Source organism: Rahnella sp. BCC 1045, assembly GCF_019049615.1.
Lineage (GTDB): Bacteria > Pseudomonadota > Gammaproteobacteria > Enterobacterales > Enterobacteriaceae > Rahnella > Rahnella contaminans.
In genome coordinates, this window is record NZ_JAFMOZ010000138.1 from 1 (window position 1) to 53721 (window position 53721).

Consider the following 53721-nt stretch of genomic DNA (forward strand, 5'->3'; position numbering starts at 1 on the left):
GCTTGCGCCCATTGTGCAATATTCCCCACTGCTGCCTCCCGTAGGAGTCTGGACCGTGTCTCAGTTCCAGTGTGGCTGGTCATCCTCTCAGACCAGCTAGGGATCGTCGCCTAGGTGAGCCATTACCCCACCTACTAGCTAATCCCATCTGGGCACATCCGATGGCGTGAGGCCCGAAGGTCCCCCACTTTGGTCTTGCGACGTCATGCGGTATTAGCTACCGTTTCCAGTAGTTATCCCCCTCCATCAGGCAGTTTCCCAGACATTACTCACCCGTCCGCCGCTCGCCGGCAAAGTAGCAAGCTACTTCCCGCTGCCGCTCGACTTGCATGTGTTAGGCCTGCCGCCAGCGTTCAATCTGAGCCATGATCAAACTCTTCAATTAAAAGTTCGATTTGCTTAAACACGTTAAGCGGTGCTCAAAGTTTACTTTCGTAATAATTCACTAAATGAATTACTGCTTGGTCACTCTAAGACTTGATATTTTTTGCCACCGAAGTGGCTGATATCGTCTTGTGAGTGCCCACACAGATTGTCTGATAAATTGTTAAAGAGCAGTGAGTTACGCGCTTTCGCTTGCTAACTCGAGGTGGCGTATATTACGCTTTCCTCATTCAGTGTCAACCGTTTATTTCATCCGGTTGCCGCTGTTTTTAATCTTTCCGACCCGGTCACTTCGTGATGTTGTTCACGTTGTTCCCTGTCGATGGAGCGGCATTATAGGGATCCGAATTTTTTGCACAAGCCTTTTTTTGAATAAAAGGATCGACTGCGTATTTTTCGACCCTTTCGCCGTGATCTCGTCCGATCCGCTGGTTTTGTCACCGTTCTTATCGCCTCTGAATTGGTATTTCCCGCAGCCAGGACTATATTGCCAAGGTTAAAACTCAATTATGAGGTACTTACCTATGTCTCAGGCTTTGCGCCCTTATCAGGGATTAGCGCCAACATTGGGCGAAAGGGTGATGGTGGATCCTTCCAGTGTTGTTATCGGGGATGTCGATCTCGCGGATGATGTCAGTATCTGGCCGCTGGTTGTCATACGCGGTGATGTAAATAGTGTGTCGGTAGGTTGCAGATCGAATGTGCAGGATGGCAGCGTGCTGCATGTGACTCATCAGTCCCGCCAGAATCCTGAAGGGCACCCTCTTATTATTGGCGAAGACGTCACGGTCGGGCATAAAGCAATGCTGCATGGTTGTACGATCGGAAGCCGGGTTCTGGTAGGAATGGGATCCATACTGCTGGATGGAGCGATCATAGAAGATGATGTAATGATTGGCGCAGGAAGTTTGGTTCCCCCAGGAAAGCGGCTCGAAAGCGGCTATCTCTATTTAGGAAGCCCGGTTAAGCAGATCCGCGAACTGACCGCCGATGAACTTGCGGGGCTGACCTACTCTTCAAATAACTATGTCACATGGAAAGATGTCTATCTGGCGAGTAAATAGTTAATGAGCCTGGACAACGTATTCAACAAGGCTGTTCAGGCTCTTTCAGTTATCCCAGTAAATCTTGTTTTAACTGCGCCAGCACAGGCTCTATTTCTGGCATAACACCGTGCCATAAATAGAAAGCATGAGCGGCCTGTCCCACCAGCATTCCCAAACCATCAGCATAATGCGTCACACCGTTGCCTTTGGCCCAGCAAAGAAAAGGTGTCAGACCGGCCTGATAATACATATCGTAAACGCGCGTCTGTGCAGTGAAAACCTGCCCAGAGATTGCCGGGATTTCACCATTAATACCTGATGCCGTCGCATTGATAATCAGATCGAATTTCTCGCTGGCCAGTTCGCTGAACGCAAGAGCCCGGATCTCACCTTTGCTCTCGAATATATGACTGAGATGTTGTGCACGTTCAAAAGTACGGTTGGTAACGACAACGGAGCATCCGGAGGATAAAAGCGGAAGGATCACTCCACGTGCAGCTCCACCAGCGCCTATCAGCAATACCCGATCGCCGGGCTGAATAAGCGCCAGACGTTCCAGATCGCTCAACATTCCTATTCCATCGGTGTTATCCCCGAGCAATCTTCCGTCTTCAAGTTTTTTGAGAGTATTTACAGCGCCAGACATCGCCGCACGGTCAGTCAGTTCATCTGACTCAGCAAATGCCCGCTCTTTGAAAGGCACAGTAATGTTTGCCCCCTTGGCTCCCTTTTCAAAAAAGGATCGCAGCGTTTCTTCAAAATCTTCATTTGGCGCAAGCATCGTTCCATAACTGTGTTCAAGCCCTGTCTGGCTGGCAAACAATGCATGAATACGGGGGGATTTGCTGTGACTGATTGGATTACCGAATACCGCGAAAGATGGCATGACTTTCGTTCCTTAGCCTTGACGAATGAGATCGCCGGTGAGGGCATCCCTGATTTCAGATGGGTTTTCTCTTCCACCCACCTGGCCGTTGAGCACTGGGAAATCCTCACCAAACTGGAGACGGACTTCATCAGCCAATCGGCAAGGTTCCTGACCATTCAGATTCGCGCTGGTAGAAACCAACGGTTTTCCAAATTGCTGGCAGAGCTCTTTAACCCGCGGATGATCGGTTACGCGGACCGCCAGCGACGAGAAGCGCCCTGTCAGCCAGTCAGGCGTTGAGGGTTTTGCAGGCATCACCCAGGTCACCGGTCCAGGCCAAAACGACAAGATATGTTCGAGTTGCTGATGGGTTAATGATGAATCATCAATATAAGGGAGAAGTTGCTGATAGTTATCGGCGATTAAAATCAGCCCTTTATCTTTAGGACGTTTTTTAAGAGCCAAAAGAGACTCAACCGCCTGCTCGCTGTCAGGATCACAGCCTAACCCGAATACGGCCTCAGTCGGATAAGCGATAACCTGCTGTTGATGTAATGCTTCAAGTACCTTTGCAAGTGAGTTTTCTGCTTCTTTATTCATTTTCTTCGTTATCTTTTATTTCTACGGCTTTGCCGCACAGTTTACTGGCACAAAATAGTTTTATACCCTGCGCCGTTTTCTTTTCCATCAATAAAGGATATTGGCAGTGCACGCACTCGCCGGCAACGGGCTTATTATTGATGGCAAACTGGCAGTCCGGGTAGCGGTCGCAGGCGTGAAAAACCTTACCAAAGCGAGACTTACGCTGCAGCAGATGTCCTTTGCCGCATTGCGGACAACTGAGGCTGGTTTCTTCGGGTTTATCGATGACTTCAATATGGTCGCATTCCGGATACTCGCTGCACCCGATAAACATCCCATAACGTCCCTGGCGAAGCACCAGCGTGGCGCTGCATTTGGGACATAACTGCCCGTCCAGGATTTTCACAATATGTCCGTCGGCCTGTGATTTCAGGGGGCGGATATATTCGCACTGTGGATAGGATGAACAGCTGAGAAAAGGGCCGTGGCGACCACTACGGATCACCAGATCGGCCCCGCATTCCGGACAGGATTCATTTTGCTTTTCAGCAAAAAGTGCTGCTTTTGTCATATGTTACGTTTTACCTGTTATCTCTTAATGCAGATAACCTTCATTAACTTCAAATAACAGCTCTTCCATTTGCTGATATGCACTTTCATATCCGGGAATATTAAAAAGAACCATCAGCACCACCCACTTAAGATCCTCAAGATCGAATTCTTCAGTGTCCAGAGCCATAACACGATCGATTACCATTTCACGGGTATCGAAGTTTAAAACCTTTATCTGTTCCAGGAACAACAAAAAGCCACGACAACTGCTATCTAAACGGCTCGTTTCCTCGTCGGTGTAAACACGTAATGCTGAAGGATCTGAATCCAGCATATAAGATGGGGTTCCACCCTCTTGCATATCCGCAAGTTTTTCAAGCCAATTCAGCGCATTGTGAATATCGGCCCGGTGAAAACCAGCCTCGGTCAAGTCATCCGTTAACCTATCCTCGTCAACATTCATCTCCGCTTCGTTGTGAATGTAAGTTTCAAATAAGTACATTAGTACGTCGAACATGGCTTGCCCTCTAAATTCGGACATAGCCGCCGGATACAGCTGCGATCCATCCTGCTAACTCCAGCTCGAGTAGTTTACCTACCACTTCTGGCACAGGTTGGCCGGCACGTTCGGCGACGACGTCAACAGATGTCACCTCATATTCTACGTTAGCCAACACATCAGCAAATGGCAATTCAACTTCGCATTCTTGTGCACAAATAATCGCCTCTGACGCCTTTGGTGGCTTATCTCGGGGTGCTTTTGACAGTTCGGGGATTCGCAGAGTCGGAAACCAGGTTAAGCCGCTTCCAATATGCTCGGCAATATCATTAGGCTCAGTAACCAGGTAAGCGCCCTGTTGGATAAGCCAGTGAGTTCCTTCTGACGTCGGGCTGCCTAGTGGGCCGGGCAAAGCAAAAACTTCTCGGCCCTGTTCAAGTGCATAACGGGCTGTGATCAACGACCCGCTGCGCAAGGTTGCTTCCACAACCAGAACACCCACGCTGAGACCACTGATAATGCGGTTCCGGCGCGGAAAGTTGGCCGCAAGTGGCGGCGCAGTCACCAGATGCTCAGAAACCAGGGTCCCGCCTTGCTCAAGAATACTGTCGGCTAACATCAAATGACGAGATGGATAACGCTTCATCAGCCCGCTGCCAAGAACGGCGATAGTTTTTCCCTGCGCCTGTAATGTTGCTTTATGACTTATTCCATCAATTCCCATCGCAAGCCCGCTCGTCACGGTAAAACCGCTGCTTACCAGCCCGCCGGCAAAAACCTGTGCATATTGTTCACCGTAATGGGAGTAGTGACGGCTTCCCACCATTGCTATTTGAGGAGATAACAGCAAATCCGGATTACCTTCGACGAACAAAATCAATGGCGGAGACGGAATCTGCGCTAACAAAGGCGGGTAGAGCGCACAGCCAAATGTGACAAGATATCGGCTATCCCCTTCCAGCCAGTTTAGTGACGCGGATAGCCATTGCTGATTGATATTCCTGAAATCTTCTATTTGCTCCGCGGTAAGGCCGCACGAGAATAATTCAGAAGGGCCATAATGCCCCTGGCAGAAGAGTGCCCGAATTATGCCTTCGGCATGGGCAGCATCAAGGCGCCTGACGGCTGATAAACGTATCCATACTTCCTGTAATGTCATTATCCTGCCTCTGTTCAATGCCTTTCGACGAAGGATTCAATTGGCAGAGGATGCTGTCAATCGGAGCAGGAAATGTCTAGAATAGAGTCTATATATCTTCAATCAATTGAATAAAGATCCAGAAAAATATGTCCGTATTACAGATATTACATTTCCCAGACGAGCGGCTTCGCATTACTGCAAAACCGGTCAAAGAAGTTAACGCCGAAATTCAGCAGATCGTGGATGATATGTTTGAAACCATGTATGCAGAAGAAGGCATTGGCCTGGCTGCGACTCAGGTAGACATTCATCAACGTATTATCGTTATTGATGTCTCTGAAAATCGCGACGAACGCCTCGTTCTCATCAATCCTGAGCTGCTGGAAAAAAGCGGCGAAACCGGTATTGAAGAAGGCTGCCTGTCGATCCCTGATCAACGTGCGCTGGTGCCGCGCGCTGAGAAAGTGAAAGTCCGCGCTCTGGATCGGGAGGGTAAAACCTTCGAGCTGGAAGCTGATGACTTACTGGCGATTTGCATCCAGCATGAAATGGATCATCTGGTGGGTAAATTATTCGTGGATTACTTGTCACCACTGAAACGTCAGCGTATTCGCCAGAAGATGGAAAAAATGGCCAAGCTGAACGCGCGGGCTGACTAATATTCGAGTAACACAGGACACTGCTTTGCGGATTATATTTGCCGGTACCCCAGACTTCGCAGCGCGTCATCTTGACGCGCTTTTGTCATCAGAACATCAGGTTGTGGGTGTATTTACCCAACCCGACCGCCCGGCCGGCCGTGGTAATAAGCTGACTGCAAGCCCGGTAAAAACGCTGGCACTTGCTCATGATATTCCCGTGTTTCAGCCGAAATCTTTGCGCCCTGAAGAAAACCAGTCACTGGTGTCCGATTTGGAAGCTGATGTGATGGTGGTCGTAGCTTATGGCCTGATTCTCCCTAAAGCTGTGCTGGATATGCCTAAACTGGGCTGCATTAACGTACACGGTTCCCTGTTGCCACGCTGGCGTGGTGCCGCGCCGATTCAGCGTTCCTTGTGGGCTGGCGATGCTAAAACCGGTATCACTATCATGCAGATGGATGTGGGTCTGGATACCGGCGACATGCTGCATAAAGTGGAATGTGACATTCTTCCGGAAGATACCAGTGCATCCCTGTACAACAAACTGGCTGAGCTCGGCCCGGAAGGTATGCTTGAAACGCTCGGGCAACTGGCGAACGGCACGGCTCAACCAGAAGTTCAGAACGAAGAACTCGTTACGTACGCTGAAAAGCTGAGCAAAGAGGAAGCCCGCTTAGACTGGACGCTTTCCGCAGACCAGCTGGAACGTTGTATACGTGCATTTAATCCGTGGCCTGTCAGTTTCTTTATGATTGACGACCAGCCCGTAAAAGTCTGGTCAGCTGAAAGTTTGCCTGCAAGCCATAGCACCCTGCCCGGCACCATTGTTTCTGCAGATAAAAAGGGGATCCAGGTTGCTACGTCTGACGGCATCCTGAATATCACCCAGTTGCAACCTTCAGGTAAAAAAGCAATGTCCGCACAGGACTTGCTGAACTCTCGTCGTGAATGGTTTATCGAAGGCTCTCGTTTAGCCTGACTCTTCCGACTACGCCCGATATTTCGTCGGGCCTTACCTTTCTGATAATGCTGATCCATTCAGCCATTTGAACAATGAAAACAGCCTATAATCTTCGTAGTATTGCAGCTCAAGCCATCAGTCAGGTTTTAGATAAAGGCCTGTCATTGTCGACGGTCCTTCCCGGTTTGCAGAAAAATATTTCAGAAAAAGATCGCGGATTATTGCAGGAATTATGTTTCGGCACACTGAGGGTATTGCCTCAGCTCGAATGGTGCCTGCAACAACTCATGGCAAAACCGTTGACGGGAAAGCAACGGACACTGCATTACTTACTGATGGTTGGCCTGTATCAGCTAATTCATACGCGTATTCCCGCTCACGCAGTGTTAGCAGAAACTGTTGATGGTGCTGTGGCACTAAAGCGCCCTCAGCTAAAAGGTCTGATCAACGGCGTTCTCCGGCAGTTCCAGCGTCAGCAGGAAGAATTGCTGCAACGTATGGCCAATAATGACAGCCGCCATCTCCATCCGAGCTGGCTTCTTAATCGTCTTAAGAAAGCCTATCCCGACGCCTGGGAAAGCATTGTTGATGCGAATAATCAAAGGCCGCCTATGTGGCTACGCGTAAACCGCATGCACAATACCCGCAACGATTATCTTCGACTGTTGAATGAAGCGCAGATTGAAGCCGTTCCACATCCTGATTATTCCGATGCACTGCGTCTGATCACGCCTTGTCAGGTCAGTCTGCTCCCAGGATTTTCAGAAGGATGGGTGACGGTTCAGGACGCTTCTGCACAAGGCAGCGTTGATCTGCTGGATCCACAGGATGGCGATATGATCCTCGATTTGTGCTGCGCGCCTGGCGGTAAAACGACCCACATACTGGAGGCCGCGCCTAAATCTCATGTGCTGGCTGTGGACGTGGATGAACAACGTCTGAAGCGTGTTCATGAGAATCTGCAGCGTTTAAAACTTAATGCGGAAGTGAAGCAAGGCGATGGACGTGAGCCACAGGCCTGGGCTGGCGAGCGTATCTTTGACCGCATTCTGCTGGATGCACCGTGCTCGGCGACCGGCGTTATCCGCCGGCATCCCGACATAAAGTGGCTACGCAGAGACAGCGATATTACTGAGCTGGCAGGCTTGCAAAAAGAGATCCTGGAAGCCGTCTGGCCACGCCTTAAAAGCAAGGGTGTAATGGTTTACGCAACATGCTCAGTTTTGCCCGAAGAAAATTGCCTGCAAATAGCGGAATTTCTTAAATCTCACCCGGATGCGACGCTATTTGAGACCGGCACGAGGGAAAAACCAGGCAGACAAAACCTTCCACACGCCGATGACGGCGATGGCTTCTATTACGCTAAACTGATCAAAAGCTGATTGTTTACTATTAATGCTACTTATTCAGGCTGAAATCTTCGAAGCCAAGCAGAGAGTCATATGAAAATAATAATTCTCGGGGCCGGACAGGTTGGTGGAACACTCGCTGAAAATCTGGTGGGTGAAAACAATGACATTACCGTTGTCGATACCAACACCGTCCGGTTACGTCAGCTTCAGGACAAATTTGACCTGCGCGTTGTGCAGGGACATGGCTCTCACCCACGCGTACTCCGCGAAGCCGGAGCTGAAGATGCCGATATGTTGGTGGCGGTGACTAATTCTGACGAAACCAACATGGTGGCATGTCAGATTGCGTATTCGCTTTTCAATACCCCAAACCGCATCGCACGCATTCGTTCCACGGAATATATCCGTGAATCCGAAAAGCTTTTCAGTCCAGAAGCTGTGCCGATTGACCATCTGATTTCGCCTGAGCAACTAGTTACCGATTACATCTACAAATTAATCGAATATCCGGGTGCATTACAGGTTGTGAACTTTGCAGAAGGGAAAGTGAGCATTGCCGCAGTTAAAGCCTATTATGGCGGTCCGCTGGTAGGTAATGCACTCTCTTCAATGCGTGAACACATGCCGCACATCGAAACTCGCGTTGCAGCCATTTTCCGCCAGGACCGCCCGATTCGCCCGCAGGGTTCAACCATTATTGAAGCAGGTGATGAAGTGTTCTTTGTTGCCGCCTCTCAGCACATCCGTGCGGTTATGAGCGAACTTCAACGGCTGGAAAAACCATATAAGCGGATCATGATTGTCGGTGGCGGCAATGTGGGTGCCGGACTGGCACAAAAGCTTGAGAAGAATTACAGCGTAAAACTGATAGAACGCGATCAGCAGCGGGCAGCTGAACTGGCCGAGTTGCTGCAAGACACGATTGTTTTCTACGGTGATGCCTCTGATCAGGAATTGTTAGCAGAAGAACATATCGAACAAGTTGATGTGTTTATTGCGATTACTAATGATGATGAAGCAAACATCATGTCGGCGATGCTTGCAAAACGTATGGGCGCCAAAAAAGCGATGGTTCTCATTCAGCGCAGTGCGTACGTGGATTTGGTGCAAGGCAGCGTGATTGATATTGCGATTTCACCTCAGCAGGCGACGATTTCGGCACTGCTTGGGCACGTCAGAAAAGCAGATATCGTCAGCGTTTCGTCATTACGCCGTGGTGTAGCCGAAGCTATTGAGGCGATTGCACATGGCGATGAGACCACCTCTAAAGTTGTTGGTCGTACGGTAGAGCAAATTAAATTGCCGCCAGGTACGACTATCGGCGCGATCGTCCGTGGGAATGACGTCATCATTGCTAATGGAAATAGCAGAATCCAACAAGGTGATCATGTGGTGATGTTCATTACAGATAAGAAATTTGTCAGGGATGTGGAACGTTTGTTCCAACCTAGCCCGTTCTTCTTATAAATTGATGAATTGCCGAAAATATATGGCGTTAAGCAGGATTCAGTAGAGAACTTTTGTAGCGAAGACGCGACAAATGGTCTTTACTTGGTTGGACACATTTGATGAATTTGCCAAGGAGTATTTTATGAGTTTTATGAAAGAGTTTCGTGAATTTGCCATGCGTGGCAACGTGGTCGACCTTGCCGTCGGTGTAATCATTGGTGCAGCCTTCGGCAAGATAGTGTCATCATTTGTTGCTGATATTATTATGCCACCGCTGGGTTTACTCATTGGTGGAGTCGATTTCAAGCAATTCGCTTTTGTACTCAGAGACGCACAAGGAACGGTACCGGCAGTCGTAATGCATTACGGTGTGTTTATCCAAAATATTTTTGATTTCGTCATTGTTGCTTTGGCAATCTTCTGCGCAATTACTTTGATGAACAAAATGCGCCGTAAACAGGAAGATGTTCCTGCGGCACCACCGAAACCGACTGCGGAAGAAACTTTGCTCGCAGAAATTCGTGATCTGCTTAAAGAGCAGCAAACACCGAGATTGTAACGAAGAAGAAAGTTGCTGTTGCTTTAAGTTTTAGAAGGGCAGTGTTGAATATTCGATTAAACGCTCAACACTGCCCTCCATATAATTCCCTTTTCCATTTTTTTCTTTTCTACGATAACTTCCCTTACCCTTTAGATTCTTTTCAATGCGCTGCTTAAACAGTGGATCATGAAGAAGAGCCTGCAAGGCATTATCCTGAATGGTCCCTTTTTGGTGCTTATACTGAGTCATAACTCCCTCGTTTTTTAGAAATGCAACATGGCTAAATTGCCAGCGCATAATACTGCGTTTAATTTCCAACCGGTAGCTCTTTTCAAAATGCTTGAGCAGATTAGATCACTTTTCCTGCCCCATCTTCAAGCGCTTCTAATATTGAACAACTCTCACTGGTATGCGCAGAACCACAGCAGGCGGCACTCAATCTTTTCAAAGATTCACGCATCCGGGTGAGCTCTTGTAATTTGAGCTCAACCTCAGCCAGACGCTCATCAACAATAGACTTAGATTCCTGACATGTGTGATGAATAGGATCGACCCGAATAGAAAGCAGTTCTTTAATTGCTTCAAGCGTAAACCCGGTAGATTTTGCATACCGAATGAATCGCAACCGTTGTAAGTCGTTTTCATCATATTGACGATAACCGGAGGTAGTCCGTAAACCCGCCGCCATCATTTCCTGTTTTTCATAATAACGAACAGTATCCGTAGAGACCCCTGCCAAAGCAGCTAGCTCACCAATTTTATACATATTCACTCACCTCTAAACTTATCCTTCAGCGCATCTTTGTAGCGCCCATGAAGAAAATCGATATTCATTCCCGCTTGCTGCAAACGCAACTGAAGAATTTTGAGACGCTTTTCAACAGCTGAAAACTGAGGATCATCCCGCGTTAAAACATTAAGTATATGATCTAATTCGATCGCTTCTTTTCGGTCCTGCAACTCAGGAGGCAAATAACCTGCGTTTTTAAGAATACGATAAGCGGTTCTTAGCTCTTCAGGAATGCCGCTGTCATCATCGAGTATAAGAGGTCTGCCAGACCCCGGAAGATTATCAAACTCACCATTTTCCCGGGCCTCTTTAATGTGTTTTTCAACCCACTGGTCAATAAGAAACATGATTTTTCCTCAGCCAAACGGTTAGCTTCACAACGTTAAGGCAGCATAGCGCGGATAAAAGAGAAATTCAGGATGAATGGTGCCGGAGGTAACGAAATTTAAAGCATCAAAATTTAGACGTAAAAAAACCGGGCAGAGCCCGGCTTTTTCATGCATCTACAGATTATTCAGCAGTTGCTACTTCTGCTTGTGACTCTGCACGATCAACGAGCTCGATGTAAGCCATCGGCGCATTGTCGCCTGCACGGAAACCACACTTCAGAATGCGAGTGTAACCACCGGCACGGCTCGCGAAACGCGGGCCCAGTTCATTAAACAGTTTTGCCACGATCTCGTTATCACGAGTACGGGCGAATGCCAGACGACGATTTGCAACGTTGTCGGTCTTGGCAAGAGTAATCAGCGGCTCAACAACGCGACGCAGCTCTTTCGCTTTCGGCAGGGTCGTCTTGATGATCTCATGACGAACCAAAGAGCCGGCCATGTTACGGAACATAGCCTGTCGGTGGCTGCTGTTACGGTTCAGTTGACGACCACTCTTACGATGGCGCATGACCTTATCCTTCTCAGTAAAACCTTAACCTGTGATCCGGTTACTCGTCAGCAATACTTGCTGGTGGCCAGTTTTCCAGGCGCATGCCCAGAGACAAACCACGGGACGCAAGTACGTCTTTGATCTCAGTAAGAGATTTTTTACCCAGGTTAGGTGTTTTAAGTAACTCAACCTCGGTACGCTGTACCAGATCACCGATGTAGTGGATTGCTTCTGCCTTAAGGCAGTTAGCAGAGCGGACAGTCAATTCCAGATCGTCAACAGGGCGCAGCAGGATTGGATCGAATTCCGGCTTCTCTTCTTTGACTTCCGGTTGACGTACATCACGTAAATCAACGAAAGCTTCAAGTTGTTCAGCAAGAATGGTCGCCGCACGACGAATCGCCTCTTCAGGATCGATCGTACCGTTGGTTTCCATTTCGATAACCAGCTTGTCCAAATCAGTACGCTGTTCTACACGCGCTGCTTCAACATTGTAGGCAATTCGCTCTACAGGGCTGTAGCATGCGTCTACTAACAGACGACCAATTGGGCGCTCATCTTCTTCCGAATGAATTCGGGCAGACGCCGGCACATAACCACGACCGCGCTGAACTTTGATACGCATGCTGATAGCAGCGTTCTCATCGGTCAGGTGGCAGATGACATGTTGCGGCTTGACGATTTCGACATCACCATCATGGGTAATGTCGGCTGCAGTCACAGGGCCAATGCCAGACTTATTCAGGGTAAGAATAACTTCATCTTTCCCTTGAACTCTCACCGCCAGCCCTTTCAGGTTGAGCAGGATCTCCAGGATATCTTCCTGTACGCCTTCTTTGGTGCTGTACTCATGCAGTACACCATCAATCTCAACCTCGGTCACCGCGCAACCCGGCATGGATGAAAGCAGAATACGGCGCAGTGCGTTGCCTAAAGTATGGCCAAAGCCACGTTCTAAAGGCTCAAGGGTCACCTTGGCGTGCGTCGAACTGACTTGCTCGATATCTACCAGGCGCGGTTTTAGAAACTCTGTCACAGAACCCTGCATTGTGTCCTCTCTTTGGTACTAAGCTTTACTTGGAGTAAAGCTCGACGATCAGGTGTTCGTTAATGTCGGAAGACAGATCAGTACGTTCAGGCATACGCTTGAACACACCTTCCATCTTAGCAGCATCAACTTCAAGCCAAGTCGGCTTTTCACGCTGTTCAGCCAACTCCAAAGCGGCCTTCACGCGAGATTGCTTTTTAGCTTTCTCGCGGATGCTGACAACGTCATTCGGAGATACCTGATAAGAAGCGATGTTAACAACGCGACCGTTTACCATGATAGCTTTGTGGCTAACTAACTGGCGCGATTCCGCACGAGTAGCGCCGAAGCCCATACGATAAACAACGTTGTCCAAACGACCTTCAAGCAGTTGCAACAGGTTTGCACCGGTGTTGCCTTTCAGGCGTGCTGCTTCTTTGTAATAGTTACGGAACTGACGCTCCAGAACACCGTAAATACGACGAACTTTTTGCTTTTCACGTAACTGTACACCGTAGTCAGACAGACGCGGTTTACGCGCACCATGCTGACCAGGAGCTTGTTCAATTTTACACTTGGTATCGATCGCGCGAACGCCAGATTTAAGGAATAAATCTGTGCCCTCACGACGGCTAAGCTTGAGCTTAGGACCCAAATATCTTGCCATTTTCTCTCTCCAACAAACCTAAAAAAGCAGCGTTATACGCGGCGCTTTTTCGGCGGACGACAACCGTTATGAGGGATAGGAGTCACATCAGTAATATTAGTGATGCGGAAACCAGCCGCGTTTAATGCGCGGATAGTAGACTCACGACCAGGACCAGGTCCTTTAACCATAACTTCCAGATTCTTGATACCGTATTCTTTCACTGCGTCAGCGCAGCGCTCTGCTGCAACCTGAGCTGCGAACGGAGTGGATTTACGAGAACCACGGAAACCGGAACCACCAGCTGTTGCCCAACCCAAAGCATTACCCTGACGATCGGTAATGGTAACAATGGTGTTGTTGAAAGAAGCATGGATATGAGCCACGCCGTCAGAGACTTGTTTTCTTACACGTTTACGTGTACGAACAGGTGCCTTTGCCATTTATTCAATCACCCCGATTATTTCTTGATCGGTTTACGCGGACCCTTACGGGTACGTGCGTTAGTCTTGGTACGCTGACCGCGTACTGGAAGACCACGACGATGACGCAAACCACGATAAGTCCCAAGGTCCATAAGACGCTTGATGCTCAGGGTGACTTCACGACGCAGATCACCTTCAACAATGAACTTGGCAACTTCGTCACGCAGTTTTTCGATTTGCTCTTCAGACAGCTCACTGATCTTAACATTTTCAGCAATACCGGATGCAGCACAGATAGACTGTGAGCGGGTTTTACCGATGCCGTAGATCGAAGTTAATGCGATCACGGTATGTTTCTGATCAGGAATGTTAATGCCTGCTATACGGGCCACTATGCACTCCTACTATTTATATACGGCAATACCATTCTGAAAAGCCCGTTTTCAGGATACTCAAATAGTATTGCTGCTTACATACAAAAGATTGGCTGGCTAATCTAGCCAGCTCAACCCAACTTTGCAAGAAAAATATGCGAGATAATCAGCCTTGACGCTGTTTATGCTTCGGTTCTGCGCTGCAGATTACGCGAACGATACCGTTACGCTTAACAATTTTGCAGTTACGACATAATTTCTTGACGGAAGCACGAACTTTCATTTTTACTCTCCGTAACTTCGCAAACGCACCAGATTAGCGGTTATAGCCTTTCAGGTTTGCTTTCTTCAATGCAGACTCGTACTGACTTGACATCATCAGAGTTTGCACTTGAGCCATAAAGTCCATAATGACAACGACTACGATTAGTAGTGAAGTACCACCAAAGTAGAATGGAACTTTCATCGCGTCACGCATGAACTCCGGGATAAGGCAGATGAAAGTAATATACATCGCACCAATTAAGGTTAAGCGAGTCATTACTTTATCGATGTACTTCGCCGTTTGCTCTCCCGGACGAATTCCTGGTACAAATGCACCGGACTTCTTCAGGTTATCTGCTGTCTCACGCGGGTTGAACACCAACGCAGTATAAAAGAAACAGAAGAAGATGATTGCAGTCGCATAGAGTAACACATAAAGCGGTTGTCCAGGCTGCAAATACAGCGAAATCGTAGTCAGCCAGTTCCAACCAGTTCCGCCCCCGAACCATGATGCAATCGTGGCAGGGAACAGAATGATGCTGGAAGCGAAGATTGCTGGGATAACCCCGGCCATATTCACTTTCAACGGTAAGTGCGTGCTCTGTGCTGCATAGACACGACGACCTTGTTGACGCTTGGCGTAGTTAACGACGATACGACGTTGACCACGTTCTACAAACACAACAAAGAAAGTCACTGCAAACACTAAAACTGCAACCAACAGCAACAGGAGGAAGTGCAGGTCGCCTTGCCGAGCTTGTTCGATAGTATGGGCAACTGCTGGCGGAAGACCCGCTACGATACCGGCAAAAATAATGATCGAAATACCGTTACCGATACCTCGTTCAGTAATTTGCTCACCCAGCCACATCAGGAACATTGTCCCGGTAACCAGACTCACAACTGCAGTAAAGTAGAATGCGAAGCCTGGATTCAACACCAGGCCTTGCATACCAGGCATGTTCGGCAAACCGGTAGCAATACCGATAGACTGAAACACTGCCAATACCAGCGTACCGTAGCGGGTATACTGGCTAATCTTACGACGGCCAGCCTCCCCTTCTTTCTTAATTTCCGCTAACGCTGGATGAACCACCGTCAACAACTGGATAATGATCGATGCCGAAATGTACGGCATGATCCCCAGAGCAAAGATTGAAGCACGGCTGAGAGCACCACCAGAGAACATGTTAAACATTTCAATGATAGTGCCTCTTTGCTGCTCGAGCAATTTGGCAAGTACAGTGGCATCAATACCAGGGATCGGAATAAAAGAGCCGATACGGAAAACAATCAGCGCACCGATAACAAACAAAAGTCTGCGCTTCAGTTCGCCTAGTCCACCCTTGGCACTTTGAAAATCTAATCCCGGTTGCTTAGCCATCTGCTACTTATTCCTCAATTTTACCGCCAGCAGCTTCGATAGCAACACGAGCGCCTTTGGTGACACGCAAACCACGCAGAGTTACCGCACGACCAACTTCGCCTGAAAGGATTACTTTCGCGAACTCGATCTGGATACCAACTACGTTAGCGGCTTTCAGCGCGTTCAGGTCGATCACGTCGCCTTCCACCAGAGCCAGTTCAGACAGACGAACTTCTGCCGTGATCATAGCTTTGCGGGAGGTGAAGCCGAATTTCGGCAGACGACGATATAAAGGCATCTGACCACCTTCAAAACCGCGACGTACGCCACCGCCAGAACGTGAGTTCTGACCTTTGTGACCACGACCACCGGTTTTACCCAGGCCAGAACCGATACCACGACCTACACGCCTTGGCGCTTGTTTGGCACCATCAGCCGGAGACAGAGTATTTAAACGCATCTCTTACTCCTCAACCTTAACCATGTAGGAAACCAGGTTGATCATACCGCGTACAGCAGGAGTATCCTCGCGCTCTACGGTGTGACCAATACGACGCAGACCCAGACCAACCAGAGTAGCTTTATGCTTAGGCAGGCGGCCAATAGAACTGCGAGTTTGTGTAACTTTAATAGTCTTTGCCATGGTTAATTACCCCAGAATTTCTTCAACGGATTTACCACGCTTGGCAGCGACCATTTGTGGGGATTTCATATTTGCCAGAGCGTCGATAGTTGCACGAACCACGTTAATCGGGTTTGTAGAACCATAAGCTTTAGCCAATACGTTATGTACCCCTGCAACTTCCAGGACGGCGCGCATTGCACCACCGGCGATGATACCGGTACCTTCGGAAGCCGGCTGCATGAACACACGGGAACCCGTATGAGCACCTTTAACAGGATGCTGCAGGGTGCCGCTATTCAGCGCGACATTCAACATGTTGCGACGGGCTTTTTCCATCGCTTTCTGGATCGCTGCCGGAACTTCGCGTGCTTTGCCGTAGCCAAAACCAACGCGACCGTTACCATCACCAACTACTGTCAGTGCGGTAAAGCTGAAGATACGGCCACCTTTTACGGTTTTAGATACGCGGTTTACCGCGATCAGCTTTTCCTGCAGTTCGCCAGCTTGTTTTTCGATGTGAGCCATCTTAAACCTCTTCCTTAGAACTGAAGGCCAGCTTCACGGGCAGCATCTGCCAGTGCCTGGACTCGACCATGATATTGGAAACCGGAACGGTCAAAGGATACTTTCGTGATCCCTTTTTCCAATGCGCGTTCTGCGATAGCTTTACCTACAGCAGTGGCAGCATCTTTGTTGCCGGTATACTTCAGTTGCTCAGTAATAGTTTTTTCTACAGTAGATGCAGCAACTATGACTTCAGAACCGTTTGGTGCGATGACCTGTGCGTAAATATGACGCGGGGTACGATGTACCACCAGACGAGTCGCACCCAATTCTTTGAGCTTGCGGCGTGCGCGGGTCGCACGACGGATACGAGCAGATTTCTTATCCATAGTGTTACCTTACTTCTTCTTAGCCTCTTTGGTACGCACGACTTCGTCGGCGTAACGGACACCCTTGCCTTTATAAGGCTCAGGACGACGGTAGGCACGTAAATCCGCAGCAACCTGACCGATTACCTGCTTATCAGCGCCTTTCAGCACGATTTCAGTTTGGGTCGGACATTCTGCAGTAATGCCTTCCGGCAGTTGATGATCGACCGGGTGAGAAAAGCCTAAGGCTAAATTCACCACGTTGCCTTTAACAGCAGCACGATAACCAACACCTACCAGTTGAAGCTTTTTAGTGAAGCCGTCGGTAACACCTACAACCATAGAGTTCAACAGTGCACGAGTGGTACCCGCTTGGGCCCAACCATCTACAGCGCCTTCGCGTGGAGCGAAAGTCAGTGTATTTTCTTCCTGTTTTACTACTACAGCGTCATGGATAGTACGTGACAGCTCGCCGTTTTTACCCTTAATCGAAATAACCTGACCGTTGAGTTTAACCTCTACGCCGGCAGGAATGACGACGGGTGCTTTTGCAACACGAGACATTCTTTCCTCCCAATTAAGCTACGTAGCAGATAATCTCGCCACCAAGACCAGCCTGGCGAGCTGCACGATCGGTCATAACACCTTTAGAGGTAGAAATAACAGCAATACCCATACCAGCCATAACTTTAGGCAGCTCATCTTTTTTCTTGTAGATGCGCAGACCTGGACGGCTGATACGTTGAATGCTTTCTACCACTGGGCTTCCCTGGAAGTACTTCAGTACTAATTCCAGTTCAGGTTTGGCGTCGCCTTCGATTTTAAATTCTTCAATATAGCCTTCTTCCTTCAGCACGTTGGCAATAGCCACTTTCAGCTTGGAGGAAGGCATGGTGACCGCAACTTTGTTCGCGGCTTGACCGTTACGGATACGGGTCAGCATATCCGCGATCGGATCTTGCATGCTCATCTGTCTTTACTCCCGTGATTCAATTGGTGACAATTACCAGCTAGCCTTTTTAAGACCCGGAATTTCACCGCGCATAGCGGCTTCACGGACCTTAATACGGCTCAACCCGAACTTCCGCAGGAAAGCATGCGGACGACCAGTTTGACGGCAGCGGTTACGCTGACGAGACGGGCTGGAATCACGCGGCAGAGACTGCAGCTTAAGAACCGCATCCCAACGATCTTCGTCGGATGAGTTCACACCAGAGATAATAGCTTTCAATTCCTCGCGTTTAGCGCGGTATTTATCAGCCAGTTTTACGCGAACGACTTCGCGTGCTTTCATGGATTGCTTAGCCATTAGTAACCCTGCCTTACTTGCGGAACGGGAAGTTAAAGGCTGTCAGCAATGCACGGCCTTCATCATCGGATTTCGCAGTAGTGGTGATAGTAATATCTAAACCACGAACGCGATCGACTTTATCATAATCGATTTCCGGGAAGATGATCTGTTCACGCACGCCCATGCTGTAGTTACCACGACCATCGAAAGACTTAGCAGACAAGCCGCGGAAGTCACGAATACGTGGAACAGCAATAGAGACCAGACGCTCAAAGAACTCCCACATGCGTTCGCCGCGGAGGGTTACTTTACAGCCGATCGGATAGCCCTGACGGATTTTGAAGCCTGCAACTGATTTGCGTGCTTTGGTGATCAGCGGTTTTTGACCGGAGATTGCTGCCAGGTCAGCTGCTGCGTTATCCAGCAGTTTCTTGTCAGCGATCGCTTCACCAACACCCATGTTCAGGGTGATCTTCTCGACCCGAGGGACTTGCATGACAGAATTGTAACCAAACTCAGCCATGAGTTTTTTTACGACATCGTCTTTGTAGTAATCATGCAGTTTCGCCATCGTACTACTCCAAATTACTTGATAGTTACGCTGTTAGACTTGAAGAAACGTACTTTTTTGCCGTCTTCGAATCTAAAGCCTACACGGTCCGCCTTGCCAGTAGCCGTGTTGAAGAGAGCAACGTTAGAAACCGGAATTGCAGCTTCTTTTTCAACGATGCCACCTGGTTGATTCAGGGCCGGTACAGGCTTCTGATGTTTTTTAACCAGGTTGATACCTTCAACAATGACCTTGCCAGAAGACAGGACATTTTTTACTTTACCGCGCTTACCTTTATCTTTACCGGTAAGCAGGATAACTTCGTCATCACGACGGATTTTCGCTGCCATGGTTCGCTCCTTAGAGTACTTCTGGTGCCAGAGAGATAATTTTCATGAACTTCTCATTACGCAGTTCACGAGTTACCGGCCCAAAAATACGCGTGCCGATTGGCTGCTCGCTGTTATTGTTTAAAATAACGCATGCATTACCATCGAAGCGAATGACAGAACCGTCCGGGCGACGAACACCCTTCTTGGTGCGCACCACTACCGCCTTCAGCACATCGCCTTTCTTCACCTTACCGCGAGGAATTGCTTCCTTGATGGTAATTTTGATGATGTCGCCGACGCCTGCGTAGCGACGGTGCGAGCCACCTAGAACCTTGATACACATTACGCGACGTGCACCGGAGTTGTCGGCCACGGTCAGCATAGTCTGTTCTTGGATCATGTTAGTGCTCCGCTAATGTCAACTACAACTTTAGGACCCAGGATAGGTCGTTAAGAAATCCCCACAATATGAGGGCGCGGCATTATAACACCGGTTCCCGATTATGGGTAGAAAAAATAAACGGCCCACGTACATGAGCCGTTTATCTATTTTTGAGAGGCGCTACTGTATTACAGAATCGCTTTCTCTACAACGCGAACCAAGGTCCAAGACTTAGTCTTAGACAGTGGACGGCATTCGCTGATTTCTACAACGTCGCCGATACCACATTCATTGTTCTCGTCATGTACGTGCAATTTAGTCGTACGCTTGATGAATTTACCGTAGATCGGGTGTTTCACCACACGTTCAATCGCAACAACGATGGATTTTTCCATTTTGTCACTGATTACACGACCCTGCAGAGTACGGATCTTGTCAGTCATTACGCACCCGCCTTTTCAGTCAGTAAAGTCTTCACACGTGCAACATCACGACGCACTTGTTTCAACAGGTGTGTTTGCTGCAACTGGCCACTTGCCGTTTGCATGCGCAGGTTAAACTGCTCACGCAAAAGGTTCAGCAGCTCAGTGTTCAGCTCTTCCACGCTTTTTTCGCGCAGCTCTTGTGCTTTCATTACATCACCGTCTTAGTTACAAAGGTGGTTTTGATAGGCAGTTTGGCTGCTGCCAGCTGGAAGGCTTCACGAGCCAGCTCTTCAGGCACACCGTCCATTTCGTACAGGACTTTACCAGGCTGAATCAAAGCAACCCAATACTCTACGTTGCCTTTACCTTTACCCATACGAACTTCGAGCGGTTTCTCGGTGATCGGTTTGTCCGGGAATACTCGGATCCAGATCTTACCTTGACGCTTAACTGCACGGGTCATCGCACGACGTGCTGCTTCAATTTGACGAGCAGTCAGACGACCACGGCCAACAGCTTTCAGACCGTAAGTGCCGAAGCTCACATCCGTACCTTGCGCAAGACCACGGTTGCGGCCCTTGTGCACCTTACGGAATTTTGTACGCTTTGGTTGTAACATCAGCGACTCTCCTTACTTGCGGCCTTTACGCTGCTGCTTTTTAGGTTGAGCAGCCGGTTCCGGTTGTTCAACTGCAGCCATACCACCCAGGATCTCACCTTTGAAGATCCATACCTTAACGCCGATTACACCATAAGTGGTGTGCGCTTCAGATGTGTTGTAATCGATATCCGCACGCAGAGTATGCAACGGAACACGACCTTCACGGTACCATTCGGTACGCGCGATTTCAGCACCGCCAAGGCGGCCGCTTACTTCAACTTTGATACCTTTAGCGCCAAGACGCATTGCGTTCTGTACAGCACGCTTCATAGCACGACGGAACATAACACGACGTTCCAGCTGTGAGGTGATGCTGTCAGCAACCAATTTTGCGTCCAGTTCCGGTTTACGGACTTCGGCGATGTTAATCTGCGCAGGAACGCCAGCGATATCCGCTACGACCTTACGCAGTTTTTCGACATCTTCACCTTTCTTGCCGATAACGATGCCAGGACGAGCAGTGTGAATAGTCACACGGATGCTCTTCGCTGGACGCTCGATAACGATGCGAGAAACGGAAGCTTTCGCCAGTTCTTTAGTCAAGAATTGGCGAACTTTAAAGTCGCTGTCCAGGTTGTCAGCGAATTCTTTGGTATTCGCATACCAAGTAGAGTTCCAAGGTTTGACAATACCCAGGCGAATACCATTAGGATGTACTTTCTGACCCATTGCTAGTCTCCAGAGTCTCAGCGATCGGACACAACCACAGTGATGTGGCTGGTGCGCTTCAGAATGCGATCTGCACGACCTTTTGCACGAGGCATAATGCGCTTCATGCTTGGGCCTTCGTCTACGAAAATCTTCGTGACTTTCAGATCATCGATGTCAGCGCCATCGTTGTGTTCTGCGTTAGCAATGGCAGACTCCAGTACCTTCTTAACCAGACCAGCAGCTTTCTTGTTGGTGTAGGCCAGAGTTTCCAGAGCTTGCGACACTTTCTTACCGCGAATCAGGTCCGCAACAAGGCGAACCTTCTGAGCAGAAGAACGAGCGTGGCGATGTTTAGCGATAGTTTCCATCTCTTCCTCCTACCTTAGCGCTTTTTAGCTTTTTTATCAGCCGCATGGCCGCGATAAGTACGAGTCGGCGCGAATTCACCCAGTTTGTGACCGACCATTTCATCGGAAACAAATACTGGTACGTGCTGACGACCATTATGGACAGCGATGGTCAAACCGATCATGTTAGGAAAGATCGTTGAACGACGGGACCAAGTGCGCAAAGGCTTCTTGTCACCGCTTTCCACCGCTTTCTCTACCTTCTTCAGCAAGTGCAGGTCAATAAAAGGACCTTTCTTGAGAGAACGTGGCATGGCTTATCCTCTAATTATTTTTTGCTACGGCGACGTACAATGAATTTATCAGTACGCTTGTTGCTACGGGTCTTCTTACCTTTGGTTTGAACGCCCCACGGAGTTACCGGGTGCTTACCAAAGTTACGACCTTCACCACCACCGTGTGGGTGATCGACTGGGTTCATCGCAGTACCGCGAACGGTAGGACGAATACCACGCCAACGTGCAGCACCTGCTTTACCCAGAACACGAAGCATATGTTCAGAGTTACCGACTTCACCTAAGGTGGCGCGGCAATCAACTTGAACTTTACGCATTTCGCCAGAGCGCAGACGCAGAGTTACGTAGGAACCGTCACGAGCAACGATCTGAACGTAGGCACCGGCTGAACGAGCCATCTGGCCGCCTTTACCTGGTTTCATTTCTACGTTGTGAACCGTTGAACCTACTGGGATGTTACGCATAGGCAGGGCGTTACCTGTCTTGATTGCAGCATCAACGCCAGATTGGATCTGGTCACCCACTTTCAGGCCTTTCGGCGCCAGGATATAACGGCGTTCGCCATCTTTGTACAGAACCAGCGCGATGTTCGCGGAACGGTTCGGATCGTACTCCAGACGCTCAACCACTGCAGCGATACCATCTTTGTTGCGTTTGAAGTCAACCAGACGATAATGCTGTTTGTGGCCACCACCGATATGACGGGTGGTGATACGGCCATTGTTGTTACGGCCACCGCTTTTGCTCAGTTTTTCAAGCAGCGGGGCAAAAGGTTTACCCTTGTGCAGCTCAGGGTTAACCACTTTAACAACGTGGCGACGACCCGGAGATGTAGGTTTACATTTAACAATTGCCATTGTTCTTACTCCTCCGACTTACTCAGCGCCGCTGATGAAGTCCAGATTCTGGCCTTCTTTCAGGGTGACGTAAGCTTTTTTCCAGTCGCTACGACGACCAACACGCTGACCGTGACGTTTAACTTTGCCTTTAACCAGCAAGGTGTTCACATCTTCGACTTCGACTTCAAACAGTTTCGAAACCGCAGCTTTGATTTCTGCTTTAGTCGCGTCTTTGGCAACTTTGAGAACGATGGTGTTGTTCTTTTCCATCGCAGTAGAAGCTTTTTCAGAAACGTGCGGCGCGCGCAGCACTTTCAGCAGACGTTCTTCACGAATCATGCCAGCATCTCCTCAACTTGCTTCACAGCGTCAGCAGTCATAACCACTTTGTCGAAGGCGATCAGGCTTACTGGATCGATACCTGCTACATCGCGAACGTCAACCTTGTACAGGTTACGTGCGGCCAGGAACAGATTCTCGTCGACTTCGCCAGTTACAATCAGCACGTCTTCCAGAGCCATGTCTTTCAGTTTCTGTGCCAGCAGCTTAGTTTTAGGCGCTTCAACAGAGAACGTCTCGACAACGATCAAACGATCTTGACGTACCAGTTCGGACAGGATGCTTTTCAGCGCGCCGCGGTACATCTTTTTATTTACTTTTTGACTGTGGTCCTGTGGCTTGGCAGCGAAGGTTACACCACCGGAACGCCAGATCGGGCTCTTTACAGAACCTGAACGCGCACGGCCAGTACCTTTCTGACGCCAAGGTTTTTTACCGGAACCAGTTACTTCAGCACGGGTCTTCTGAGCACGAGTACCTTGACGGGCACCTGCTGCATAAGCAACAACGACCTGGTGTACCAGCGCTTCATTGAAATCACGCCCGAAGGTAGTTTCGGAAACAGTCAGCGCGCTCTGCGCGTCTTTCACTACTAATTCCATTCCTATCTCCTCGACGTTAAGCCTTAACAGCAGGTTTAACGATCAGGTTGCCACCGGTAGCACCCGGAACAGCACCCTTGACCAGCAGCAGGTTGCGCTCAGCGTCAACACGTACTACGTCCAGGCTTTGAACGGTTACACGCTCGTTACCCAGTTGGCCTGCCATTTTCTTGCCTTTGAACACTTTGCCCGGAGTCTGGTTCTGACCGATAGAACCCGGAACACGGTGAGACAAGGAGTTACCGTGGGTAGCGTCTTGGGTACGGAAATTCCAGCGCTTAACTGTGCCAGCAAAACCTTTACCTTTAGAAGTACCGGTAACATCAACTTTCTTAACGTCTGCGAAAATTTCAACGCTAATGTTTTGACCTGCAGTGAACTCTTCACCTTCTGCAAGGCGGAATTCCCACAGACCGCGGCCAGCTTCAACGCCAGCTTTAGCGAAGTGACCCGCTTCTGGTTTGGTTACACGGTTAGCTTTTTTGCTACCAGTAGTAACCTGCACAGCACGGTAACCATCGTTGTCCAGGTCTTTGACCTGAGTAACGCGGTTTGCTTCAATTTCGATAACGGTTACAGGGATAGAAACGCCATCTTCTGTGAAGATACGAGTCATACCCACTTTCTTACCGACTAAACCAATCATTGTTTCAACCTCTCAATCGCTCAATGACCCTGATTAACCCAGGCTGATCTGCACGTCTACACCAGCAGCCAGATCCAGACGCATCAGAGCATCAACGGTTTTCTCGGTTGGCTCAACGATGTCAACCAGACGCTTGTGAGTGCGAATCTCATACTGATCGCGCGCATCTTTATTGACGTGCGGAGAAATCAGAATGGTAAAGCGCTCTTTGCGGGTCGGCAGCGGGATTGGACCACGAACTTGCGCACCAGTGCGCTTCGCAGTCTCAACGATTTCCGCAGTTGATTGATCGATCAGACGATGATCAAACGCTTTCAGGCGGATACGGATTCTTTGGTTCTGCATGAGACCAGAGCTCCAATTATTTTAAACGTAAATGATTACTCCTCATACCCATTTCGATTGATGGGAGAGTGTAATCGTTCTTAACATAACCCCCATATCGGGAGTATTGTCGACCGACAAGTAAACTTATCAGCCAGCTGATTCTTATCGAATCAGACTTACCAAGATTAGGTAAGCCCGCGCATTATACGTAAACAGGGAGAATAAGCAACAGACATTACCAAATGGAGTGCTTTTATTTTGCACTACCGTCAACTCGTTCCATCACCCACCTCATCACCTGAGTTTCAGGATCATTTATTGGCGGGCTGTATTACAACTGGGTGAGATATCAACATCCCGTTTCAGTCTTGATTCATAATGAATTCAGTTGGTCATTGCCTCTTCAGGCGCCAATATCATCCGTCATAAAAGATGTTATGACTTTGAATTAGCTAACGGGGGCATTCTTTGTACTATCCAATTTTATCTGAAGGTCAGTTTCAGGGAGTCGCCCGCTGTGTAGCTGCTTTCAGCGGCTTTTTGGCCGGTATGTTGCTCAATATCGTAGTTACCCGATTTATTCTAAAGTTTGCTTCGATTCCTGTGCCCCCGTTCACTCTGCCCGATATATCTTGTGCGAGAAGCTCTGATGAACCCGATCTATACCTGAAATCTCCGTTGCTTAGACAGATGAATTTTCGAAGGGCCAGCCTGTATTACCAGGACCAGCTTTCATACCGATCCCTTTTTGTCACCGGGAGCTGCACGCTCTTGTTTTTAGGTATGTCCTTTCTCTTCGATAATCCTATGGCCTGGCTGATAGTTTGTCTGTTTTCTTGTTTTCTCATCACATTGAGTGTTATCGACGCTTCAACATTCATTTTACCGGATGCCTTAACACAGCCGTTGCTGTGGCTCGGTCTGATGCTGAGTGCACTCGGTCATGGCGTGCCCGTTGAGTCTGCTATTTTCGGCGCAGTTTCAGGCTACTTGTCTCTTTGGTTTCTTTATTGGTGTTTGAGATTTGTGATAAAGAAAGAGGGGATGGGTTTTGGTGATTTTAAACTACTGGCAGCAATAGGCGCCTGGTCAGGCTGGGAAGCATTGCCTGCTGTATGTACACTGGCGGCATTAATCGGAATTTTTTATGCCGTGGTTTGGGGGAGGTTCTTACGACGGGGTAGTTTGATTCCTTTTGGCCCTGCCCTTTCAATATCTGGACTTCTGATTTACATCAGCCAGAGGAGTGACATTGCCTGGCTGATGTAATCGATGCTGCTATTGGGATGCTTCTTTGAGCTGGGACTGGATGTAGTTTTGTAACCCAATACGCCCAATTAATTCGATCTCAGTTTCGAGCCAATCGATATGGTGCTCTTCATCTGCAAGGATGGTGATCATTAAATCCCGGCTGACATAATCATGGACTGAATCAGCGTAAGCAATCCCTTCTCTCAGGTCTTTGGCCCCATCGAGTTCAAGTACTAAATCTGACTTCAGCATCTCCTCAACATCTTCGCCAATATTGAGCTTTCCGAGATCTTGAAGATTTGGGATGCCTTCGAGGAAAAGTATGCGTTCAATGTAAATATCGGCATGTTTCATTTCGTCGATAGACTCATGATACTCGATACCATTCAGGCGCATTAAGCCCCAGTTTTTGAACATTCGGGCATGCAGAAAATACTGGTTAATTGCAACCAGCTCATTTCCAAGAAGTTTGTTGAGATGAGCAATGACTTTTTTATCGCCTTTCATAGGTAACTCCTCCGTTCCGGTATCTAAAGCGTAGATCCGGCACAGAGTAAGTCAAAAAAAAGGCACACTTTTTAACGAAGTATTTTTACGCGATGTTTTTGAACTCTGGGATTTGTTGTAATTCATCTTCCATTATCTGTCGTGCAGCCCGCACACATTTTCCACACTGAGTTCCTACTGGAACAAAATTTCTGAGCTGCTGGAACGTTTGTGGCTGGTAACGCCTGACGGCCTGTCTGATCGTTTTATCACTGACCGAATTACATAAACACACGTACATATAAACCACACTTCGTCTAAATCTTAGGCTTACTGTAAATGAGAATGGTTATTATTGCAAATCCTGTTTATGCTCTTTATCTCACAAAAATTAGAAAATAAAAAAGGGTGCCGAGGCACCCTTTTTTGCTCTTAATTATCAGCGATTAAGCGATAACTTTAGCAACAACACCAGCGCCTACAGTACGGCCGCCTTCACGGATTGCGAAACGCAGACCGTCATCCATCGCGATTGGGTGGATCAAGGTAACAACCATTTTGATGTTGTCGCCTGGCATTACCATTTCAACGCCTTCTGGCAGTTCGATAGTACCGGTCACGTCAGTTGTACGGAAGTAGAACTGTGGACGGTAGCCTTTGAAGAATGGAGTATGACGGCCACCTTCATCTTTGCTCAGAATATAAACTTCAGATTCGAACTGGGTGTGTGGTTTGATTGAACCTGGTTTTGCCAGAACTTGACCACGTTCGATATCTTCACGTTTGATACCACGCAGCAGAACACCAACGTTCTCGCCTGCACGGCCTTCGTCCAGCAGTTTGCGGAACATTTCAACGCCAGTACAAGTTGATTTCACGGTATCTTTGATACCAACGATTTCAACTTCTTCGCCGACTTTAACGATACCGCGCTCTACACGACCGGTTACAACTGTACCACGACCAGAGATGGAGAATACGTCTTCGATTGGCAGCAGGAATGGCTTGTCAATTGCACGTTCTGGTTCCGGGATGTAAGAATCCAGGAAGCCAGCCAGTTCAATGATTTTTGCTTCGTAGTCTGCATCGCCTTCCAGTGCTTTCAGCGCTGAACCGCGAACAACCGGAGTGTCATCGCCTGGGAAGTCGTACATAGACAGAAGTTCACGAACTTCCATTTCTACCAGTTCCAGCAGCTCTTCATCATCAACCATGTCACATTTGTTCAGGAACACGATGATGTAAGGAACGCCAACCTGGCGACCCAGCAGGATGTGCTCACGCGTCTGAGGCATAGGGCCGTCAGTTGCAGCAACAACCAGGATCGCGCCGTCCATCTGAGCAGCACCGGTGATCATGTTTTTCACGTAGTCGGCGTGCCCTGGGCAGTCAACGTGCGCGTAGTGACGGCTTGGGGTGTCATATTCAACGTGTGAAGTGTTGATGGTGATACCACGAGCTTTTTCTTCTGGTGCGTTATCGATCTGGTCGAATGCGCGTGCAGAACCGCCGTAGGTTTTAGCCAGAACGGTAGTGATTGCTGCAGTCAGGGTAGTTTTACCGTGGTCAACGTGGCCGATAGTACCAACGTTAACGTGCGGTTTTGTACGTTCAAATTTTTCTTTAGACACGGCTATATTCCTTACTCTTGTGCTCTCCCTTCATAGAGAGAGCACGGGATCATTGTGTTTAAACCAGTGGCTTATTTGCCACGAGCTTCAATAACGGCCAGGGCCACGTTATTTGGCGCATCATCATACTTCAGGAATTCCATGGAGTAAGATGCACGGCCTTTGGTCAGTGAACGCAGCTGAGTTGCATAACCGAACATTTCGGAAAGCGGAACTTCAGCATGAATCACAACGCCAGTAGCGTTAGATTCTTGGCCTTTCAGCATACCACGACGACGGCTAAGGTCACCGATGACGTCACCGGTGTTCTCTTCCGGAGTTTCTACTTCAACCTTCATGATCGGCTCAAGCAGAACTGGTTTCGCTTTCTTAAAGCCATCTTTGAAGGCGATAGAAGCGGCCAGTTTAAACGCCAGCTCGGAGGAGTCGACATCATGGTAAGAACCGAAGTGCAGACGCACGCCCAGATCGACTACCGGATAACCCGCCAGTGGACCAGACTTCAGCTGTTCCTGGATGCCTTTGTCAATCGCGCCGATGAATTCACCAGGAATTACACCGCCTTTGATTTCGTTGACAAACTCGTATCCTTTCGGATTCGTGCCAGGTTCTAATGGGTACATGTCGATCACAACGTGACCATACTGACCACGACCACCAGACTGCTTAGCGTGTTTACCTTCAACATCGGTAACTTTCGCGCGGATAGCTTCACGGTATGCAACCTGCGGCTTACCGACGTTAGCTTCAACGTTAAATTCACGACGCATACGGTCAACCAGGATATCCAGGTGAAGCTCACCCATACCTGCGATGATTGTCTGGCCAGATTCCTCATCAGTCCAAACGCGGAATGATGGGTCTTCTTTTGCCAGACGGCCCAGAGCCAGACCCATTTTTTCCTGGTCAGCTTTGGTTTTTGGTTCTACCGCAACGGAGATTACCGGCTCAGGGAATTCCATGCGTTCCAGGATAATCACATTATCCGGATCACACAGGGTATCACCTGTAGTCACGTCTTTCAGACCGATCGCAGCAGCGATATCGCCCGCACGAACTTCTTTGATTTCTTCACGCTTGTTAGCGTGCATCTGAACGATACGACCCAGACGTTCACGCTGAGATTTCACTGGGTTAAATACAGTGTCACCTGAATTGACGAGACCGGAATAAACACGGAAGAACGTCAAGTTACCCACGAATGGGTCAGTAGCGATTTTGAACGCCAGAGCAGAGAACGGCTCTGAATCGTCAGAATGGCGAACTGCCGGAGTGTCTTTACCGTCGTCCAACAGACCGTTGATAGCTTCAACGTCAGTCGGTGCTGGCAGATACTCAACAACAGCATCCAGCATTGCCTGTACGCCTTTGTTTTTAAACGCAGAACCACAGGTAACCAGGATGATTTCGTTGTTTAGAACGCGCTTACGCAGAGAAGTTTTGATCTCTTCTTCAGTCAGCTCTTCGCCACCAAAGAATTTCTCCATCAGCTCATCAGAGCCTTCAGCTGCGGACTCAACCAGTTTCTGACGCCATTCTTCAGCCAGTTCTTGCATGTTGGCAGGGATTTCTTCGTATTCGAAGGTAACCCCCTGATCAGCTTCGTTCCAGTTGATAGCTTTCATCTTCACCAGGTCAACAACACCGGTGAATTTCTCTTCCGCGCCGATTGCCAATTGCAGTGGCACCGGAGTTGCGCCCAGACGTTTTTCAATCTGGTCAACAACTTTCAGGAAGTTAGCACCCATACGGTCCATTTTGTTAACGAACGCGATACGAGGAACTTTATATTTGTTTGCCTGACGCCATACGGTCTCAGACTGTGGCTGAACACCACCAACAGCACAGTAAACCATTACCGCGCCATCAAGAACACGCATGGAACGTTCAACTTCGATGGTGAAGTCAACGTGCCCTGGGGTGTCGATGATGTTGATGTGGTGTGGTTCGAACTGCTTAGCCATACCTGACCAGAAACAGGTGGTCGCAGCGGACGTGATGGTAATACCACGTTCCTGCTCCTGTTCCATCCAGTCCATGGTGGCTGCGCCATCATGCACTTCACCGATTTTGTGGTTTACACCGGTGTAGAACAGAACACGTTCGGTAGTGGTTGTCTTACCGGCGTCGATGTGAGCACTGATACCAATGTTACGGTAGCGCTCAATGGGTGTTTTACGAGCCATTTGATTCCTCTATAACTAGGACGTTCAAGTTCAGTTAACCCAAGCGGGTTGGCTTCTTGAAGCGCCCGCTTGGTTAGCATAACTACAGCGAAGTGATTACCAGCGGTAGTGGGCGAACGCCTTGTTGGCTTCAGCCATACGGTGAACGTCTTCACGTTTCTTAACTGCAGTACCTTTGTTCTCTGCAGCATCAGAAAGTTCGTTCGCCAGGCGGAGAGCCATGGATTTATCACCGCGTTTACGAGCAGCTTCAACGATCCAACGCATTGCCAGAGCATTACGACGAACCGGACGGACTTCAACTGGAACCTGATAAGTAGAACCACCTACGCGGCGGGACTTAACTTCGACAGTCGGACGAACGTTGTCCAGAGCGACTTCGAAAGCTTCCAGGTGGCCTTTACCGCTACGTTGAGCCAGGGTCTCAAGAGCAGTGTAGACGATTGCTTCTGCAGTAGATTTTTTACCATCTACCATCAGAATGTTTACGAATTTTGCCAGCAGTTCGGATCCGAACTTAGGATCTGGCAGGATTTTACGTTGACCAATGACGCGACGACGTGGCATGGAAATACTCCGTTGTTAATTCAGGATTGTCCAAAACTCTAAGAGTTTATTTTGACAGTAAAGTGAAAATGTTTGGCCTTACTTAACGGAGAACCATTAAGACTTCGGCTTTTTAACGCCGTATTTAGAACGAGATTGCTTACGATCCTTAACGCCTGAACAGTCCAGCGCGCCACGGACGGTGTGATAACGCACACCTGGCAAGTCTTTTACACGACCGCCACGGATCAGGATCACGGAGTGTTCCTGCAGGTTATGACCTTCACCGCCGATGTAGGAGGTAACTTCAAAACCGTTAGTCAAACGCACACGGCAGACTTTACGCAGTGCGGAGTTTGGTTTTTTAGGGGTGGTAGTATATACACGAGTACATACGCCACGTTTCTGCGGGCAAGCTTCCAGCGCTGGAACGTTGCTTTTAGCAACCTTCGTAGAGCGTGGTTTGCGTACCAGCTGATTAATTGTTGCCATTAAAAAGCTCCTGGATTTTGGTTCATAAACTACTTTGTAAACGCGTGATAAATCGCCCCACAAAAAGCATTAGCTAATATGGGGACGCAGAATTTTAGGGCTGACCTAAGAGGGTGTCAAGAAATATACAGCACATCGTTGATTCACCATGCTGTTTGCTGGGTGTGTTTCTCAGTCAGCGCGACGAATCCAGTATAGTCGATCAACGTTATTTTGTGCGAAATTTGACCAACCAATCCTCTGGCCGCCAGATCCTCGCTGAGGACATAGACTGACTGAACATGCTGACTCAGCAGATCACAGGCTTCACTGTCATGGAGCGCCGCGAGTACTCCATCCTGCATCAGCAAAAGCGCGTCATCCGATGCAATCATCTTAAGAAGCAATGAAAAATCACAATGTTGCGGAGAACTGGAAAGGGTAAAAAGCATGGGATTTCCTGATTTAAAACGTCATCACCACATCGTAACTCGCCAGCCGGTCGCGGATTTCAGCCACAGACAGCGGCTCAACGTCCAGCACCCATTCATGCCCGGCAGATAAACCGCGAGCCTTCAGCGACTCGGTGCAGATAAAGCACTGGTCGACATCATAAAGGGGCAGCACACCGAACGTGGCGATATAATTACGGGCCAGAATTTTTTCAGGCTGCTGCGCAGGCATCAGTTGAAAAACGCCGTCTGCCATAAAAAAGACGCCGATATCTTCGGTAAGCGCTGAGGTGGCAAGCAGCGCATCGAGACCTTCGCGCCCGGCGGAAGAACCGTGCGGTCCTTGCGTGAATATAAACGCTACCTTCTTCATTATTGTTCTCTGCAATAGCACATCAGAACTGCACCATACGGTCACAGGCCAGCGAAGCTTCAGCAAGGCTGCCCAGGCCGGTCAGATGGAAACCCGGTTGCAGGTTAGTCTGACCATGCCCCTGATTATGGGCTTCCGTTTCGTCAATCACACCGCGACGCAAAGCCGCAGCAACACAAACATTCAGCGCCACCTGATGATCGGCTGCCATTCGCTGCCAGGATCTCACTAAATCGAATTCATCGGAGGCTGGCGCAGAAAGCAGGTTGCCGTTCAGTACGCCTTCGCGATAGAAAAAAACGCTGTCGAGCTGATGCCCGCTCGCAATGAGCGCCAGTGCGAACTGATACGCCGCACTGGCTTGCTGAGTTCCATACGCAGGACCGGTTACCAAAAGGCAGTAGCGGAGCTTCAACGTTCGTTCCCCACCAGGTCACCACTTTTAAACTGGCGGATATATAGATATACCGTGTGCTTAGAAATATTCAGACGGTCAGCCACCTGATTAATGGCATCTTTAATATCAAAAATACCTTTTTCATAGAGATTCAGCACAACCTGGCGGTTCTTCGCATTGTTAGAAACATTGCGGTCCGCATTCACTTCTTCAATGGTGAATTCCAGCGTCTGAGCGACCAGATCGTCAACCGACGACGCGAAGTTCACCGAAGAAGCGACTTCCTGCGTTTCCGGCGGCATGAAGGTCTGAATGATCTGCGAGAAAGGCACATCAAGATTCATGTTGATGCACAGCAGCCCGATGACACGCTGCTCACGGTTGCGGATGGCGATAGTCACCGACTTCATCAGCACACCGCTTTTAGCACGGGTGAAATAGGCTTTGGAGACATTGCTGTCAGCACCGGTCATGTCATGTAACATGCGCAGCGCGAGATCCGTAATCGGTGAGCCGATTTTGCGGCCGGTATGTTCGCCATTGGCGATGCGAACCGCAGAGCATTTCAGATCTTCCAGTGAATGAAGAACAATTTCGCAGTGCTCACCAATCAGCATAGCAAGCCCGTCCACCACGGCCTCGTATGAAGACAAAATTTCATGGTCGACCTGGCTGAAAGGACGTTGGTCCAGCAAATCCAGATCGCCGGTTTCGCCAGTTATAAGCGAATTAGACATCGAAGCTACCACCCTCTATATCGCGCCTTCCAACGGGAGTCAGAGCGCATTATTCATCGTTCCAGGGTCGTTACTGTATCAAAAGTACAGAAAAAACGGCCTTGCGAGTATATGGATCTGTGACGTTATGCCGGGCAGACAAAAGCGTCAAGTTATCATCATAGAGTAACCGCAATAAAATGAGGGGCTGGTTCAAATAAAAGTTACTGACGAAAAAAAACCGCCGCATTAAGCGACGGTTTCATGCAGCAACTGTGCGGTAGCTTAGTTAGCTTTCGGCGCAGCTTCGGCTTCAGCAGGTTTTTCAGCAGCTTTTGGATCAGCTTTTGGCGCTGCTTTCACGTCCAGCAGTTCAACATCGAACACCAGAGTGGAGTTAGCCGGGATCCCCGGGACGCCAGTTTTGCCGTAAGCCAGTTCTGGTGGGATGACCAGCTTGATTTTGCCGCCTTTCTTGATGTGTTTCAGGCCTTCGGTCCAGCCTGGGATAACACCGTCAAGACGGAAGGACAGTGGCTCGCCACGAGTATAAGAGTTATCGAACTCAGTCCCGTCGGTCAGGGTGCCTTTGTAGTTAACAACAACGGTATCGCTGTCTTTCGGCGCTGCGCCGGTACCTGGTTTCTCTACCTGATACAGCAAACCAGATTCAGTTTTCTTCACGCCTTTTTCTTTGGCGAAATCAGCACGGAATTTGTCGCCTTTGTCAGCGTTAGCTTTAGCGTCCTGCTCCATTTTAGCCTGTGCAGATGCTTTCACACGGCCTTCGAAGGTTTGCAGAGTTTGCTCGATTTCCTGGTCAGACAGTTTGCTTTTGTTTGCAAACGCGTCCTGAACACCGGCGATCAGCTGGTCTTTATCGAGTTTGATGCCCAGTTTTTCTTGTTCTTTCAGTGAATTGTCCATGTAACGGCCCAGAGATGCACCCAGTGCATACGCTGCCTGCTCGTCATCACTTTTGAACTTGGTCTTATCTGTTGCTGCCGGTGCAGCTGCAGCGGCTGGCGCAGGGGCAGCAGCGGCCGGTGCTGTGGCTTCAGCAGCCATAACCTGAGTGGCATTCAGGGCGATCGCCATGGTAGTTGCCAGCAGAGTTACTTTAAACAGTGATTTCATCCATTTCTCCAAGACCAGAAGTGTGTGACCTCTGGTAATAATTACGAAAGTTCGGCGGTTACTATAACTGTCCGTCTCACGACAAAACAATCTCTATACACGCCATTAGCGTCTTATTCCGACCTTTTTTGCATCAATTAGTTTCCTAAAATTATCAGGGCGTACAGATAAAGCGCCGCAGGTCAGGCAATCAGGCGGGTTTACGGGTAGAATCGCCGGTCTACAATACAGAATGAGGTTCCGGTCAGCGCTCAATCTGAGAGGCTTGGGACGCACAATGAGGGAATGATGATGGACTCAAACACCGTTGAACAACGTCTGGAGATGCTGGAGAACAAGCTGGCTTTTCAGGAAATTACTATCGAAGAGCTCAATCTGATCGTCACCCAGCATCAGCTGGAAATGAGCAGATTGCATGATCACCTGCGCCTGCTGACAGACAAGCTTCGCGCCAGTCAGCCGTCAATGATTGCCGATCAGTCGGAAGAAACGCCGCCGCCGCATTATTGATGCTGTTTCCGACGCAACAAAAAGGCGCCCTTCCGGCGCCTTTCGTTTTTATCGCTTTGCAGGCAAAGTGATCAGTGGCAACCACAGCCGCCGTTGCCGCCACAACCGCCTTTTTTACCGTGATCATGACCGTGGTCGTGATCATGGTCGTGGCCGTGACCACCGCAGCAACCGTCACCGTGTTCATGGTCGTGACCATGATCATGGCCGTGTTCGCCGTGAACGTGGCCGTGAGCCAGTTCTTCTTCAGTCGCTTCGCGGATAGCAACAACTTCAACGTGGAAGTTCAGATCCTGACCCGCCAGCATGTGGTTACCGTCAACCACAACGTGGTCGCCGTCAACTTCAGTGATTTCGACAGGAACCGGGCCCTGATCGGTGTCAGCCAGAAAACGCATGCCAACTTCCAGCTCGTCAACGCCCATGAAGACGTCTTTCGGTACGCGCTGAACCAGGTTTTCGTCGTAGTTTCCGTAAGCGTCGTTTGCGCCTACATGCACATCGAACACATCACCAACAGCGTGACCATCAAGTGCAGTTTCCAGACCGGAGATCAGGGAACCATGGCCGTGCAGGTAATCCAACGGTGCGCTCACCGGAGATTCGTCAACCAACACACCGTCTTCTGTACGTACCTGATATGCCACACTGATGACCAGGTCTTTTGCTACTTTCATGATAACTCCTACCGTTGGATACTCAATTTGTTGTCTGCGAACGTTTCGGGAACGATCGCTACTTCGCTTAAGGTTAATTCAGTGACGGCGTCTTTTGGATGAGATCATCCTGAAAATCACCGCCGGATAAATTTGGCGAAGAGTGTAGCGGAAATCCGCGTCTCTGTACTGAACAGCATAAAAAAACGCGAGCGATAACGCTACTTCGGATCGAAAATACCAATCACCTGCTCTTCCGGGCGCAGCTTCTTACTGACCTGCGCGTCGGTCTGCCGCTGGTGGTGTCCGCACTTCACGCACTCCACCACTTCGACCTGATCTTCCTGCCATAAAGCCAGTGTATCCATCGCCTTACATTTCGGACACACCGCACCAGCGATGAAACGTTTACGGGTAGACGCCATGTTAATTCTCCTGAAATTTTCGACATTGCTTCCGGTCATTTTTCATTCAGACGGCACAAAAAATTTTCGTCTGCCGGACTATTCATCATCGTCCCAGCCGTCAAGCTGACGCCGTTCGTTGTGCATTTCGCTCTGGAAGATATCTTCCAGCTCACGCCGCGCTTCTTTCACGCGGGAAATCTGCGCCACGTCGCCGCGGTTTTGCGGCACCAGTTCACGCAGCATCCGCATATCAAGACGGCGGAAATGCTGCTGAGCACGGTAGGCGCTGTGCGGATGCATGCCCAACGTCACCAGCGCCTTTTTCCCTAACTCCAGCGCACTGGAAAACGTCTCGCGAGAGAAGTTCGCCACACCGGCCTGCAACAACTCATGTGCTTCAACACGCCCCCGGGCGCGGGCAAGAATATTCAGATGCGGAAAATGCTGCTGGCAAAGATGCACGATGGTCATCGTATCTTCCGGCTCATCGCAGGTAATCACGATCGACTTCGCTTTTTCCGCGCCAGACGCCCTGAGCAATTCCAGTTCAGTTGCATCGCCGTAATACACTTTGTAGCCATAAGTCCGCATCAGCCCGACGGCGCTGATATCGCGCTCCAGCACGGTAATCCGCATTTTGTTCGCCATAAGCAGACGGCCAATCACCTGCCCGAAACGCCCGAACCCGACAATAATCACCTGCGGTTCATCATCCTGCACAAAGTGTTTTTCATCGCTTTCTTCACCGTCGTTGTAGCGGCGAACCAGAATGCGATCCACCCACTGCATCAGCAGCGGCGTGGTCATCATTGATAACGTCACCACCACCAGCAACAGCGAAAGCTGCGAGGAAGAAATGACTTTCTGCGCCCCCGCAGCCGAGAACAGTACGAAGGCAAACTCCCCGCCCTGACTGAGAACGGCAGAAAACTGCAACCTAACCGACGTCCGCAATCCAAAAATCCGCGAAAGCGCGTAAAGCACAGCCCCTTTGACGGTCACGAGAATAATGACGCCCGCCAGCACCAGCAGAATATGGGTGTAAAGCACGCCGAGATTGAGCGCCATGCCGACGGAAATAAAAAACAGCCCGAGCAGTAAACCCTTAAACGGCTCTATCGCGATTTCCAGTTCGTGCTGATATTCACTTTCGGCCAGTAAAATACCGGCGATGAACGTTCCGAGCGCCATCGAAAAGCCCAGCGTATCCATAAACAGCGCCGAGCCGAGCACCACGAGAAGCGCCGCGGCGGTAAACACTTCACGCACGCCGGAGGCCACAATCAGCCGGAAGATTGGCCGCAGCAGATAGCGCCCGCCGATCAACATGCCGCCGAAAGCCAGCACTTTCATGCCGATCATTTCCCAGTTATTGCTGCCTTCAGAACCGCCAGCCAGAATGGGGATCAGCGCCAAAGCCGGGATCACCGCGATATCCTGAAACAGCAGCACGGCAAAACCCAGCTGACCACCTTCATTACGCGTCATGCCCTTGTCGCGCATCAGCTGCAACGCCATCGCCGTTGATGACATCGCCAGCCCGATGCCGCCGATCACCGCCGCCTGCCAGGAGAATTTCGTCAGCCACAATAAACCGCCGAGCACCAGCGCGGTCAGAATCACCTGCCCGGCGCCGACGCCAAAAATTTGCCGCCGCAGCGCCCACAGTTTTCCCGGATTCAGCTCCAGCCCGATGATAAACATCAGGAACACTACGCCCAGCTCGGAGAAATGCAGAATTTCATCGACGTCGCGGATAAAGCCCAGCCCCCACGGGCCGATGGCGATCCCGGCCAGCAAATAACCGAGCACCGCGCCAATCCCTAAACGCTGGGCAACAGGAACTGCAACCACGGCCGCGAATAAAAACAGCAAGATCGCGGCGGGTAAATTTGAACCGTCCATCAGGCAATCCCTCCGTTCGGCAGCGGGGATTTCAGCCATTCGCCATAAGCTTCGGCGTGGCTTTGCAGCACATCGGGTTTCTGACGGCGCGCCCAGTAAATGATAATCGGCGTCATCCAGTGCATATGGCACATCGCCGACGTCAGCTCGAACGGACGCATAATGTCGGACATCGGGTAACGGTTATATCCGCCCGCTTTATACGCCCCTTCCGGCTCGCCGGTGGTCACAACCGAACGCCAGTATTTTCCGTTCAGCGCATTCCCGCCAGCACCACTGGCAAAACCACGCGCCAGAACGCGATCCATCCACTCTTTCAGCAGCGCCGGGCAACTGTAGGTATAAAGAGGATGTTGGAAAACAATCACTTTGTGGTCGCGGAGCAATTGTTGCTCGCGATGAATATCAATAAAGAAATCAGGATAGTGGGCGTACAAATCATGCACAGTGACATGTTCGAGCTGCTGGGCTTGTTGCAGTAAAACGCGGTTGGCGACCGAATCGGGTGATTCCGGGTGAGCGTAAAGCAGCAAAACCTTTGGTGGCTGCGACATCAATACCTCCAAAGCGTCGTCAGGGTGCGGTTTTTCCGTTACCATGCTTCGCAAAGACTAAATGGGACGCGATACGTCTTGTTTAAATCATTATCATGACAATTTAACATACTCTCAACACGGCGCTTTATGATTGTTTTCTCCTCCTTACAAATCCGACGCGGCACCAATGTGCTGCTGGACAACGCGTCTGCGACTATCAATCCCGGCCAGAAAGTCGGATTGGTGGGCAAAAATGGCTGCGGTAAATCCACCCTGATTTCCCTGTTAAAAGGTGAAATGAGCGCCGATGCCGGCAACCTGACGTTTCCGTCTAACTGGGCGCTGGCCTGGGTGAATCAGGAAACGCCAGCGCTTGACGAACCGGCGATAGAGTATGTTATCGACGGCGATCGCGAATTTCGTCAGTTAGAATCCGAATTACAGCACGCCAATGAGCGTGATGATGGCCACGCTATCGCCACACTGCACGGCAAGCTCGATGCGATTAATGCCTGGACGATCCCGGCGCGTGCCGCCAGCCTGCTCAGCGGTTTAGGCTTTACCCAGAATCAGTTGCAGCAGCCGGTGAAATCCTTCTCCGGTGGTTGGCGTATGCGCCTGAACCTGGCGCAGGCGCTGATTTGTCGTTCTGATTTACTGCTGCTTGATGAACCGACCAACCACCTGGATTTAGACGCCGTCATCTGGCTGGAAAAATGGCTGAAAGGCTATACCGGGACGCTGGTCCTGATTTCCCATGACCGCGATTTCCTGGATCCGATTGTCGATAAAATCCTGCATATCGAACAGCAATCGCTGAACGAATACACCGGCAACTACTCGTCTTTCGAACGTCAGCGTGCGACCAAACTGTCGCAACAGCAGGCATTGTTTGAAAGTCAGCAGGAAAAAGTGGCGCATCTGCAAAGTTATATCGACCGTTTCCGTGCGCAGGCGACCAAAGCCAAGCAGGCGCAAAGCCGTATCAAAATGCTGGAACGCATGGAACTGATTGCACCGGCACACGTCGACAATCCTTTTCATTTTAGCTTCCGTTCGCCGGAAAGTTTGCCCGATCCGCTGCTGCGTATGGAAAAAGTCAGCGCCGGTTATGGTGACACCACCATTCTGGAGTCGATCAAACTGAATCTGGTGCCGGGATCGCGTATCGGCTTACTGGGCCGTAACGGTGCCGGTAAATCGACGCTGATCAAACTACTGGCCGGTACCATGCCGCCGCTTCAGGGCGATATCGGTCTGGCGAAAGGCGTTAAGCTCGGTTACTTCGCCCAGCATCAGCTGGAGTTTTTACGTGCTGAAGATTCACCGTTGCAACATCTGGTGCGTCTGGCGAACAAAGAAACCGAACAGCAGTTGCGCGATTATCTCGGCGGATTTGGTTTCCACGGCGACAAAGTCACTGATCCGACCGGACGTTTCTCCGGCGGCGAAAAGGCGCGTCTGGTGCTGGCGCTCATCGTCTGGCAGCGCCCTAACCTGCTGCTGCTCGATGAGCCGACCAACCACTTAGATCTCGATATGCGTCAGGCGCTGACCGAAGCATTAATCGACTTTGAAGGCGCGATGGTTGTGGTTTCGCATGACCGTCACTTACTGCGTTCGACTACCGACGATTTGTATCTGGTTCACGGCGGCAAAGTGGAACAGTTCGACGGCGATCTGGAGGATTATCAGCAATGGCTGGTGGATATTCAGCGTCAGGAAAGCCAGCAGGATGCACCGGCCAAAGACGGGGGCGTGAACAGCGCGCAGTCGCGTAAAGATCAGAAGCGCCGCGAAGCCGATTTCCGCAACCAGACTCAGCCGCTGCGTAAGCAAATCACCAAACTTGAAGCGCAGATGGAAAAACTCAGCACTGAGCTGGCGACCATTGAAGAGCGTCTGGCCGATTCCGCGATTTATGACAACAGCCGTAAAGTCGAACTGACCGAATGTCTGCAACAGCAGACCAAAGTCAAAGGCGCGCTGGAAGAAACCGAAATGACCTGGCTCGATGCGCAGGAGCAACTGGAAGAAATGTCGAAAGCACTTGATCTCGACTAGTTGTTTTGTAAACCATCATTTATGAAAAAGGAGCCGCGAGGCTCCTTTTTGCATTGCATCTCAGTGCCAGATCAACAATACGCAGGCCGCGGTGAGAATACCCATCGCGATGTTAAAGGTGTACCACGCGCGCTTACTGCGCAGCAGGCGACCAATCACCGTACCGAATCCGAGCCAGATAATCCCGGAAACCAGATTCACCAGGAACATCCCGAGGCTGATACCGGCAATCGAATGGTTGTATGCCTCGCCCGCCAGACTGAAACTGGCAACCGCGCCAAGTCCCATCAGCCAGGCTTTCGGGTTGAGGAATTGCAACAGCCAGCCCTGATATAAACGGATTGGCTTCGGTGGCGGTGCGCCGGTTTCCAGCGTTTCATAGGCAGACGTGGCAATTTTCCACGCCAGCCACAGCAGATACAGGCTCCCGGCAATTTTGAGGAAAAGGTGTAACGCCGGATAAACCGTAATCAGCCCGCCGACACCGAAGGCCACCAGCAGCAAAATACTTTGCATGCCGAGCATAATGCCCACCATCAGCCAGATTGAGCGGAAAAAACCGAAGTTAGCGCCAGACGTGGTTAACAACATATTGTTCGGGCCTGGGGTGATAGCAGCGACCCATAAAAATCCGAGCATTGAGAAAAATAAACCGAGTTCCATTTAATTTGGGTACTCCGACCCGAAAGATGTGCGATAGCATTGAAGCTAACAGCGTGATATTGATCGCACAAGAGCCTCTTAAGAGAAATTTATTCATCTTATGGTTGAATCCTTTCGTCCCCTGCGCGGGGCCAGTAATCCGCACATCCAGACGCTGTTACCGCGTCTGGTGCGCCGTCATGCAAAGCTCAAACCTCACTGGCAAAGACTGGATACGCCGGACGGCGATTTTCTGGATCTCGCGTGGAGTGAAGATCCGGAAAAAGCGCGGCATAAACCACGCATGATCTTGTTTCACGGGCTGGAAGGCAGTTTTTACAGCCCGTACGCTCACGGATTATTACAGGCGTGGAAAGACAAAGGCTGGCTCGGCGTCGTGATGCATTTTCGCGGATGCAGCGGCGAACCCAATAAACTTCAGCGCATTTATCATTCCGGCGAAACCGAAGATGCCCGTTTTTTCATCCGCTGGCTCAATGAAACTTATGGCGAAGTGCCGACCGGTGCCGTAGGCGTTTCGCTCGGCGGCAATATGCTGGCGTGTTATCTCGGGCAGGAAGGCGAAAATTGCACTCTCCAGGCGGCGGTTGTGGTATCTGCACCACTGATGCTGGAACCTTGCGCCTACCGGCTGGAACAAGGTTCATCAAGGATTTATCAACGATATTTACTCGACCAGCTCAAAGGTAATGCCTCGCGCAAACTGGCAAAATATCCGGGAACACTGCCCGTCACGCTGTCGCAGTTGAAAGCCATGCGCCGTATCCGTGATTTCGATGATGCCATCACCTCAAAAGCGCACGGTTTTACCGACGCGCTGGATTATTACCGCCGGTGCAGCGGTATGCCGCTGCTGGCGCAGGTCAGAACGCCGTTGCTGATTATCCACGCCAAAGACGATCCGTTTATGACGCCGGACGTCATCCCGAAAGCAGAAGATTTACCGGCTTGCGTGGAATATCAGTTAACAGAACATGGCGGGCATGTCGGCTTTGTTTCCGGCAGCCTGCGACACCCGAAAATGTGGCTGGAACAACGCATTCCGGCCTGGATCGCCCCGTATTTAGAATCAAAGACAAAGGAAGCAATAAAGTGATTATCCCCTGGCAGGAACTGGACGCCGAACTGCTCACCAGTGTGGTGGAATCTTTCGTATTGCGCGAAGGCACCGATTACGGTGAACAGGAACGTTCTCTGGAGCAAAAAGTCGATGATGTTAAACGCCAGCTGAAAAGCGGCGAGATTGTGCTGGTCTGGTCAGAATTGCATGAAACGTTAAATATCATGCCCCGGGGCCAGTTCCGCGCCGGGCATGAAGAAATGTCGCAGGACTGGTGATCTCACCCCACCTTCAGCCCAAGCTCACCGGAAATCGCGGCCGCGGTTTCCTTCAGCGGTTTCAGCAGGGCTTCTTCGCCGATCACGCCGAGTTTTGCCGTCGAGAGTGAAATCGAGACGGCGTACGTCACGCGCCTGTGGATATCAAACACAGGCACCGCCAGACAGGATACGCCAAGCTCATTTTCTTCCCTGTCCATCGCCAGGCCCTGTTCGCGGATCTGTGCCAGCTCTTTGTCCATCTCTTTCAGGCTGACAATCGTATTGCGGGTCAGCGGCTGGATCTGTTCGCTGTGACTTTCCCAGTAAGCCGGCACGTAATCCTGATGCCCGTATGCCATGTAGATTTTACCCATCGCCGAGCAATACAGCGGCATATGCTGGCCAATGTAGGCGCGGGTTCGCAGCATTCCGGTGGTCGGTTCCAGCTTGTAAATCAGAATGGCGTGGTCGTCTTCCCGGCTGGAGAAATTAACGGTTTCGCCAGTCGCGATATTCAGTGCTTCAAGATGGGGCGCGGCGACGTGGATAATATTCAGGGAAGAAAGTGACTTCTGGCCGACAGAAATAAATTTGGTGGTTAAGCGATAACTTCCTGCCGCCGGAGCAGGCGTGACATAACCGCAGGATTGCAGCCCCTGAAGTAAACGGTGAACCGTGCTTTTATTCAGTTCCGCCAGTTCAGAAAGATGCGCCAGCGGGCAGCCGTTCGGGTAATTGCTGAGGATTTCGATCAGCTGTAACCCACGGAACAGGCTCTGACTTCCTGCCGGTTTATCTTTGCCCTGTTCGTTCTCTGCGTCTTTCATACCTTGAAGAATTCCCGTTGTGCCGATGGCGTTTTCAATACTGAACCGATGGTATAGCAAACTTCCTTCGCACGCGAAATAACTCCTTTTCCCTGCCTGCTTTTTGCCCTGCCTAAAATGTGTCCTTCATCACGAACCGGACATGAATTTTTTATCCAACTGATTTTAAAGCGTTTTAAAAATACCCGGATGGATTGTTATCCGTACCGGACAAGAGTAGATTTTTGAAATCAGATTCCACATAGTGAAATATAGAGATCTAAAAACAACCAAATATTTAACAATCTCACCGGAGAAAGGTATGAAACTGAGCTTTGAAACGTTGCAAAAGGAGTTCAAAAGGGTGCTTATCGCGCGCCACGTCAAACCTGACGTCGCAGATGAATGCGCCACGATGTTTGCCCAAACCACAGAGTCCGGCGTGTATTCCCACGGCGTAAACCGTTTCCCGCGCTTCATTCAGCAACTGGATCAGGGTGACATTCACCCGGACGCCGTGGCGAAGAAAATTCTGTCGCTGGGCGCCATTGAACAGTGGGATGCGCAGCGCTCAATCGGCAATCTGACGGCGAAAAAAATGATGGATCGCGCCATCTTTCTGGCCTCCGACCACGGCATCGGGCTGGTGGCGTTACGCAATGCCAACCACTGGATGCGCGGCGGAAGTTACGGCTGGCAGGCGGCAGAAAAAGGTTACATCGGGATTTGCTGGACGAACTCCATCGCGGTTATGCCACCGTGGGGCGCAAAAGAATGCCGCATCGGCACGAACCCGCTGATCGTCGCCATCCCCGGCTCGCCGATCACCATGGTGGATATGTCGATGTCGATGTTCTCCTACGGTATGCTGGAAGTGAACCGTCTCGCAGGCCGTGAACTGCCGGTCGACGGCGGCTTCGACGACAACGGCCAGCTGACCCGCGAGCCCGGCGTTATAGAAAAGAACCGGCGCATTTTGCCGATGGGCTACTGGAAAGGTTCCGGTTTATCCATTGTGCTGGACATGATTGCCACCCTGCTTTCCGACGGCGCGTCCGTGGCGGAAGTCACCGAAGACAACTCGGATGAATACGGGATTTCGCAGATTTTCATCGCCATCGAAGTTGACCGCCTGATTGACGGCGCGACCCGCGATGCAAAACTCCGGCGCATTATGGATTACGTCACCACCGCCGAACGCAATAATCCGGACGAAGCCGTGCGCCTGCCGGGCCACGAATTCACCCGCCTGCTGGCAGAAAACCGCCGCAACGGGATCACCGTCGATGACAGCGTTTGGGCGAAAATTCAGGCCTTATAAGGAGCTGGCTCATGATATCCGGACATATCAGCAACCCGAATCCCTGTACGTTTCCCGCAGCGATTGAGAAGGCACTGAATTTTCTACGCACCACGGATTTTCGCGCTCTGGAAACCGGCGTCGTCGAAATTGAAGGCAGGGATATTTATGCGCAGATCCTCGATCTGACGACCAAAGAGAAAACGGAAAATCAGCCCGAAGTTCACCGCCGTTATATTGATATTCAATTTTTAGCCTGGGGCAATGAAATTATTGGTTATGCCGCCGACCGGGGGAATAATCGAATATCTCAGTCATTGCTTGAAGAACGAGACATTATTTTTTATCACGACATGGAAAACGAATCCGAAATTATCATGACACCGGGAACCTACGCCATATTCTTCCCGCAGGATGTTCACCGCCCGGCGTGTATTCATCATACCGTCAGTAATATCCGAAAAATTGTCGTCAAAGTAAAAGTGAATAAACTCGGGTAACCGTCAGGATAAAACAGTTCGGGAAGACAGTTAATTCAATGGGGAAATATCTATGCTAAAGCATGCAGGCTTTATTGTCGGCGCTTATCCTTGCGCGCCCTCTTTTCATCAGCGAAATGAAAATGAAGAAAGCGAATTCTGGCGCAAGCTGGCCGATATTCCGGGGATCCGTGGAATAGAACAACCTTGTCTTGAAACGTTACATCCGTATGGCGATGAATGGCTATTCCGCCATCTGCCTGACGAGTGGGACATCGTGGTGACCGGGGTGATGGAAACCATGCGCAGGCGCGGAACCTTGCCGGGCTTCGGGCTGGCGTCCGAAGACGCTGAACAGCGTCGCGCCTGTGTTGGCTATTACCGCCACATTTTCGAAAAGGTTGAGCAGACCAATACGCGCGTTGGCAGAAACAAAGTGCTGGCCGTGGAGTTGCAGTCCGCGCCGCTGACTGGCACACAAAATGTCAGTCTTGCCGCACGCTGTTTTACGGAGTCCCTGAAGGAAATCCTGAGCTGGGACTGGCCGTGCGGGCTGGTTATCGAGCATTGCGATGCGCTGGATAAACCGGCTTCACGCAAAGGTTTTCTGCCGCTGGCGCACGAACTGACGGCGATTGCTGAGGCCAAAGCTTACACCGGGAAAACGGCCGGAGTGTGTATCAACTGGGCGCGTTCCGCCATTGAAGGCCGCAATACGTCCCTGCCGCTGGAACATCTGCGAATCAGCCAGCAGGCCGGTGTTCTTCAGGCGCTGATGTTCTCGGGCACCACCCGCGAAGGTGTTTATGGCGACTGGCAAGATCTGCACGCACCGTTTGCGCCGTTCGCAGGCAGTGAAGCGGAATGTCAGGAAAGCCTGATGACCGTCGATATTGCCGCCGAAATGTTCCGGCACGCACCACCGGAATCCCTGAACTTCTCGGGAATTAAATTACTGGAAATTAATGCCAGCGCCGGCGTGGAACATCGTATTGCTATTTTGCAGGACGGTATTAAGGCCATGAATCTGGCAATCAATAAAAAATAACAATCATAAAATAGCGACATCTTATTTTACACCACATCCCTTTTTTCTGAGGGGAAACCCGCTCGTCTGTTAAACGGGCTCTGTAACTCATTATTAAGGTAATAAGTTATGAATAAGAACTCTGACACTCTGCAAAGCAATCGTTCATTAAAAGAAATACCCAAACAGCGCTGGCTTAGAATTATTCCACCAATCCTGATTGCCTGTATTATCTCTTATATGGACAGGGTAAATATTGCCTTTGCCATGCCGGGCGGAATGGACGCTGAATTAGGCATTACCGCATCAATGGCCGGGCTGGCTGGCGGAATATTCTTCCTCGGGTATTTATTCCTTCAGGTACCAGGCGGGAAAATCGCGGTTCACGGCAGTGGTAAGAAATTCATCGGCTGGTCACTGGTTGCGTGGGTCATTATTTCGATTCTCACCGGCCTGGTCACCAATCAGTATCAGCTGCTCTTCCTGCGCTTCTCGCTGGGCGTTGCAGAAGGCGGCATGTTGCCGGTCGTACTGACGATGATCAGCAACTGGTTCCCCGATGCCGAACGCGGCAGGGCGAACGCGATTGTGATCATGTTCGTGCCCATCGCCGGGATCATCACCGCTCCCCTCTCCGGCTGGATCATCAGCGCACTCGACTGGCGCTGGCTGTTCATCATTGAAGGGTTGCTTTCCGCCGCTGTTCTGGCGATGTGGGTGCTGACCGTTTGTGACCGCCCGCAGGAGGCGCGCTGGATTTCGCCCGAAGAAAAAAACTGGCTGATATCGACGCTGGCCGCCGAACAGAAAGCCATTGCGGGGAAAGAAGTCAGAAACGCCTCGCTCGGCGCGGTGCTGGCCAACCGGACGATGTGGCAGCTTATCGCCCTGAATTTCTTCTATCAGACCGGCATTTACGGCTACACCCTGTGGCTGCCGACCATCCTGAAAGAGCTGACACATTCCACTATGGGCCAGGTCGGCGTCCTCGCGATTCTGCCTTACATCGGCGCCGTGGCGGGCATGCTGCTGTTCTCCTCGCTGTCTGACCGCACCGGCAAACGCAAATTGTACGTGTTCCTGCCCCTCCTCGGCTTTGCAGCCTGCATGTTCCTGTCGGTGATGCTGAAAAACACCGTCTGGCTTTCGTATGCCGCGCTGGTTGGCTGCGGTTTCTTCCTGCAATCCGCCGCCGGAGTTTTCTGGACCATTCCCGCCAAGCTTTTCAGCGCGGAAATGGCCGGTGGCGCACGCGGTGTGATTAACGCGCTGGGCAATCTGGGCGGATTCTGCGGGCCGTATGCCGTCGGTTTGCTCATCACGTTCTACAGCAAAGATGCCGGTGTTTATTGTCTGGCGGTCTCGCTCACGCTGGCGGCACTGATGGCATTGCTGTTGCCCGCACGGTGTGACGTTCCGGCGCAATCGGCGAACAAATTACCCGACAGCCGTCCGACAGCAGCCTGAGGAAATACGATGAACGCTTCATCCGGAGAATACTGGTTAGGGATCGACTGCGGCGGCACCTACCTCAAGGCAGGATTGTACGATCACACGGGGCAGGAGTCTGGCGTTTGCCGCCAGTCCCTGCCGGTTCTGAGCGACCATCCCGGCTGGGCCGAACGTGACATGCCTGCGCTGTGGGCGTCGTGCGTCAGCTGTATTGCCGCGCTGCTGCGCCAGCAAAACGTCACCGGCAATCAGGTGAAAGGCATCGGCATTTCGGCGCAGGGCAAAGGCTTATTCCTGCTGGATAAAGCCGGAAATCCGCTGGGCCGGGGGATTTTGTCCTCCGACCGCCGCGCCGGTGATGTGATCAGCGCCTGGCAGCGTGACGGCTTGCATCAGCAAATCTATCCGCTGACCCGTCAGGCGCTGTGGGCCGGGCATCCGGTGTCATTGCTGCGCTGGATAAAACTGCATCAGCCGGAGCGTTATCAGCAAATTGGCACGGTAATGATGGCGCACGATTATCTGCGTTATTGCCTGACCGGCGTGCGCGGTTGCGAAGAAACCAACATCTCCGAATCCAATCTGTACCACATGGCGAATGGCGGTTACGACGCACGGCTGGCTGAAATGTTAGGGATTGCCGATATCAGCGCAGCGCTGCCGCCGGTGGTGGGTTCGGCGGAAATCTGCGGAACCGTGACGCCAGACGTCGCAGCGCTGACCGGATTAACCGCAGGCACGCCGGTGGCTGGCGGATTATTCGATGTGGTCTCTACCGCGCTTTGCGCTGGACTTCACGACGAATTCACCCTGAATGCGGTGATGGGCACGTGGGCGGTCACCAGCGGAATATCAGCGGAAATGGGCGCGCAGGAAAATCATCCGTACGTTTATGGCCGCTACGCTGGCGGCGAAGGCTATCTCATCCACGAAGCCAGCCCGACGTCCTCCGCTAATCTCGAATGGCTCAACCAGCAAACCGGCGGCATGGCGTTTGACGAGATTAACCGCGCCGTCAGCGCCCTGCCGAAAGCCGCAACCGACGTTCTGTTCCTGCCCTTCCTTTATGGCAGCAATCAGGGTGTGGAAATGACCGCCGGATTCTATGGCCTGCAATCACTGCACCATCGCGGCCATTTGTTGCAGGCGGTTTACGAAGGCGTGGTGTTCAGCCATATGACGCACCTTAACCGCATGCTCGAACGCTTTCCGCAGGCGAAAACCCTGCGCGTCACCGGCGGTCCGGCGCGTTCAGAGGTCTGGATGCAGATGCTGGCCGACGTCAGCGGCATGCCGGTGGAACTCCCTCAGATCGAAGAAACCGGCTGTCTGGGCGCGGCGCTGGCGGCGATGGTCGGCACCGGCGTGTATCCCACTTTCGCGCAGGCCCAGCGCCATCTGCATTTTGCCGTGAGGCGCCTGGAACCCGACGTCGGTGCGCAGATGGCCTATCAGAAAAAATCACAACGTTACCAGTTCCTGATCGACGCACTGGGCGGTTACCACGCCCGATGCGCGGCGGCTGACTCACAGGAAAAAACTCATCATGACTAAACCTCTGCTCCAGCTGGCGCTGGATCATACCGACCTTCCGGCCGCGCTGCGCACCGCGAAGGCGCTGAAAAATCACGTCGACATCATCGAGGCGGGCACCATTTTGTGTCTCTGCGAAGGATTGCAGGCCGTAGAAATGCTGCGTGAACTTTGCCCGTATAAGATTCTGGTGGCCGACCTGAAAGTGGCCGACGCCGGTGAAACGCTGGCGCTGGAGGCATTTCAAGCCGGGGCTAACTGGATGACGGTGATTTGCGCCGCACCACTGGCGACGGTTATCAAAGCGCACGACGTGGCGAAAACGTATCAGGGTGAAATCCAGATAGAACTTTTCGGCAACTGGACGATGCAGGATGCGCGCGAATGGCACGCGGCGGGGATCCGTCAGGCGATTTACCACCGCGGACGCGACGCGCAGGCCAGCGGACAAACCTGGGGCCAGCAGGATCTGGATCGCATGAAACAGCTGTCGGATATCGGCCTGCGCCTTTCCGTCACCGGCGGCATCACGCCTGCGGATTTACCACTGTTCCGCGATATCGACGTGCGGGCGTTCATCGCCGGACGCGCGTTATCCGACGCAACGCAACCCGCGCAGGTCGCGCAGGCTTTTCACCAGCAAATCAGCGCAATCTGGGGAGCAACGGCATGAGAAAACATCCGCTGGGCATCTATGAAAAAGCGCTGCCCAAACATCTGAGCTGGCCGGAAAGACTGGCGCTGGCGAAAAGCTGCGGCTTTGATTTTGTTGAAATGTCGGTGGATGAAACCGATGAGCGCCTGTCGCGCCTCGACTGGAGCATCACGCAACGCGTCGCGCTGGTCGAAGCGATGATGGAAATCGGTGTCTCCATTCCGTCGATGTGCCTTTCCGCACACCGCCGTTTTCCGTTCGGCAGCCACGATGAAAGCGTCCGCGAACGTGCACGGGAAGTGATGACCAAAGCCATCAAACTGGCGCGCGACCTAGGGATCCGCACCTTACAGCTGGCCGGTTATGACGTGTATTACGAAGCGTCCGACGCAGGTACCCGCGAACGATTTGCCGAAGGGCTGGCGTGGGCAGTCGAACAGGCCGCCGCCGCGCAGGTCACGCTGGCGGTCGAAATCATGGACACCGAATTCATGAATTCGATAACCAAATGGAAAGCATGGGATGAGCGCCTGCATTCACCGTGGTTCAGCGTGTATCCGGACATCGGTAATCTCAGCGCGTGGGGAAACGACATTCCGTCGGAGCTGGCGCTGGGCATTGACCGCATCGCCGCTATCCACCTGAAAGATACCTACCCGGTCACCGCGACCTCTAAAGGCCAGTTCCGCGATGTGCCGTTCGGCGACGGCTGTGTCGATTTCACCGGCTTTTTCCGCACGCTGGGCGCGCTGAATTATCGCGGCGCATTCCTCATCGAAATGTGGACGGAAACCGCCGCCGAGCCGGTACTGGAAATCATCAAAGCCCGTCAGTGGATTGAAGCCAAAATGCAGGAAGGAGAATTCGCATGTTAGAACAGCTGAAACAGGCCGTACTGGAGGCCAATCTGGCGCTGCCTGCGCATCATCTGGTGACGTTTACCTGGGGCAACGTCAGCGCGGTTGACCGCGAAAAGGGGCGGGTGGTGATCAAACCGTCGGGCGTGGAATATACCGACATGTGCGCCAGCGACATGGTCATCGTCGATCTGCATACCGGCGAGCGCATCGAAGGCGACAAAAATCCGTCGTCGGATACCGCCACGCATCTGGCGCTTTACCGGCAGTTTCCGGAAATCGGCGGCATTGTGCATACGCATTCCCGACACGCGACAATCTGGTCGCAGGCCGGGCTGGATTTACCGGCATGGGGCACCACGCACGCTGATTACTTCTACGGCAATATTCCCTGCACGCGCCGGATGACCGAAGCAGAAATCAACGGCGCGTACGAACTGGAAACCGGCAACGTCATAATCGAAACCTTCCTGGAGCGGGGTCTGGACGCCATGCAGGTTCCGGCGGTTCTGGTGCATTCTCACGGGCCATTCGCCTGGGGGAAAAATGCCACCGACGCCGTGCATAACGCCGTCGTGCTGGAGGAATGCGCCTACATGGGCATATTCTCCCGCCAGCTGACGCCCGCACTTGGCGATATGCAACAGACGCTGATGGACAAACATTACCTGCGCAAACACGGGAAAAATGCCTATTACGGACAGCTGAAATAACCGGTCGTCGCCTGTCACTTCTCGAATAAATATGGTAACAATAGGCTTAATTATGCGCAGCGATGCCGCCAGGTCTTCGACCACAGAAAAGACCGCGGTACGCCTGCCTGCCTCACCTTTATGGAGAACAGCGCATTATGTCAGCCAAACATCCTGTTATTGCAGTGACCGGTTCGAGCGGTGCAGGCACCACCACCACCAGCGTGGCCTTTCGTAAAATATTTCAACAACTTGGCCTGCGTGCCGCGGAGCTGGAAGGGGACAGTTTTCACCATTTCACCCGTCCTGAAATGGATGCGGCGATCCGCAAAGCCCGTGACCTCGGGCGCCACATCAGTTACTTCGGGCCGGAAGCCAATGACTTTGGCCTGCTGGAAAAAAGCTTTATCGAATACGGCAAAACCGGCACAGGCCGTTCGCGCAAATATCTGCATACTTATGATGAAGCCGTTCCCTACAATCAGGTGCCGGGTACCTTTACGCCATGGCAGGCGCTCCCGGAGCCGACCGATATTCTGTTTTACGAAGGGCTGCACGGCGGCGTGGTTGCGGACAAAATTGACGTCGCCGCCCAGGTCGATCTGCTGGTCGGCGTGGTGCCTATCGTTAACCTTGAGTGGATCCAGAAATTAGTGCGCGATACCGGCGAGCGCGGGCATTCCCGTGAGGCGGTGATGGATTCAGTAGTGCGTTCGATGGACGACTACATCAACTACATCACGCCGCAGTTTTCCCGCACGCACATTAACTTCCAGCGCGTACCGACTATCGATACTTCCAACCCGTTCGCTGCCAAAGCCATTCCGTCACTGGATGAAAGCTTTGTGGTGATCCATTTCCAGGGACTCGATGACATTGATTTCCCGTATCTGCTGGCGATGTTGCAGGGCTCGTTTATCTCGCACATTAAAACACTGGTCGTACCGGGCGGGAAAATGGGACTGGCGATGGAGCTGATTATGGCGCCGCTGGTGCAGCGCCTGATGGAAGGTAAAAAAATCGAGTAACGAACTCAGGCGCCGTTCATCAGCAACTGACGGATAAACCCGACATGCAGTGCGACGCCAATCTGTAACGCCTCTTCATCGAGGCGAAAACGCGGATTATGCACACCGTAAGTCGCGCCAATTTTTTCATTCCCGCTGCCAATAAACAGGAAGCAACCCGGTACTTTTTGCTGATAGGAAGAGAAATCCTCACCACCGAACAGCGGCTGAGTGACTTCGCGCAGCGCATGTGGCCCCAGCGTTTTTTCGATCACCTGACGCGCAATCGCACAGGCCTCAGGATGGTTATCACCGTTCACATAGCCGCGCGTCCAGCGCAGTTCGTATGTCGCACCGTGCGCCGCCGTAATCCCCGAAATAATCTGTTCCATCAGCAACGGAACCTGCTCGCGCACACTGCTGTGATGGGTGCGCAATGTTCCGGCGAGTTTCACGCGTTCCGGAATGACGTTATAACTCTCCCCGCTCTGGAAGGTGGCGATGGTCAGCACCGGCACCTGAAGCGGATCGATGCGGCGCGCCACGACGTTTTGCAGCGCCGTCACCACTTCCGCGCCAATCACCACCGGATCAATGCACAAATGCGGCATCGAACCGTGTCCGCCTTTGCCGGTAATCGTGATGTCGAAGTTATCGGTGGACGCACAGAACACGCCCTCTTTCAGGCCAACCTCGCCCGTCGGAGAATTCGGCATAACGTGCAGGCCGAAGATTTTCTCCACGCCGTCGAGCACGCCTAAATCCACCAGTTCCTGCGCCCCGCCCGGCGGCAACTCTTCCGCATGCTGGAAGATAAACCGCACCGAGCCGTGCAGCGCGGACTGACATTGCGTCAGCACTTTCGCCGCACCCAATAACATCGAGGTGTGCGCGTCATGGCCACAGGCATGCATGACACCCGGCACCGTCGAACAAAACGGCTCATCGTTTTCTTCCTGAATCGGCAGGGCGTCGATATCCGCCCGCAGCGCATACATCGGCCCCGGATAAGCGCCTTTAAGATCGGCAACCACGCTGTTGGGCGTCAGCCGCGTCAGGGTCAGGCCGCCAAAACTTTCCAGCTGTTCCGCAATGTAATCCGCCGTTTTATGTTCCTGAAATGAGAGCTCAGGATGCGCATGAATATGTCTGCGCCAGCGCAAAACATCCGTTTTGACTTCCGCCAGCATCGCTTCAAAATTAAATGTCATCAGACTTCTCCTCAGTTATG

General features: G+C 51.1%; 75 protein-coding genes and 1 rRNA gene (1 of these 76 only partly in view). 20 read left to right on the forward strand and 56 right to left on the reverse strand.

Going from position 1 to position 53721, the window contains the following annotated elements; all coding sequences use genetic code 11:
* Window positions 1-385, reverse strand: a 16S ribosomal RNA gene (locus J1782_RS19335); the annotation flags it as partial.
* Between the two features lie 523 nt (window positions 386-908).
* Between J1782_RS19335 and J1782_RS19340 the strand changes: the two genes are divergently transcribed.
* Entirely contained in the window at window positions 909-1448 is a 540-nt protein-coding gene (locus J1782_RS19340) for a gamma carbonic anhydrase family protein (protein WP_217153751.1), read from the forward strand.
* 49 nt (window positions 1449-1497) lie between these two features.
* Here J1782_RS19340 and aroE read toward each other — a convergent pair whose 3' ends face one another.
* From aroE to dprA, 5 genes are read right to left on the reverse strand one after another with little or no spacing between them, the layout of a single operon-like run.
* Window positions 1498-2316, reverse strand: coding sequence for a shikimate dehydrogenase (gene aroE, locus J1782_RS19345; protein WP_152327219.1), 819 nt, complete (start codon window positions 2314-2316; stop codon window positions 1498-1500).
* A 12-nt stretch (window positions 2317-2328) separates the two neighbouring features.
* Window positions 2329-2898 carry an L-threonylcarbamoyladenylate synthase type 1 TsaC gene (tsaC, locus tag J1782_RS19350; RefSeq protein WP_152327220.1) on the reverse strand — a complete coding sequence of 190 codons (570 nt, stop codon included), beginning with the start codon at window positions 2896-2898 and terminating at the stop codon, window positions 2329-2331.
* The gene (locus J1782_RS19355; protein WP_152327221.1) at window positions 2891-3451 is read right to left on the reverse strand and encodes a type I DNA topoisomerase; all 561 of its coding nucleotides are present in this window, start codon (window positions 3449-3451) and stop codon (window positions 2891-2893) included. The genes tsaC and J1782_RS19355 overlap by 8 nt, the downstream gene beginning before the upstream one ends.
* Window positions 3452-3475: 24 nt before the next feature.
* Complete coding sequence (locus J1782_RS19360) at window positions 3476-3949, reverse strand: DUF494 family protein (RefSeq protein ID WP_101080124.1); 474 nt, start codon at window positions 3947-3949, stop codon at window positions 3476-3478.
* A gap of 10 nt (window positions 3950-3959) precedes the next feature.
* The gene (dprA, locus tag J1782_RS19365) at window positions 3960-5090 is read right to left on the reverse strand and encodes a DNA-protecting protein DprA (RefSeq protein ID WP_217153752.1); all 1131 of its coding nucleotides are present in this window, start codon (window positions 5088-5090) and stop codon (window positions 3960-3962) included.
* Window positions 5091-5218: 128 nt separating this feature from the next.
* On the opposite strand from dprA, the gene def reads away from it, so the two are divergent.
* From def to mscL, 5 genes are all read left to right on the forward strand, one after another.
* A complete protein-coding gene (gene def, locus J1782_RS19370; RefSeq protein ID WP_101080126.1) occupies window positions 5219-5731 on the forward strand; it encodes a peptide deformylase in 513 nt (170 codons plus the stop codon).
* A gap of 1 nt (window position 5732) precedes the next feature.
* The gene (gene fmt, locus J1782_RS19375; protein ID WP_208951335.1) at window positions 5733-6692 is read left to right on the forward strand and encodes a methionyl-tRNA formyltransferase; all 960 of its coding nucleotides are present in this window, start codon (window positions 5733-5735) and stop codon (window positions 6690-6692) included.
* 74 nt (window positions 6693-6766) lie between these two features.
* Window positions 6767-8056, forward strand: coding sequence for a 16S rRNA (cytosine(967)-C(5))-methyltransferase RsmB (rsmB, locus tag J1782_RS19380; RefSeq protein ID WP_217153753.1), 1290 nt, complete (start codon window positions 6767-6769; stop codon window positions 8054-8056).
* A 60-nt stretch (window positions 8057-8116) separates the two neighbouring features.
* Complete coding sequence (gene trkA, locus J1782_RS19385; protein WP_165061143.1) at window positions 8117-9493, forward strand: Trk system potassium transporter TrkA; 1377 nt, start codon at window positions 8117-8119, stop codon at window positions 9491-9493.
* A gap of 124 nt (window positions 9494-9617) precedes the next feature.
* Window positions 9618-10034, forward strand: a complete 417-nt coding sequence (mscL, locus tag J1782_RS19390; protein WP_101080130.1) for a large-conductance mechanosensitive channel protein MscL — start codon at window positions 9618-9620, stop codon at window positions 10032-10034.
* A gap of 30 nt (window positions 10035-10064) precedes the next feature.
* Here the strand turns inward: mscL and J1782_RS19395 are convergent, their stop codons facing one another.
* The 31 genes from J1782_RS19395 to rpsJ form a co-directional block, all read right to left on the reverse strand.
* Window positions 10065-10265, reverse strand: coding sequence for an alternative ribosome-rescue factor A (locus J1782_RS19395; protein ID WP_101080131.1), 201 nt, complete (start codon window positions 10263-10265; stop codon window positions 10065-10067).
* Between the two features lie 100 nt (window positions 10266-10365).
* Complete coding sequence (gene zntR / locus J1782_RS19400) at window positions 10366-10782, reverse strand: Zn(2+)-responsive transcriptional regulator (RefSeq protein WP_152327225.1); 417 nt, start codon at window positions 10780-10782, stop codon at window positions 10366-10368.
* 2 nt (window positions 10783-10784) lie between these two features.
* Window positions 10785-11153 (reverse strand): DUF1992 domain-containing protein, encoded by a 369-nt coding sequence (locus J1782_RS19405; RefSeq protein WP_152327226.1) that lies wholly within the window; start codon window positions 11151-11153, stop codon window positions 10785-10787.
* Between the two features lie 163 nt (window positions 11154-11316).
* Complete coding sequence (gene rplQ / locus J1782_RS19410) at window positions 11317-11706, reverse strand: 50S ribosomal protein L17 (protein ID WP_034793661.1); 390 nt, start codon at window positions 11704-11706, stop codon at window positions 11317-11319.
* Between the two features lie 40 nt (window positions 11707-11746).
* On the reverse strand, window positions 11747-12736 hold the full coding sequence (rpoA, locus tag J1782_RS19415) for a DNA-directed RNA polymerase subunit alpha (RefSeq protein WP_002919219.1): 990 nt from the start codon (window positions 12734-12736) through the stop codon (window positions 11747-11749).
* A 25-nt stretch (window positions 12737-12761) separates the two neighbouring features.
* Window positions 12762-13382, reverse strand: coding sequence for a 30S ribosomal protein S4 (rpsD, locus tag J1782_RS19420; RefSeq protein WP_095923750.1), 621 nt, complete (start codon window positions 13380-13382; stop codon window positions 12762-12764).
* Window positions 13383-13414: 32 nt separating this feature from the next.
* Window positions 13415-13804 carry a 30S ribosomal protein S11 gene (rpsK, locus tag J1782_RS19425; protein WP_004929731.1) on the reverse strand — a complete coding sequence of 130 codons (390 nt, stop codon included), beginning with the start codon at window positions 13802-13804 and terminating at the stop codon, window positions 13415-13417.
* A gap of 17 nt (window positions 13805-13821) precedes the next feature.
* Window positions 13822-14178, reverse strand: coding sequence for a 30S ribosomal protein S13 (rpsM, locus tag J1782_RS19430; protein ID WP_013573704.1), 357 nt, complete (start codon window positions 14176-14178; stop codon window positions 13822-13824).
* A 148-nt stretch (window positions 14179-14326) separates the two neighbouring features.
* A complete protein-coding gene (rpmJ, locus tag J1782_RS19435; RefSeq protein ID WP_012768118.1) occupies window positions 14327-14443 on the reverse strand; it encodes a 50S ribosomal protein L36 in 117 nt (38 codons plus the stop codon).
* Between the two features lie 33 nt (window positions 14444-14476).
* A complete protein-coding gene (secY, locus tag J1782_RS19440; protein ID WP_034793668.1) occupies window positions 14477-15808 on the reverse strand; it encodes a preprotein translocase subunit SecY in 1332 nt (443 codons plus the stop codon).
* Between the two features lie 7 nt (window positions 15809-15815).
* Complete coding sequence (gene rplO, locus J1782_RS19445; RefSeq protein ID WP_013573702.1) at window positions 15816-16250, reverse strand: 50S ribosomal protein L15; 435 nt, start codon at window positions 16248-16250, stop codon at window positions 15816-15818.
* 3 nt (window positions 16251-16253) lie between these two features.
* Window positions 16254-16433, reverse strand: a complete 180-nt coding sequence (gene rpmD, locus J1782_RS19450; RefSeq protein ID WP_101080134.1) for a 50S ribosomal protein L30 — start codon at window positions 16431-16433, stop codon at window positions 16254-16256.
* A 6-nt stretch (window positions 16434-16439) separates the two neighbouring features.
* Window positions 16440-16940 (reverse strand): 30S ribosomal protein S5, encoded by a 501-nt coding sequence (gene rpsE, locus J1782_RS19455; RefSeq protein ID WP_101080135.1) that lies wholly within the window; start codon window positions 16938-16940, stop codon window positions 16440-16442.
* 14 nt (window positions 16941-16954) lie between these two features.
* A complete protein-coding gene (gene rplR / locus J1782_RS19460) occupies window positions 16955-17308 on the reverse strand; it encodes a 50S ribosomal protein L18 (protein WP_013573699.1) in 354 nt (117 codons plus the stop codon).
* A gap of 9 nt (window positions 17309-17317) precedes the next feature.
* Window positions 17318-17851 (reverse strand): 50S ribosomal protein L6, encoded by a 534-nt coding sequence (rplF, locus tag J1782_RS19465; RefSeq protein WP_013573698.1) that lies wholly within the window; start codon window positions 17849-17851, stop codon window positions 17318-17320.
* Between the two features lie 13 nt (window positions 17852-17864).
* A complete protein-coding gene (rpsH, locus tag J1782_RS19470; RefSeq protein WP_104923581.1) occupies window positions 17865-18257 on the reverse strand; it encodes a 30S ribosomal protein S8 in 393 nt (130 codons plus the stop codon).
* 33 nt (window positions 18258-18290) lie between these two features.
* The gene (rpsN, locus tag J1782_RS19475) at window positions 18291-18596 is read right to left on the reverse strand and encodes a 30S ribosomal protein S14 (RefSeq protein WP_013573696.1); all 306 of its coding nucleotides are present in this window, start codon (window positions 18594-18596) and stop codon (window positions 18291-18293) included.
* Between the two features lie 13 nt (window positions 18597-18609).
* The gene (gene rplE / locus J1782_RS19480; RefSeq protein ID WP_013573695.1) at window positions 18610-19149 is read right to left on the reverse strand and encodes a 50S ribosomal protein L5; all 540 of its coding nucleotides are present in this window, start codon (window positions 19147-19149) and stop codon (window positions 18610-18612) included.
* Between the two features lie 14 nt (window positions 19150-19163).
* A complete protein-coding gene (rplX, locus tag J1782_RS19485) occupies window positions 19164-19478 on the reverse strand; it encodes a 50S ribosomal protein L24 (protein ID WP_013573694.1) in 315 nt (104 codons plus the stop codon).
* Between the two features lie 10 nt (window positions 19479-19488).
* Window positions 19489-19860, reverse strand: a complete 372-nt coding sequence (gene rplN, locus J1782_RS19490; RefSeq protein ID WP_008457164.1) for a 50S ribosomal protein L14 — start codon at window positions 19858-19860, stop codon at window positions 19489-19491.
* Window positions 19861-20030: 170 nt separating this feature from the next.
* Window positions 20031-20285: a 30S ribosomal protein S17 gene (gene rpsQ, locus J1782_RS19495; RefSeq protein WP_014333604.1), complete on the reverse strand. Its 255-nt coding sequence runs from the start codon at window positions 20283-20285 to the stop codon at window positions 20031-20033.
* Window positions 20285-20476: a 50S ribosomal protein L29 gene (gene rpmC, locus J1782_RS19500; RefSeq protein ID WP_013573692.1), complete on the reverse strand. Its 192-nt coding sequence runs from the start codon at window positions 20474-20476 to the stop codon at window positions 20285-20287. Before rpmC ends, rpsQ begins: the two co-directional genes overlap by 1 nt.
* On the reverse strand, window positions 20476-20886 hold the full coding sequence (gene rplP, locus J1782_RS19505; RefSeq protein WP_009639183.1) for a 50S ribosomal protein L16: 411 nt from the start codon (window positions 20884-20886) through the stop codon (window positions 20476-20478). The genes rpmC and rplP overlap by 1 nt, the downstream gene beginning before the upstream one ends.
* A 12-nt stretch (window positions 20887-20898) precedes the next feature.
* Window positions 20899-21597, reverse strand: a complete 699-nt coding sequence (gene rpsC / locus J1782_RS19510) for a 30S ribosomal protein S3 (RefSeq protein WP_004956187.1) — start codon at window positions 21595-21597, stop codon at window positions 20899-20901.
* Between the two features lie 17 nt (window positions 21598-21614).
* Window positions 21615-21947 (reverse strand): 50S ribosomal protein L22, encoded by a 333-nt coding sequence (rplV, locus tag J1782_RS19515; protein ID WP_004391423.1) that lies wholly within the window; start codon window positions 21945-21947, stop codon window positions 21615-21617.
* Between the two features lie 14 nt (window positions 21948-21961).
* Window positions 21962-22240 (reverse strand): 30S ribosomal protein S19, encoded by a 279-nt coding sequence (gene rpsS / locus J1782_RS19520; RefSeq protein WP_004929772.1) that lies wholly within the window; start codon window positions 22238-22240, stop codon window positions 21962-21964.
* 14 nt (window positions 22241-22254) lie between these two features.
* A complete protein-coding gene (rplB, locus tag J1782_RS19525; protein WP_152327227.1) occupies window positions 22255-23079 on the reverse strand; it encodes a 50S ribosomal protein L2 in 825 nt (274 codons plus the stop codon).
* A gap of 18 nt (window positions 23080-23097) precedes the next feature.
* Window positions 23098-23400: a 50S ribosomal protein L23 gene (rplW, locus tag J1782_RS19530; protein ID WP_013573689.1), complete on the reverse strand. Its 303-nt coding sequence runs from the start codon at window positions 23398-23400 to the stop codon at window positions 23098-23100.
* The gene (rplD, locus tag J1782_RS19535) at window positions 23397-24002 is read right to left on the reverse strand and encodes a 50S ribosomal protein L4 (RefSeq protein ID WP_013573688.1); all 606 of its coding nucleotides are present in this window, start codon (window positions 24000-24002) and stop codon (window positions 23397-23399) included. Before rplD ends, rplW begins: the two co-directional genes overlap by 4 nt.
* Before the next feature lie 16 nt (window positions 24003-24018).
* Complete coding sequence (gene rplC / locus J1782_RS19540) at window positions 24019-24648, reverse strand: 50S ribosomal protein L3 (protein ID WP_013573687.1); 630 nt, start codon at window positions 24646-24648, stop codon at window positions 24019-24021.
* A gap of 33 nt (window positions 24649-24681) precedes the next feature.
* The gene (gene rpsJ, locus J1782_RS19545) at window positions 24682-24993 is read right to left on the reverse strand and encodes a 30S ribosomal protein S10 (protein ID WP_009639175.1); all 312 of its coding nucleotides are present in this window, start codon (window positions 24991-24993) and stop codon (window positions 24682-24684) included.
* A gap of 450 nt (window positions 24994-25443) precedes the next feature.
* Here rpsJ and J1782_RS19550 point away from each other — a divergent pair, with 450 nt between their 5' ends.
* Window positions 25444-26244 carry an A24 family peptidase gene (locus J1782_RS19550; RefSeq protein WP_217153754.1) on the forward strand — a complete coding sequence of 267 codons (801 nt, stop codon included), beginning with the start codon at window positions 25444-25446 and terminating at the stop codon, window positions 26242-26244.
* Between the two features lie 9 nt (window positions 26245-26253).
* Here J1782_RS19550 and bfr read toward each other — a convergent pair whose 3' ends face one another.
* From bfr to fkpA, 11 genes are all read right to left on the reverse strand, one after another.
* On the reverse strand, window positions 26254-26733 hold the full coding sequence (bfr, locus tag J1782_RS19555) for a bacterioferritin (RefSeq protein ID WP_101080138.1): 480 nt from the start codon (window positions 26731-26733) through the stop codon (window positions 26254-26256).
* Window positions 26734-26818: 85 nt separating this feature from the next.
* A complete protein-coding gene (gene bfd, locus J1782_RS19560) occupies window positions 26819-27013 on the reverse strand; it encodes a bacterioferritin-associated ferredoxin (protein ID WP_056778102.1) in 195 nt (64 codons plus the stop codon).
* A gap of 145 nt (window positions 27014-27158) precedes the next feature.
* Window positions 27159-28343 (reverse strand): elongation factor Tu, encoded by a 1185-nt coding sequence (tuf, locus tag J1782_RS19565; protein WP_165061132.1) that lies wholly within the window; start codon window positions 28341-28343, stop codon window positions 27159-27161.
* Between the two features lie 71 nt (window positions 28344-28414).
* Window positions 28415-30529: an elongation factor G gene (gene fusA / locus J1782_RS19570; protein ID WP_152327473.1), complete on the reverse strand. Its 2115-nt coding sequence runs from the start codon at window positions 30527-30529 to the stop codon at window positions 28415-28417.
* 96 nt (window positions 30530-30625) lie between these two features.
* Entirely contained in the window at window positions 30626-31096 is a 471-nt protein-coding gene (gene rpsG / locus J1782_RS19575) for a 30S ribosomal protein S7 (RefSeq protein WP_005969574.1), read from the reverse strand.
* A gap of 96 nt (window positions 31097-31192) precedes the next feature.
* Window positions 31193-31567 carry a 30S ribosomal protein S12 gene (gene rpsL / locus J1782_RS19580; RefSeq protein WP_013573668.1) on the reverse strand — a complete coding sequence of 125 codons (375 nt, stop codon included), beginning with the start codon at window positions 31565-31567 and terminating at the stop codon, window positions 31193-31195.
* Window positions 31568-31710: 143 nt separating this feature from the next.
* Window positions 31711-31998: a sulfurtransferase complex subunit TusB gene (tusB, locus tag J1782_RS19585; RefSeq protein WP_208950323.1), complete on the reverse strand. Its 288-nt coding sequence runs from the start codon at window positions 31996-31998 to the stop codon at window positions 31711-31713.
* A gap of 13 nt (window positions 31999-32011) precedes the next feature.
* On the reverse strand, window positions 32012-32371 hold the full coding sequence (gene tusC, locus J1782_RS19590) for a sulfurtransferase complex subunit TusC (protein ID WP_152327475.1): 360 nt from the start codon (window positions 32369-32371) through the stop codon (window positions 32012-32014).
* A 22-nt stretch (window positions 32372-32393) separates the two neighbouring features.
* Window positions 32394-32786, reverse strand: a complete 393-nt coding sequence (gene tusD, locus J1782_RS19595) for a sulfurtransferase complex subunit TusD (RefSeq protein ID WP_217153755.1) — start codon at window positions 32784-32786, stop codon at window positions 32394-32396.
* Window positions 32783-33505: a transcriptional regulator gene (locus J1782_RS19600; protein ID WP_165061123.1), complete on the reverse strand. Its 723-nt coding sequence runs from the start codon at window positions 33503-33505 to the stop codon at window positions 32783-32785. Before J1782_RS19600 ends, tusD begins: the two co-directional genes overlap by 4 nt.
* Before the next feature lie 264 nt (window positions 33506-33769).
* Window positions 33770-34621: an FKBP-type peptidyl-prolyl cis-trans isomerase gene (gene fkpA, locus J1782_RS19605; protein ID WP_101077417.1), complete on the reverse strand. Its 852-nt coding sequence runs from the start codon at window positions 34619-34621 to the stop codon at window positions 33770-33772.
* Between the two features lie 291 nt (window positions 34622-34912).
* On the opposite strand from fkpA, the gene J1782_RS19610 reads away from it, so the two are divergent.
* The gene (locus tag J1782_RS19610) at window positions 34913-35131 is read left to right on the forward strand and encodes a protein SlyX (RefSeq protein ID WP_112288598.1); all 219 of its coding nucleotides are present in this window, start codon (window positions 34913-34915) and stop codon (window positions 35129-35131) included.
* 71 nt (window positions 35132-35202) lie between these two features.
* Here J1782_RS19610 and slyD read toward each other — a convergent pair whose 3' ends face one another.
* The 4 genes from slyD to kefG all read right to left on the reverse strand — a co-directional run bounded on the left by slyD (window position 35203) and on the right by kefG (window position 38653).
* Entirely contained in the window at window positions 35203-35808 is a 606-nt protein-coding gene (gene slyD / locus J1782_RS19615) for a peptidylprolyl isomerase (protein ID WP_152327477.1), read from the reverse strand.
* 200 nt (window positions 35809-36008) lie between these two features.
* Window positions 36009-36212, reverse strand: a complete 204-nt coding sequence (locus tag J1782_RS19620) for a YheV family putative zinc ribbon protein (protein WP_104923594.1) — start codon at window positions 36210-36212, stop codon at window positions 36009-36011.
* Between the two features lie 78 nt (window positions 36213-36290).
* Window positions 36291-38099 carry a glutathione-regulated potassium-efflux system protein KefB gene (kefB, locus tag J1782_RS19625; RefSeq protein ID WP_152327478.1) on the reverse strand — a complete coding sequence of 603 codons (1809 nt, stop codon included), beginning with the start codon at window positions 38097-38099 and terminating at the stop codon, window positions 36291-36293.
* Complete coding sequence (gene kefG, locus J1782_RS19630) at window positions 38099-38653, reverse strand: glutathione-regulated potassium-efflux system ancillary protein KefG (protein ID WP_101077422.1); 555 nt, start codon at window positions 38651-38653, stop codon at window positions 38099-38101. Before kefG ends, kefB begins: the two co-directional genes overlap by 1 nt.
* A gap of 129 nt (window positions 38654-38782) precedes the next feature.
* Between kefG and J1782_RS19635 the strand changes: the two genes are divergently transcribed.
* The gene (locus tag J1782_RS19635) at window positions 38783-40699 is read left to right on the forward strand and encodes an ABC transporter ATP-binding protein (protein ID WP_152327479.1); all 1917 of its coding nucleotides are present in this window, start codon (window positions 38783-38785) and stop codon (window positions 40697-40699) included.
* Between the two features lie 60 nt (window positions 40700-40759).
* On the opposite strand, the gene J1782_RS19640 is transcribed toward J1782_RS19635, so the two are convergent.
* Window positions 40760-41362 (reverse strand): LysE family translocator, encoded by a 603-nt coding sequence (locus tag J1782_RS19640; RefSeq protein WP_152327480.1) that lies wholly within the window; start codon window positions 41360-41362, stop codon window positions 40760-40762.
* A gap of 100 nt (window positions 41363-41462) precedes the next feature.
* Here J1782_RS19640 and J1782_RS19645 point away from each other — a divergent pair, with 100 nt between their 5' ends.
* Entirely contained in the window at window positions 41463-42458 is a 996-nt protein-coding gene (locus J1782_RS19645) for a hydrolase (RefSeq protein ID WP_217153756.1), read from the forward strand.
* On the forward strand, window positions 42455-42700 hold the full coding sequence (locus tag J1782_RS19650; RefSeq protein ID WP_217153757.1) for a YheU family protein: 246 nt from the start codon (window positions 42455-42457) through the stop codon (window positions 42698-42700). Before J1782_RS19645 ends, J1782_RS19650 begins: the two co-directional genes overlap by 4 nt.
* Before the next feature lie 2 nt (window positions 42701-42702).
* Here the strand turns inward: J1782_RS19650 and J1782_RS19655 are convergent, their stop codons facing one another.
* The gene (locus J1782_RS19655) at window positions 42703-43509 is read right to left on the reverse strand and encodes an IclR family transcriptional regulator (RefSeq protein ID WP_152327483.1); all 807 of its coding nucleotides are present in this window, start codon (window positions 43507-43509) and stop codon (window positions 42703-42705) included.
* A gap of 301 nt (window positions 43510-43810) precedes the next feature.
* Here J1782_RS19655 and yiaK point away from each other — a divergent pair, with 301 nt between their 5' ends.
* The 9 genes from yiaK (at window position 43811) to J1782_RS19700 (ending at window position 52511) form a co-directional block, all read left to right on the forward strand.
* Window positions 43811-44809 carry a 3-dehydro-L-gulonate 2-dehydrogenase gene (gene yiaK, locus J1782_RS19660; protein WP_217153758.1) on the forward strand — a complete coding sequence of 333 codons (999 nt, stop codon included), beginning with the start codon at window positions 43811-43813 and terminating at the stop codon, window positions 44807-44809.
* An 11-nt stretch (window positions 44810-44820) separates the two neighbouring features.
* Window positions 44821-45288, forward strand: coding sequence for a YhcH/YjgK/YiaL family protein (locus J1782_RS19665; RefSeq protein ID WP_217153759.1), 468 nt, complete (start codon window positions 44821-44823; stop codon window positions 45286-45288).
* A 52-nt stretch (window positions 45289-45340) separates the two neighbouring features.
* Window positions 45341-46315, forward strand: a complete 975-nt coding sequence (locus tag J1782_RS19670) for a DUF4862 family protein (RefSeq protein WP_217153760.1) — start codon at window positions 45341-45343, stop codon at window positions 46313-46315.
* A gap of 108 nt (window positions 46316-46423) precedes the next feature.
* Complete coding sequence (locus J1782_RS19675; protein ID WP_217153761.1) at window positions 46424-47761, forward strand: MFS transporter; 1338 nt, start codon at window positions 46424-46426, stop codon at window positions 47759-47761.
* 9 nt (window positions 47762-47770) lie between these two features.
* Complete coding sequence (locus J1782_RS19680; RefSeq protein WP_217153762.1) at window positions 47771-49300, forward strand: FGGY-family carbohydrate kinase; 1530 nt, start codon at window positions 47771-47773, stop codon at window positions 49298-49300.
* Window positions 49293-49952, forward strand: coding sequence for a 3-keto-L-gulonate-6-phosphate decarboxylase UlaD (ulaD, locus tag J1782_RS19685; RefSeq protein ID WP_217153763.1), 660 nt, complete (start codon window positions 49293-49295; stop codon window positions 49950-49952). Before J1782_RS19680 ends, ulaD begins: the two co-directional genes overlap by 8 nt.
* On the forward strand, window positions 49949-50809 hold the full coding sequence (locus tag J1782_RS19690; protein ID WP_217153764.1) for an L-ribulose-5-phosphate 3-epimerase: 861 nt from the start codon (window positions 49949-49951) through the stop codon (window positions 50807-50809). The genes ulaD and J1782_RS19690 overlap by 4 nt, the downstream gene beginning before the upstream one ends.
* Window positions 50803-51504, forward strand: coding sequence for an L-ribulose-5-phosphate 4-epimerase (gene araD / locus J1782_RS19695; protein ID WP_152327491.1), 702 nt, complete (start codon window positions 50803-50805; stop codon window positions 51502-51504). The genes J1782_RS19690 and araD overlap by 7 nt, the downstream gene beginning before the upstream one ends.
* Before the next feature lie 137 nt (window positions 51505-51641).
* Entirely contained in the window at window positions 51642-52511 is an 870-nt protein-coding gene (locus tag J1782_RS19700; protein WP_013573636.1) for a phosphoribulokinase, read from the forward strand.
* Between the two features lie 5 nt (window positions 52512-52516).
* Here J1782_RS19700 and J1782_RS19705 read toward each other — a convergent pair whose 3' ends face one another.
* Together J1782_RS19705 and J1782_RS19710 are read right to left on the reverse strand one after the other, a co-directional pair.
* Window positions 52517-53701 carry an amidohydrolase gene (locus J1782_RS19705; RefSeq protein ID WP_217153765.1) on the reverse strand — a complete coding sequence of 395 codons (1185 nt, stop codon included), beginning with the start codon at window positions 53699-53701 and terminating at the stop codon, window positions 52517-52519.
* A gap of 15 nt (window positions 53702-53716) precedes the next feature.
* Window positions 53717-53721: the 3' end of an MFS transporter gene (locus J1782_RS19710; RefSeq protein ID WP_217153766.1), read on the reverse strand. 1186 nt of this gene lie beyond the right edge of the window; the window shows 5 of its 1191 coding nt (coding positions 1187-1191); its start codon lies off the right edge, out of view — the gene reads right to left on this strand; its stop codon occupies window positions 53717-53719.

Bases quoted from the DNA above. Each gene is read 5' to 3' on its own strand.
- J1782_RS19340 (WP_217153751.1), top strand. From the start codon at position 909: ATGTCTCAGGCTTTGCGCCCTTATCAGGGATTAGCGCCAACATTGGGC.
- aroE (WP_152327219.1), bottom strand. From the start codon at position 2,316: ATGCCATCTTTCGCGGTATTCGGTAATCCAATCAGTCACAGCAAATCC.
- tsaC (WP_152327220.1), bottom strand. From the start codon at position 2,898: ATGAATAAAGAAGCAGAAAACTCACTTGCAAAGGTACTTGAAGCATTA.
- J1782_RS19355 (WP_152327221.1), bottom strand. From the start codon at position 3,451: ATGACAAAAGCAGCACTTTTTGCTGAAAAGCAAAATGAATCCTGTCCG.
- J1782_RS19360 (WP_101080124.1), bottom strand. From the start codon at position 3,949: ATGTTCGACGTACTAATGTACTTATTTGAAACTTACATTCACAACGAA.
- dprA (WP_217153752.1), bottom strand. From the start codon at position 5,090: ATGACATTACAGGAAGTATGGATACGTTTATCAGCCGTCAGGCGCCTT.
- def (WP_101080126.1), top strand. From the start codon at position 5,219: ATGTCCGTATTACAGATATTACATTTCCCAGACGAGCGGCTTCGCATT.
- rsmB (WP_217153753.1), top strand. From the start codon at position 6,767: ATGAAAACAGCCTATAATCTTCGTAGTATTGCAGCTCAAGCCATCAGT.
- trkA (WP_165061143.1), top strand. From the start codon at position 8,117: ATGAAAATAATAATTCTCGGGGCCGGACAGGTTGGTGGAACACTCGCT.
- mscL (WP_101080130.1), top strand. From the start codon at position 9,618: ATGAGTTTTATGAAAGAGTTTCGTGAATTTGCCATGCGTGGCAACGTG.
- J1782_RS19395 (WP_101080131.1), bottom strand. From the start codon at position 10,265: ATGACTCAGTATAAGCACCAAAAAGGGACCATTCAGGATAATGCCTTG.
- zntR (WP_152327225.1), bottom strand. From the start codon at position 10,782: ATGTATAAAATTGGTGAGCTAGCTGCTTTGGCAGGGGTCTCTACGGAT.
- J1782_RS19405 (WP_152327226.1), bottom strand. From the start codon at position 11,153: ATGTTTCTTATTGACCAGTGGGTTGAAAAACACATTAAAGAGGCCCGG.
- rplQ (WP_034793661.1), bottom strand. From the start codon at position 11,706: ATGCGCCATCGTAAGAGTGGTCGTCAACTGAACCGTAACAGCAGCCAC.
- rpoA (WP_002919219.1), bottom strand. From the start codon at position 12,736: ATGCAGGGTTCTGTGACAGAGTTTCTAAAACCGCGCCTGGTAGATATC.
- rpsD (WP_095923750.1), bottom strand. From the start codon at position 13,382: ATGGCAAGATATTTGGGTCCTAAGCTCAAGCTTAGCCGTCGTGAGGGC.
- rpsK (WP_004929731.1), bottom strand. From the start codon at position 13,804: ATGGCAAAGGCACCTGTTCGTACACGTAAACGTGTAAGAAAACAAGTC.
- rpmJ (WP_012768118.1), bottom strand. From the start codon at position 14,443: ATGAAAGTTCGTGCTTCCGTCAAGAAATTATGTCGTAACTGCAAAATT.
- secY (WP_034793668.1), bottom strand. From the start codon at position 15,808: ATGGCTAAGCAACCGGGATTAGATTTTCAAAGTGCCAAGGGTGGACTA.
- rplO (WP_013573702.1), bottom strand. From the start codon at position 16,250: ATGCGTTTAAATACTCTGTCTCCGGCTGATGGTGCCAAACAAGCGCCA.
- rpmD (WP_101080134.1), bottom strand. From the start codon at position 16,433: ATGGCAAAGACTATTAAAGTTACACAAACTCGCAGTTCTATTGGCCGC.
- rpsE (WP_101080135.1), bottom strand. From the start codon at position 16,940: ATGGCTCACATCGAAAAACAAGCTGGCGAACTGCAGGAAAAGCTGATC.
- rplR (WP_013573699.1), bottom strand. From the start codon at position 17,308: ATGGATAAGAAATCTGCTCGTATCCGTCGTGCGACCCGCGCACGCCGC.
- rplF (WP_013573698.1), bottom strand. From the start codon at position 17,851: ATGTCTCGTGTTGCAAAAGCACCCGTCGTCATTCCTGCCGGCGTAGAG.
- rpsH (WP_104923581.1), bottom strand. From the start codon at position 18,257: ATGAGCATGCAAGATCCGATCGCGGATATGCTGACCCGTATCCGTAAC.
- rpsN (WP_013573696.1), bottom strand. From the start codon at position 18,596: ATGGCTAAGCAATCCATGAAAGCACGCGAAGTCGTTCGCGTAAAACTG.
- rplE (WP_013573695.1), bottom strand. From the start codon at position 19,149: ATGGCGAAACTGCATGATTACTACAAAGACGATGTCGTAAAAAAACTC.
- rplX (WP_013573694.1), bottom strand. From the start codon at position 19,478: ATGGCAGCGAAAATCCGTCGTGATGACGAAGTTATCCTGCTTACCGGT.
- rplN (WP_008457164.1), bottom strand. From the start codon at position 19,860: ATGATCCAAGAACAGACTATGCTGACCGTGGCCGACAACTCCGGTGCA.
- rpsQ (WP_014333604.1), bottom strand. From the start codon at position 20,285: ATGACTGACAAGATCCGTACTCTGCAGGGTCGTGTAATCAGTGACAAA.
- rpmC (WP_013573692.1), bottom strand. From the start codon at position 20,476: ATGAAAGCACAAGAGCTGCGCGAAAAAAGCGTGGAAGAGCTGAACACT.
- rplP (WP_009639183.1), bottom strand. From the start codon at position 20,886: ATGTTACAACCAAAGCGTACAAAATTCCGTAAGGTGCACAAGGGCCGC.
- rpsC (WP_004956187.1), bottom strand. From the start codon at position 21,597: ATGGGTCAGAAAGTACATCCTAATGGTATTCGCCTGGGTATTGTCAAA.
- rplV (WP_004391423.1), bottom strand. From the start codon at position 21,947: ATGGAAACTATCGCTAAACATCGCCACGCTCGTTCTTCTGCTCAGAAG.
- rpsS (WP_004929772.1), bottom strand. From the start codon at position 22,240: ATGCCACGTTCTCTCAAGAAAGGTCCTTTTATTGACCTGCACTTGCTG.
- rplB (WP_152327227.1), bottom strand. From the start codon at position 23,079: ATGGCAATTGTTAAATGTAAACCTACATCTCCGGGTCGTCGCCACGTT.
- rplW (WP_013573689.1), bottom strand. From the start codon at position 23,400: ATGATTCGTGAAGAACGTCTGCTGAAAGTGCTGCGCGCGCCGCACGTT.
- rplD (WP_013573688.1), bottom strand. From the start codon at position 24,002: ATGGAATTAGTAGTGAAAGACGCGCAGAGCGCGCTGACTGTTTCCGAA.
- rplC (WP_013573687.1), bottom strand. From the start codon at position 24,648: ATGATTGGTTTAGTCGGTAAGAAAGTGGGTATGACTCGTATCTTCACA.
- rpsJ (WP_009639175.1), bottom strand. From the start codon at position 24,993: ATGCAGAACCAAAGAATCCGTATCCGCCTGAAAGCGTTTGATCATCGT.
- bfr (WP_101080138.1), bottom strand. From the start codon at position 26,733: ATGAAAGGCGATAAAAAAGTCATTGCTCATCTCAACAAACTTCTTGGA.
- bfd (WP_056778102.1), bottom strand. From the start codon at position 27,013: ATGTACGTGTGTTTATGTAATTCGGTCAGTGATAAAACGATCAGACAG.
- fusA (WP_152327473.1), bottom strand. From the start codon at position 30,529: ATGGCTCGTAAAACACCCATTGAGCGCTACCGTAACATTGGTATCAGT.
- rpsG (WP_005969574.1), bottom strand. From the start codon at position 31,096: ATGCCACGTCGTCGCGTCATTGGTCAACGTAAAATCCTGCCAGATCCT.
- rpsL (WP_013573668.1), bottom strand. From the start codon at position 31,567: ATGGCAACAATTAATCAGCTGGTACGCAAACCACGCTCTACGAAGGTT.
- tusB (WP_208950323.1), bottom strand. From the start codon at position 31,998: ATGCTTTTTACCCTTTCCAGTTCTCCGCAACATTGTGATTTTTCATTG.
- tusC (WP_152327475.1), bottom strand. From the start codon at position 32,371: ATGAAGAAGGTAGCGTTTATATTCACGCAAGGACCGCACGGTTCTTCC.
- J1782_RS19600 (WP_165061123.1), bottom strand. From the start codon at position 33,505: ATGTCTAATTCGCTTATAACTGGCGAAACCGGCGATCTGGATTTGCTG.
- fkpA (WP_101077417.1), bottom strand. From the start codon at position 34,621: ATGAAATCACTGTTTAAAGTAACTCTGCTGGCAACTACCATGGCGATC.
- J1782_RS19610 (WP_112288598.1), top strand. From the start codon at position 34,913: ATGGACTCAAACACCGTTGAACAACGTCTGGAGATGCTGGAGAACAAG.
- slyD (WP_152327477.1), bottom strand. From the start codon at position 35,808: ATGAAAGTAGCAAAAGACCTGGTCATCAGTGTGGCATATCAGGTACGT.
- J1782_RS19620 (WP_104923594.1), bottom strand. From the start codon at position 36,212: ATGGCGTCTACCCGTAAACGTTTCATCGCTGGTGCGGTGTGTCCGAAA.
- kefB (WP_152327478.1), bottom strand. From the start codon at position 38,099: ATGGACGGTTCAAATTTACCCGCCGCGATCTTGCTGTTTTTATTCGCG.
- kefG (WP_101077422.1), bottom strand. From the start codon at position 38,653: ATGTCGCAGCCACCAAAGGTTTTGCTGCTTTACGCTCACCCGGAATCA.
- J1782_RS19635 (WP_152327479.1), top strand. From the start codon at position 38,783: ATGATTGTTTTCTCCTCCTTACAAATCCGACGCGGCACCAATGTGCTG.
- J1782_RS19640 (WP_152327480.1), bottom strand. From the start codon at position 41,362: ATGGAACTCGGTTTATTTTTCTCAATGCTCGGATTTTTATGGGTCGCT.
- J1782_RS19645 (WP_217153756.1), top strand. From the start codon at position 41,463: ATGGTTGAATCCTTTCGTCCCCTGCGCGGGGCCAGTAATCCGCACATC.
- J1782_RS19655 (WP_152327483.1), bottom strand. From the start codon at position 43,509: ATGAAAGACGCAGAGAACGAACAGGGCAAAGATAAACCGGCAGGAAGT.
- yiaK (WP_217153758.1), top strand. From the start codon at position 43,811: ATGAAACTGAGCTTTGAAACGTTGCAAAAGGAGTTCAAAAGGGTGCTT.
- J1782_RS19665 (WP_217153759.1), top strand. From the start codon at position 44,821: ATGATATCCGGACATATCAGCAACCCGAATCCCTGTACGTTTCCCGCA.
- J1782_RS19670 (WP_217153760.1), top strand. From the start codon at position 45,341: ATGCTAAAGCATGCAGGCTTTATTGTCGGCGCTTATCCTTGCGCGCCC.
- J1782_RS19675 (WP_217153761.1), top strand. From the start codon at position 46,424: ATGAATAAGAACTCTGACACTCTGCAAAGCAATCGTTCATTAAAAGAA.
- J1782_RS19680 (WP_217153762.1), top strand. From the start codon at position 47,771: ATGAACGCTTCATCCGGAGAATACTGGTTAGGGATCGACTGCGGCGGC.
- ulaD (WP_217153763.1), top strand. From the start codon at position 49,293: ATGACTAAACCTCTGCTCCAGCTGGCGCTGGATCATACCGACCTTCCG.
- J1782_RS19690 (WP_217153764.1), top strand. From the start codon at position 49,949: ATGAGAAAACATCCGCTGGGCATCTATGAAAAAGCGCTGCCCAAACAT.
- araD (WP_152327491.1), top strand. From the start codon at position 50,803: ATGTTAGAACAGCTGAAACAGGCCGTACTGGAGGCCAATCTGGCGCTG.
- J1782_RS19700 (WP_013573636.1), top strand. From the start codon at position 51,642: ATGTCAGCCAAACATCCTGTTATTGCAGTGACCGGTTCGAGCGGTGCA.
- J1782_RS19705 (WP_217153765.1), bottom strand. From the start codon at position 53,701: ATGACATTTAATTTTGAAGCGATGCTGGCGGAAGTCAAAACGGATGTT.